The organism is Mycolicibacter kumamotonensis (genome assembly GCF_002086285.1).
Taxonomy (GTDB): domain Bacteria; phylum Actinomycetota; class Actinomycetes; order Mycobacteriales; family Mycobacteriaceae; genus Mycobacterium; species Mycobacterium kumamotonense.
The window spans coordinates 55,762-112,192 of the sequence record NZ_MVHU01000008.1; the positions used below are offsets into that span (position 1 = coordinate 55,762).

The window sequence follows — 56,431 nt, forward strand, 5'->3', positions numbered from 1 at the left end:
AGAACTCCGGCGGCTCGAGGGTGGTGTCGTCGCGCTCGCCGCGCAGCACGTCTTTGGTCAGGGGCGGCCGGTCATACGGCGGGCGGGTCTCGTCGGAGACGATGGTGATCGGCCCGGTGTACTCCTCGCGCCGCAGCTCCTCGGCGGTGCGCACGGCCGCGAGTCCGCCGCCGACGATCACGATCCCGTGTTCGGGCACGTCGATCTCCCCGTTGTGGTCCCAGCAGAAGCGCTCAGTATTTCAAAGCGCCCTTGTCGACCGGGATCTGCACACCCGTCAACACGCCAGAGCCCTCGCCGGCGAGCCAGACGACCACCTCGGCGACCTCGTCGGACGTGATGAAACCGTTGGGGCGCAACGGCATCGGGGGGAAGGCGTGCAGGTAGTCGGGGTGGTCACCGAAGATCTTGGCCATCACCTGCGGCTCGATCATCGGGGTGTCCACCGAGTAGGGGTGAATGGAGTTGACCCGGATCCCGTGCTCACCGACCTCCAGCGCCAGGGTGTTGGTCAAGGCCACCAGGCCGTACTTGGAGGCCGCGTAGTGGCCGTTGCCGGGGGTGGCCTTCACCCCGGCCGAGGAGCTGACGATCACGATCGAGCCACCGTTGCCCGCCTCGATCATCGCCGGCACCGACGCCCGGATGGTGCGCCAGGTGCCGGTCAGGTTGACGTCGATGACGGTGCTCCACTGCTCGTCGGTGAGCTCCCAGAGCCGGCCCCAGCCCAGCACCCCGGCGTTGGCCACCACGACGTCGAGCCGGCCGAACTGCTCGACGCCGTCGGAGACCAGGGCGCGCAGCGCGGCGTCGTCCCGGACATCGACAGCCCGGGCCAGCACCTTGCGGCCGTGGGCCTCGACCCCGGCGACCGTCTCGGCCAGATCGTCGGGCGTGGCCGCCGGATAGGTAATGCACTCCGATGCCGGTGCGCAGATGTCGCAGGCGATGATGTCGGCGCCCGCGGCCGCCAGCCGGATTGCGTGCGCCCGCCCCTGGCCGCGCGCCGCACCGGTGACCAATGCCACCTTGCCCTGCAGGCCGTGCTTCTCGTTCTCGCTCACGCGACGAGGCTAGCAGCTGAAAATGGAACGTGTTCTACCGCGGGGGAACCTTCAGAGATCGGCGATGATCTGCTGGCGTTTCTGCGCGTATTCCTCGTCGGTCACCACACCCTGTTTGCGCAACGCATCCAATTCCTGGAGGCGCTCCCCGGCCGACCGCGACTCGGGGACCTCGTGGGACGGCCCCCCGGCACCCGGCCCGGTAGCCCGCCTGATCACGGCGGCCACCTGTTGGCGCACCACCGGGTTGGACCGGATGTCGATCGTGCCCTGCACCGGTATGCCGTTGGCCCGCAGGATCTGGAAGATCTCCATCAGCGGCCCGGCCTGGCCGGACAGGTCATAGGTGCGGTTGTCCTCGGCGAGGGTGAACCGGGCGGGGGCCGTGCCGCTCAGCAGAGCACTGCGCTGCCAGTCGATCTGATAGCGGTTGGTGGCGGGGTCGACAAGCACGGCCAGCTTCCGCCCCGAGATCAGCGGCAACCGGGTCACCGAGGCGATCACCCGGTCCTGGGTGTCGAAGGGCGCCAGACCCGCGCCCTCGATATGCAGGTCGAGCTTGACCAGCGGTTGGTCGTTGATCCGGGTGCCGGTCTCGTGGATGCCGGTCACCTGCGCCAGGGCCAGCACACCGTTCTGTTCCAGGAATTGGTTCTTGGCCGCCGATTTTGCGCCGTAGTCGGTCAGCAACAAGGCGATCAGGACATCGCCGAACGTCACCAGCAGCCCGGTGTAGAACATCCATTTCAGGTCGGCCTGCTGGCTCGTCGCGAAATACACGATGAGGAAGATCGGCCCGACCAGACCACCGAATCCCAGCACCATGACCTGGGCTTTCACATAGCGCCACAGCATGTGCGAAACACTAGCGCGGGTCACTCCGCGAGCAGACGCAAAAACCCCCTTTCCACACCGTGGAAAGGGGGCCCTTGCTTGGGCGCCTCCCGCTCGCGCGGGCGGCTGGTGGTGCAGGTACTACTTGATGATCTTGGTGACCCGGCCGGCGCCGACAGTGCGGCCACCCTCACGGATGGCGAACCGCAGACCCTCGTCCATGGCGACGGGCTGGATCAGCTTCACGCTCATCTCGGTGTTGTCACCGGGCATCACCATCTCGGTGCCCTCCGGCAGCGTCACCACACCGGTCACGTCGGTGGTGCGGAAGTAGAACTGCGGACGGTAGTTGGTGAAGAACGGCGTGTGCCGGCCGCCCTCGTCCTTGCTCAGGATGTAGGCCTGACCCTCGAACTCGGTGTGCGGGGTGGTGGTGCCGGGCTTGACCACGACCTGGCCGCGCTCGACGTCCTCACGCTTGATACCGCGGATCAGCAGACCGACGTTGTCACCGGCCTGGCCCTGGTCCAGCAGCTTGCGGAACATCTCGACACCGGTGACGGTGGTCTTGGTGACCTCCGGGCGGATGCCGACGATCTCGACCTCTTCGTTGACGTTGATCACGCCACGCTCGACACGGCCGGTGACCACGGTGCCACGACCGGTGATGGTGAAGACGTCCTCGACCGGCATCAGGAACGGCTTGTCGGTGTCGCGGACCGGGTCCGGGATCGACTCGTCGACGGCCTCCATGAGCTCCTCGACCGACTTGACCCACTTCTCGTCACCCTCGAGAGCCTTCAGAGCCGACACCCGGACCACCGGGGCCTCCTCGTCGAACTCCTGGGCGCCCAGCAGCTCCCGGACCTCCATCTCGACGAGCTCGAGCAGCTCTTCGTCGTCGACCATGTCGGACTTGTTCAGCGCCACCAGGATGTAGGGCACACCGACCTGGCGGGCCAGCAGCACGTGCTCGCGGGTCTGCGGCATCGGGCCGTCGGTGGCCGCGACCACCAGGATCGCGCCGTCCATCTGGGCGGCACCGGTGATCATGTTCTTGATGTAGTCGGCGTGGCCCGGCGCGTCGACGTGGGCGTAGTGCCGCTTCTCGGTCTGGTACTCCACGTGGGAGATGTTGATCGTGATGCCGCGCTGACGCTCTTCGGGTGCGTTGTCGATCTGGTCGAACGCACGCGACTCGTTCAGGTCCGGGTACTTGTCGTGCAGAACCTTGGTGATAGCCGCGGTCAGCGTGGTCTTGCCGTGGTCAACGTGACCGATGGTCCCGATGTTGACGTGCGGCTTCGTCCGCTCGAACTTCGCCTTCGCCACTTCTTGTCCTCCTGGACTTGTTGGTGCTGAGTTACAGCAGGGGTTGATCTTTTTTGTTTGTGCCACCGTAGCGGCACGGGCGGGTGGTGCTTATTCGCCCGTCGCCTTGGCGATAATCTCCTTCGCCACCTGCGCCGGCACTTCGGCGTAGGAGTCGAACACCATGGAGTAGTTCGCCCGACCCTGGGTCTTCGACCGGAGGTCGCCGACGTAGCCGAACATCTCCGACAGCGGAACCTGCGCCTTGACGACACGCGCACCGCTGCGCTCCTCCATGGCCTGGATCTGGCCACGGCGGGAGTTCAGGTCGCCGATCACATCACCCATGTAGTCCTCGGGTGTGGTGACCTCGACGGCCATGATCGGTTCCAGGATCACCGGCTGCGCCGCTGCGGCAGCCTTCTTCAGCGCCTGCGAGCCGGCCACCTTGAAGGCCATTTCGGAGGAGTCGACGTCGTGGTACTGACCGTCGAGCAGGGTGACCTTGAGGTTGACCAGCGGGTAGCCAGCCAGCACGCCGTACTGCATGGCGTCCTGGGCACCGGCGTCCACCGCGGGGATGTACTCGCGGGGGATGCGGCCACCGGTGACCTTGTTCTCGAACTCGTAGGTCGCGCCGTCCTCGCCGGTGAACGGCTCGAGGTCGATGATGACCTTGGCGAACTGGCCCGAGCCACCCGTCTGCTTCTTGTGGGTGTACTCGACCTTCTCCACCTTGCGGCGGATGGTCTCCTTGTAGGCCACCTGCGGCTTGCCGACGTTGGCCTCGACCTTGAATTCGCGGCGCATCCGGTCCACCAGGATGTCCAGGTGCAGCTCGCCCATGCCGCCGATCACGGTCTGGCCGGTCTCGGAGTCGAGGTGGACCTTGAAGGTCGGGTCCTCTTCGGCCAGCTTCTGGATCGCCAGGCTCAGCTTCTCCTGGTCGCTCTTGGTCTTCGGCTCGATGGCGACCTCGATGACCGGCGCCGGGAAGGTCATCGACTCCAGCACGATCTGGTTGTTCGGGTCGCACAGCGTGTCGCCGGTGGTGGTGTCCTTGAGGCCGATCACCGCGTAGATGTGGCCGGCGGAGACCGAGTCGACCGGGTTCTCCTTGTTGGAGTGCATCTGGAACAGCTTGCCCAGCCGCTCCTTCTTGCCCTTGGTCGAGTTGACCACCTGGGCGCCGGACTCCACCTTGCCGGAGTACACCCGCACGTAGGTCAGCTTGCCGAAGAACGGGTGCACCGCGATCTTGAAGGCCAGCGCCGAGAACGGCTCGTCGATGCTGGGCTTGCGGCTGATGATCTCGTCTTCCTTGCCGGGCACGTGGCCCTGCACCGACTCGACGTCCAGCGGCGACGGCAGGTAGTCGACCACCGCGTCCAGCATCGGCTGGACGCCCTTGTTCTTGAACGCGCTGCCGCACAGCACCGGGTACAGCTCCGAGGAGACCGTCAGCTTGCGGATGCCGCTCTTGATCTCCTCGACCGTGAGCTCCTCGCCGCCGAGGTACTTCTCCAGCAGCGCCTCGTCGGTCTCGGCGACGGCCTCCAGCAGGGCGGTCCGGTACTCGTCGGCCTTGTCGGCCAGATCGGCCGGGATCTCGACGGTCTCGTAGGTCTCACCGAGCTTGGTCTCGCCCCGCCACACCTTGGCGTTCATCTCGACCAGGTCGACGATGCCCTCGAAGTCGTTCTCCGCGCCGATCGGCAGCTGGATGACGAGGGGAGTCGCACCCAGCCTTTCCCTGATGGTGCGCACGGTGAAGTAGAAGTCCGCGCCCAGCTTGTCCATCTTGTTGACGAAGCAGATCCGGGGCACGTCGTACTTGTCGGCCTGCCGCCACACCTGCTCGGACTGCGGCTCGACACCCTCTTTGCCGTCGAAGACCGCAACGGCGCCATCGAGGACCCGCAGGGAGCGCTCCACCTCGACGGTGAAGTCGACGTGACCCGGGGTGTCGATGATGTTGATCTGGTTCTTGTTCCAGAAGCAGGTCACCGCGGCCGACGTGATGGTGATGCCGCGCTCCTGCTCCTGTTCCATCCAGTCGGTGGTCGAGGCGCCATCGTGCGTCTCACCGATCTTGTAGTTGACGCCGGTGTAGTACAGGATCCGCTCGGTCGTCGTCGTCTTACCGGCATCGATGTGCGCCATGATGCCGATATTGCGGACCTTGTTCAGGTCGGTCAGCACATCCTGTGCCACAGCAGTCTTCCCACTCTTTCGGTTACTTCAATTGCTTGTTGTCGCAAGTGCTTCGGCGGTCAGGCCACCGACGTGGTCACCAGCGGTAGTGCGCGAAGGCCCGGTTCGCCTCGGCCATCTTGTGGGTGTCCTCCCGGCGCTTCACCGAGGCACCCAGTCCGTTGCTGGCATCGAGGATCTCGTTGGCCAGCCGCTCGATCATGGTCTTCTCCCGACGCTGCCGGGAGAAGCTCACCAGCCAGCGCAGCGCCAGCGTGGTGGAGCGCTCGGCCCGCACCTCGACCGGCACCTGGTAGGTGGCACCACCGACACGACGGCTGCGCACCTCGAGGGCCGGCTTGACGTTGTCCAGCGCGCGCTTGAGCGTCACGACCGGGTCGGTGCCGGTCTTGTCACGTGCCTGCTCCAGCGCCCCGTAGACGATGCGCTCGGCCAGCGACTTCTTACCGGCCAGCAGCACCTTGTTGACCAGCTGGGTGACCAGCTGCGACCCGTAGACCGGGTCGGAAACCAGCGGACGCTTGGGAGCGGGACCCTTGCGCGGCATCAGCTCTTCTCCTTCTTGGCGCCGTAGCGGCTGCGGGCCTGCTTGCGGTTCTTGACCCCCTGGGTGTCCAGCGAGCCGCGGATGATCTTGTAGCGCACACCCGGAAGGTCCTTCACCCGGCCGCCACGCACCAGCACCATCGAGTGCTCCTGCAGGTTGTGACCCTCGCCCGGGATGTAGGCGGTCACCTCGACCTGGCTGGTCAGCTTGACGCGGGCCACCTTGCGAAGCGCCGAGTTCGGCTTCTTCGGGGTGGTGGTGTACACGCGAGTGCACACGCCACGACGCTGCGGGCTGCCCTTGAGGGCCGCGGTCTTGACCTTGCCGATCTTGTCGCGGCGGCCCTTGCGGACCAGCTGCTGAATGGTTGGCATCTACCGGCTTCCTGTATCGCTGTTCGAACTCTGCAAAACTTGTCAGTCCTGTGCCCTACCGCTACCCGCGGTCGGGCGTGTCGCATGGGCCGGCTGCGGATTGCTCCGCTGCATAATGGACATGCGAATTGGGCCAGGCGCGCGCGTCATGTCACCAATACGCGCCTCGTGGCCAGGCACGAGCTACCACAATACCCGCCTGGACTCCGGCAGGTCAAAGCGCGTCGCCCGGGCCCCTTCGGCCCCCGCCGCGGCTACCCGGTACGGCTCTCCATCGCCGAAGCCAGCCGGCGCACCATATCCGAGAAGATCGCGTCGGTGTCGACGTCATCCATCACCCCGGTCATCTCCAGCAGCACGAAACCGTGCATCGCCGCCCAGAACTCCAGCGCCGCGTGAAACGCCCGCTCACCCTCGAGTCCGTAGGACGCCAGCACCTCGATCACCGGGGCCGCGGCGCGGGTGGCCGCGGCGGTGTACTCCGGGTCCTCACCACCCAGCGGCATCCGGGTGAACGCCGAATAGCGGCCCGGGTGATGGTGGGCGTAGCTGCGGTAGGCCCCGGCCATCACCAGCACCGCGTCGTCGCGGGCGCGGCCCTGACCGACCTGGGTCAGCATCTCGAGGATGTCGTCGATAACCCGCATCCGCATCGCCCGGCGCAGGTCACCCAGGCTGTGCACGTGGTTGTACAGCGACGGGCCCTTGGTGCCCAGCTGGGTTGCCAGCGCATTGATGGTCAGCGCGTCCCAGCCCTCGCGGTCCAGGAAGTTCAGTGCCGCGTTGACGATGACCTCCCGGCTCAGCTTGACCGGTCGCGCCCCCGACTTGCCGTTGGTTCGCGAGCGACCGCCCACCGACGGCGGGTCTGGTCGAGCTGGCATGGCGTTCGCCCTTCGTATTGTGCAGGCCGGAGTGGGGAGATCAGCTAAGAACTCTAATCCACCGATAAGTGGGGGAACCGGCGTACGGCCGAGCCGGCGCGACGTAAGCTTTGCCGAAATCGCGTCCGGCGAGAGGGGCACGACAGATGAAATGGACCGCGCTGGGTGCTGCGCTGCTGTGCTTCGGGGCCGGTCTGCTGGGCGGCACCCCGAGCGCGCGTGCGGTGCCCGGCGACATCCATATCTACGGCGTGCACGAGACCCGCACGCTGGACTGCAACGGCGGCACCTTGTTCATCAACGGGGTCAACATCACCGTGCATGCCTTCGGGGACTGCTGGGCGGTGACCATGCAGGGCTCGCAGAACACCGTCATCGCCGAGACCATCATCAACGACGTCACCGTCTACGGCTATGACCAGACCGTCTACTACAAGAATGGCGACCCTTTCCTGTTCGACCGCGGACGTGAGCTGGGCATGACCAACCGGCTCGCCCGCGTACCGGCGTGACCCGCGATCACCGCCGAAACCTCCGCCCGATTCTGGTGGCCGGTGCCGCGCTGCTGGCGGTCGGCGCCGGCGTGGCCGGCTGCGATTCGGAGCCGCCGCCCAAATCCGCGCGGATCGCCAAAGGTTATGCCGACGCGCAATTCTCCGACACGATCACCTACCGATCGTTCGGAACGACGTCGGCGGTGGACTGCGCCGACGGCAAGTCGCTCAACGTGGCCGGATCGAACAACAGCTTGACCGTCCGGGGCCGCTGCGAGGCGGTGAACGTCGCCGGCGCCGACAACCGGATCACCGTCGAGCGGGTCGAGAAGTCGCTGACGGTCACCGGGCTCAACAACTCCGTCACCTACCGCGGCGGCGAGCCGACGGTCGACGATCGCGGTTCGGGCAACGTCATCGCCGACAAGCGCTGATCCGCTCGGGCGGCCCGGGCGGCCGCCGCCTTCAGGCCTTGGCGCCGTGCCGGCCGGCGCCGCCGGCGAACCGGCCCGCTCCGTGCAGCGCCTCGTCGGCCACCCGCGACAGGCTGGCGAATTCCTGGTCCATCGCGTGGGGCTCGGTCATCCCCCACTGCCGCAGCGCCGAGAGCCGGTCCGAGCGCAGACAGCCCTGGGGCAGTTCGGCGAGTTCGCCGGCCAATTGCTCGGCTGCGCTGCGGGCCTGCCCTTTCGGCACCACCCGGTTGGCCAGGCCGATCGCGTGCGCCTCGTCGGCGTCGACCGCGCGGCCGGTGAGGATCATGTCCATGGCGCGGCTGTGGCCGATCAGCCGCGGCAAGCGCACCGTGCCGCCGTCGATGAGCGGCACCCCCCAGCGCCGGCAGAACACCCCGAACACGGCGTCGGCCTCGGCGACCCGCATGTCACACCAGAGCGCCAACTCCAGGCCGCCGGCCACCGCGTAGCCGCTCACCGCTGCGATCACCGGCTTGGACAGCATCATCCGGGTCGGACCCATCGGCCCCGGGCCGGTGCGGTGGGTCTGATTGGCCCTCTCGGTGCCGAACGCTTTGAGATCGGCGCCCGCACAAAAGGTTCCGTGATCCCCCCACAACACGGCGACCGACGCGGTGTCGTCGCGGTCGAATTCGGCGAAGGCCTCATACAGCGCGGCCGCGGTCGGGCCGTCGACGGCGTTGCGCGCCTGCGGCCGGTTCAGGACCACCGTCGTGACCGCGCCGCTGCGCTCCACCCGCACCGAGTCCGTCATCGTGGCACCTCCGCCGTCTGTTCCGCATCGCGCCGTGCCGCCACTTCCTCGACGAATTCCGCGTAGCGTCCGCGGATCCGCTCACCGGGCCAGCCGGGCGGCAGCAGTTCGGCCGGCAACACCGGGTCGCGGCGCAGGTGCCGGACCATGGCCGCGGCAATGGTGAAGCGGTCCGCCGCCTCGGTGGCGTGCGCCATCTCGGCGAGCAGCTCATCGCCGGTGACCGCCCAGCCGGTCAGGTCCCACAGCTTGCCGGCGAGCTCGACCGGGTGTTCGTCGCGGGCGGTGAGCATCCTGGTGTAGGGGACCAAGTCACCGAGGTCGATGTCGATGTTGTCCGGGCGCATCCAAATCCCTTCGCGCAGTTCGGCGAATCGCCGCTCGGTGAGCCCAGCGCGCAGGGTGGCCCGGGTTCGCGGCTCGCAGCCGATGCTGGTGATCACCACGGCGTACCAGTCGCCACCCCAGGGTCGGATGCGTGGATTCAGCGCCTCGTCCTGCCGGCGCTGACGTTCCAGCAGCCGTTCGGAGAGCCCGTAGCCCTCTGCGGAGCGGACCAGGTCCCCGGCGGCGACCAGCCGCGTCAGCGCCACCCGCATAGCGGTTTCTTTGATACCGAAATCTGCTGTGAGCCTGAGTAATTCAGCTGAGCTGGCGGAGGCGGGATGGGCGCCCAGCAGCACCGACAACACCACCGACCTGGCCGTCATGCGAACTGGTGGGTTGGGCATCTCGCACGCCTAGACCCCGGATGCCCGTCGGCCGTAGTCCCCGAACGGCTCATCGCGGTGCCGCACCGCGTCGCGGAAACCGTGTGCCACCGCATCGGCGACGAACGCATGCCCCTCCGGGGTGTGCCGTGCCACCCCGTCGAAGACGGTGCTGACCATGCGACTGGTGGCCACGCCCTGTTGCAGCAGCGCGGTGTTGAGCGCGAGCTTGGCCATGATCAACTGGTTGACCGGCATCGCGGCGATGCGGCCGACCAGGCGTTCGGTGCGCTCGTCGAGATCGGCCGGGTCGGGGGCCTCGATGGCCAGCCCCCATTCGGCGGCTTGGGCACCGGTGATGCAATCTCCGGTCAGCAGAAGGCGTTTCGCGCGCTGGTCACCGAGCCGGTGCGCCCACAACCCGGCCGCCGGCACACCCCACACCCGCATCGGCGGATAGCCGATCTTGGCGTCGGAGGCCGCGATCACCTGGTCGGCGTGCAATGCGATGTCGGTGCCACCGGCCACGCAGTAGCCGTGAATCTTGACCACGGTCGGCTTGTCCGCGTGCATCAGCGAGGCGAAACCCCGAACGAAGCGGCTCATCATCTGGTAGTCGATCATCGGATCCCAGGGCTGGTCCGCGCGATGGTTGACCGCCTGAACCTTGCCGTCGAGCACGCTGCCCCGATAGTTCTCGCCGCCGGCCGACGACGATCCTTCGGCGTAGGCGCCCAGGTCGAAGCCCGCGCAGAATCCCTCGCCGCGACCGGACACCAGGATCACATGCACGTTGGGGTCCAGGTCGGCCCGCTCCACCAGGGCCGACAGTTCCAGGGGGGTGTCGGCGGTGATCGCGTTGCCCTTCTCCGGGCGGTTGAAGGTGATCCGGGCGATGCGGTCGGTGACCTCGTAGGTCATCGTCCGCAGGTTGTCGAACTCGACCGGGGCAATGTGGTGCCGCATGTATCGCCTCTCTCGACCGTTGTCGACCCGGTCGATGCCGCCCTACGACCCTTTTACGATGGCACGCTCCAGGATCGGCGCGAGGTCCAGGCCCGCCGGAAGCGTACCGAACGCCCCGCCCCATTGGCCGCCGAATCGGGTCGCCAGGAACGCCTCGGCGACGGCCGGGTGACCGTGGCGCACCAGCAAACCGCCCTGCAGCGCCAGGCAGATGTCCTCGGCGATCTTGCGCGCCTGGTACTGGGCGGTGGCCACGTCGCTGCCCAGGCCCGTCAGTTGGGTCTTCAACGCCTCGACGTGGGCGTCGAGCCGGCGATCCTGCCCGGCGCTCTCGGCCAGTTCGTCAAAGAGCACGGCCACCGAGTCGGGTTGGGTGGCCAGCGCGCGCAGGGTGTCCAGGGCGCTGACGTTGCCCGAACCCTCCCAGATGCCCATCAACGGCGCCTCCCGGTACAGCCGCGGCATCAACGAGTCCTCGATGTAGCCGTTGCCGCCCAGGCATTCCATCGCCTCGGCGGCGTGCGGGGTGGCACGCTTGCAGACCCAGTACTTGGTGGCCGCCAGGCCGATCCGGCGCAGCAGCCCCTCCCGGTCGTCGCCCTGGACCGCCTTGTCGGTGGCGCCGGCCATCCGCATGGTCACCATGGTGGCCGCTTCGGCCTCCACCGCCAGGTCGGCCAGCACGTTACGCATCAGCGGCTGGTCGATCAGGTAGGCGCCGAATGCTTTTCGGTGCTGCGTGTGGTAGATGGCGCGAGCCAGTCCCATCCGCATGCTGGTGGCGCTGCCCAGCGCGCAGTCCAGCCGGGTCAGGTTGACCATCTCGATGATCACCGAGACACCGCGGCCCTCCTCGCCGACCAGCCACGCGGTGGCGCCGTCGTACTCGATCTCACTGGAGGCGTTGGCGTGGTTGCCGAGCTTGTCCTTGAGCCGCTGCAGCCGCATCCGGTTACGGGTGCCGTCGGGCAGCACCCGCGGCAGGAAGAAGCAACTCAGACCGCCGGGCGCCTGGGCCAGCACCAGGAACACGTCGCACATGGGCGCCGAGGTGAACCATTTGTGCCCGGTCAGGGTGTAGCTGCCGTCATCGTTGGGCACCGCCTGTGTCGTGCCCGCGCGCACATCCGAGCCGCCCTGTTTCTCGGTCATCGACATTCCCGCGGTGAGACCGGCTTTGGTGGCGGGCACCTTGAGCACCGGGTCATAGACCCGGCTGGTCAACAGCGGCTCGTAGGTCTTGGACAATTCCTGGTTGTAGCGCAGCGCCGGGATGATCGCGTAGGTCATCGAGATCGGACACATGTGGCCGGGCTCGGCGGTCCACACCCCGGTTAGGGCGGCACGCACCACGTGGGCGCCCGGCCGCGGGTCGGCCCACGGCGCGGCGTGCAGGCCGTGGGCGATCGCGGTGCGCATCAGCTCGTGGTAGGCGGGGTCGTATTCCACTTCGTCGATGCGGTTGCCGACGACGTCGTGGGTGTGCAGGATCGGCCGGTTGCGATCGGCGAGCTCGCCCCAGCGCTGAGTCTGCCTCGAGCCGGAGATCGCACCGAGCTCGGTGACGTCGTCGACGCCCCATTGACCGCCCTCGCGGATGAGCGCCTCGATGAGCACCGGTGACGACGCCGGGTTGTAGCCCTCGAGTGGCAGGACCTGATTGGTGACGATGTGCGTGTCGGCCATAACGCAGTATTACAGTTTTTTCACGCACGCACAACGGATGTAACCGTAGTTATGTCCGGCAAACAAAACGGCGGTCACGGCCCGAGGTCGGGAGGTTCCAGGCCGTGACCGCCGCGTCTAGGGGGCGCCGCGCTAGGGGCTGCTCATTAACGCCACACCGCAACGGTGGCACTCGGTCATCGGGGATCCTCCCGCCGCATTGAACGTGGATGCCGCCCCTACTGGCGAGGCCATAGCAAATTAATAGCACACTACCAACCAGTTGTCATTTGTTTCAAGGGAAAGCAAGTCATACGGATGATTTGGGCACTAATCCACAGTGTTCGGTCTTGGCTGGTGGCCTGCGGGCGGTGGTGACGAAAGGACCGGGCGACAGCGCAGAGCCGCTGAGATTTCCGAAAACACCAGCGCCGGCACGTCTTAACCGGGCCGCCGGAATCAGCTCAGGTTTTCCCGCAGGAAGGCGATATCGGCCTTGCGGCCCTCGTCGGCGGTCTCGCAGATGACCGGGGCGCCGGCGGCCTTGACCACGGCGACCAACAGCTCGGGATCGATCTGGCCGGTGCCGAAGTTGGCGTGGCGGTCCCGGCCGGAGCCCGCGGCATCCTTGGAATCATTGCAGTGCACCAGGTCGATGCGTCCGGTGATGGCCTTGATCCGCTCCACCGCGTCGGCCAGCTCCTCGCCGGCCGCCCAGGTGTGGCAGGTGTCCAGGCAGAACCCGACCCCGGTGTCACCGATGTGGTCCCACAGCCTCGCGATGGTGTCGAAGCGCCGGGCCATCGCGTGCTCACCGCCAGCGGTGTTCTCCAGATACACCGGGACGGTGGTCTCCAGCCGGTCCAGCGCCTTGCGCCAGCGCACGAACCCGGCCTGCTCATCGTCGTCGTCGGCGGTGACGTGTCCGCCGTGCACGATCACCGCGGCAGCGCCGATGTCGGCGGCGGCGTCGCAGGTCTGCTGCAGGACGTTGCGCGAGGGTATGCGCACCCGGTTGTTCGGCGAGGCCACGTTGATCAGATAGGGCGCGTGAACATAGATCGGCAGGTCCGCCTGGCGCAGCCGCTCGGCGTCCTCGCGCGGTTTGGGCGGCTTCCAGCTCTGCGGGTTGCCGAGGAAGATCTGCACCACATCGGCGCCGTCCGCCTCCGCGGCGGCCAACGGGTCAGCCGGGCGCACGTGGGAACCGATCAACACGGCGGTCAGCTTAGTTCGGTGACGATGCCGGCGAGGAACGAGGCGGCTGAGGAGGCGGACCGTTAGGCCAGTTCGGTGACGATGCCGGCGAGGAACGAGGCGGCTTGGGGGCACCCCCAGCCGCGCAGCGGCGAGGGGGCGAGGCGGACCGTTAGGCCAGTTCGATGACGATGCCGGCGAGGAACGAGGCGGCTTGGGGGCACCCCCAGCCGCGCAGCGGCGAGGGGGCGAGGCGGACCGTTAGGCCAGTTCGATGACGATGCCGGCGAGGAACGAGGCGGCTTGGGGGCACCCCCAGCCGCGCAGCGGCGAGGGGGCGAGGCGGACCGTTAGGCCAGTTCGATGACGATGCCGGCGAGGAACGAGGCGGCTTGGGGGCACCCCCAGCCGCGCAGCGGCGAGGGGGCGAGGCGGACCGTTAGGCCAGTTCGGCGAGTTCCCAGGTGTGCACCGGCTCATTGGTGTGCATGTGCGCGCAGTAGCGCCGCAGCATCTCCGCCAGGGCTTCCGGACGGCTCATCCCCTGCGCCTGCAACGCTCCGACCGTCGCCACCTGCCAGGAGGCCCCGTTGCGGCCCGAGGCGACCCGGCCCTCGATGATGCCGAGGTACCGGTCGGACACCTCGGGCGCCACACCCCAGTCGTCGAGACCCTGCCGGGACATCGGAAGCAGTTCGCGCCGGGTGAGCTCCGGCACGCTGACCTCGCCCAGCCCCGGCCAGTGCAGCCGGGCATCGATGCCGTGGCGCGCGGCCGCGCGAAAGTTGTCGTGGGCGGCGGCAAAACTCATCTGGGTCCACAACGGCCGTCGCTCACGGGCCATCCGGCGCAGCAGGCCGTAGTAGAAGACCGCGTTGGCCAGCATGTCGGCGACCGTCGGGCCCGACGGCAGCACCCGGTTCTCCACCCGCAGGTGGGGCCGTCCGTCGACGACGTCGTATACCGGCCGGTTCCACCGGTACACCGTCCCGTTGTGCAGGCGCAGTTCGGCCAGCTGCGGTGTGCGGCCCTGCGCCAGTACGGCGAGCGGATCCTCGTCGGAGATCTCCGGCAGCAGCGACGGGAAATAGCGCACGTTCTCCTCGAACAGGTCGAAGATCGAGGTGATCCACCGTTCGCCGAACCACACGCGCGGTCGTACGCCCTGGTTTTTCAGCTCGTCGGGGCGGGTGTCGGTGGATTGGGCGAACAGCTCGACCCGGGTCTCGGCCCACAGCCGGTGACCGAAGAGGTAGGGCGAATTGGCGCCCAGCGCCAGTTGCGGGCCGGCCAGCACCTGGGCCGCGTTCCAGTGGTCGGCGAACTGCACCGGCGACACCTGGAGGTGTAACTGCATGCTGGTGCACGCCGATTCCGGCGCGATCGTCGCCGCGTGCAGGGTCAGCGGCTCGGGGCCGTCGATGTCGATGGCGAGGTCTTCGCCGCGCGCCGCGAAGATGGAGTCGTTGAGCGCCGCGTACCGGGCCGAATCGCTCATCCAGTCACCGGTCAGGTGCTCGGGCATCAGCGTCGGCAGGATGCCGATCATCACGATGCGCGCTCCGTCGGCGTGGGCCTTGGCCTCGGCGGCATTGAGGCTGGCGCGCACCTCGGCTTCGAGCTCCAGGCCCAGCCGCCCCGGCAGCGGTCGCGGCGGGACGTTGAATTCGATGTTGTAGGCGCCCAGTTCGCGCTGGTAGGCCGGATCGTCGATCGCGGCGAGCACGTCGGCGTTGGCCATCACCGGCCGGTAGTCACCGCCGACCAGATTGGCCTCGATCTCCATACCGGTCAGCGGCTGGTCGCAGTCGAAGCTGGACTGCGCCAGCATCGTCTCGAAAACGTCCAGGCACTGCTGGATCTTGCGCCGGTAGAGCTGGCGCTGGGTGCGACTGTAATCGGTGCGATTGACCTCGTCCCCCATGTAGACGATGCAACCTGCTGGGTCCGGGCGCCGCAACCCGAGAGGCGACGCGACAGCGGTAGAAACGAGAAAAGCCCCGGGCGCACCCGGGGCTTTCCTCGTCGTCGAACTAGCGGTAGTCGCTGTAGCCGTAGTCGTCCAGCGGCACCGCGGCGCCGGTGGCGGCGCCGAAGTCCGGGCTGTAGTACTGATCCTCGTAGGACGGGATCGTGTACGCAGCGGCCCGGGCCTCCTCGGTCGGCTGCACCGCGATGTTGCGGTACCGGTTGATGCCGGTGCCGGCCGGGATCAGCTTGCCGATGATCACGTTCTCCTTCAGACCCTGCAGCTTGTCGCTGCGGCAGTTGATCGCTGCATCGGTCAGCACGCGGGTGGTCTCCTGGAACGACGCCGCCGACAGCCACGAGTCCGTGGCCAGCGACGCCTTGGTGATACCCATCAGCACCGGACGCCCGGCCGCGGGCTCGCCGCCCTCGGCCACCACCCGACGGTTCTCGGTCTCGAACTCGGCCCGCTCGGTCAGCGAACCGGGCAGGAACTCGGTGGCGCCCGAGTCGATGATGGTCACCCGGCGCAGCATCTGCCGGACGATCACCTCGATGTGCTTGTCGTGGATCGACACACCCTGGGCCCGGTAGACCTGCTGGACCTCCTTGACCAGGTGGATCTGCACCTCGCGGGGGCCCTGCACGCGCAGCACCTCGTGCGGGTCGGCCGAGCCCTCCATGAGCTGTTGGCCGACCTCGACGTGGTCGCCGTCGGCCAGCAACCGCTCGGAGCCGTCCTCGTGCTTGAACACCCGCAGCCGCTGGCGCTTGGGCAGCTTGTCGTAGACGACTTCCTCTCCACCGTCATCGGGCACGATGGTGATCTTGTAGAACTTCTCGCCCTCTTCGAGCTGCACCCGCCCGGCGACGTCGGCGATCGGCGCCTTGCCGCGCGGGATGCGGGCCTCGAACAGTTCCTGCACACGGGGCAGACCGCCGGTGATGTCCTCACCGACACCACCCTGGTGGAAGGTGCGCATAGTCAGCTGGGTGCCGGGCTCACCGATGGACTGGGCCGCGACGATGCCGACGGCCTCGCCGATGTCGACCAGCTTGCCGGTGGCCATCGACCGGCCGTAGCAGGTCGCGCAGACGCCGGTCCCGGTGGCACAGGTCAGCACGGAGCGGACCTTCACCTGCGAGATGCCGGCGCCCAGCAGGGCCTCGATCGACGGGTCGCCGAGGTCGTGGCCGCGCTCGATGATGACGTTGCCCTTCTCATCGACCGCGTCGACCGCCAACGTGCGGGCGTACGCCGAGGTCTCGATGAAGGGGTCACGGATCAGCGATCCGTCGGCGGCCACCTCGGCCAGCTCCACCATGATGCCGCGCTCGGTGCCGCAGTCGTGCTCGCGCACGATCACGTCCTGGGACACGTCCACCAGACGACGGGTCAGGTAACCCGAGTCGGCGGTACGCAACGCGGTGTCCGCCAAGCCCTTTCGGGCCCCGTGGGTGTTGATGAAGTACTCCAGCACCGTCAGGCCCTCACGGAAGGAGGACTTGATCGGCCGCGGGATGAACTCACCCTTGGGGTTGGTCACCAGACCCTTCATGCCGGCCAGCGTCCGGGTCTGGGTGAAGTTACCCGTGGCACCGGAGTCGACGATGGTGATGATCGGGTTGTCGGCCGGGTAGTGGTCACGCAGCGCCTGACCCACCTCCTCGGTGGCTTCCTTCCAGATCTCCACCAGCGCCTCGTTGCGCTCGTCGTGGTTGAGAGCGCCACGCTGGAACTGCTTTTCGACCTTGTCGGCGCGCTCTTCGTAGGAGTCGAGGATCTCCTTCTTGCGCGGCGGCACCAGCACGTCGGCCATCGAGACCGTGACCCCCGAACGGGTGGCCCAGTAGAAGCCGGCGTCCTTGAGCTTGTCCACGGTCTGGGCGACCACGATCATCGGGTAGCGCTCGGCCAGGTCGTTGATGATGACGGCCTGAACCTTCTTGTGCATCTGCTTGTTCACGAACGGATACCCGGTCGGCAGCAGCTCGTTGAACATCACCCGGCCCAGCGTGGTCTCGGCCATCCAGGCGTCGCCCGGACGCCAGCCGTTCTCGCCGAACAACTCGGTCTCCACCGCGGCCGGCGGACGCAGCTGGTCGAGGCGCACCTTGATCTTGGCCCGCACCGAGAGTGCACCGCGGTCGACGGCCATGATCGCCTCGGCGGGCGAGGAGTAGACGCCGCTCTCCGGACGGTCCTTGGCTGCCGGGGTGTATTCGCCTGTGTCACCTTCGATCTCGGTGGTCAGGAAGTACAGTCCGGTCACCATGTCCAGTCGCGGCATGGCCAGCGGACGACCCGAGGCCGGCGACAGGATGTTGTTGGACGACAGCATCAGGATGCGGGCTTCGGCCTGCGCCTCGGCGCTCAACGGCAGGTGCACCGCCATCTGGTCGCCGTCGAAGTCGGCGTTGAAGGCCTCACACACCAACGGGTGCAGCTGAATGGCCTTGCCCTCCACCAGCTGCGGCTCGAAGGCCTGGATACCCAGGCGGTGCAGCGTGGGGGCACGGTTGAGCAGCACCGGGTGCTCGGCGATGACCTCTTCGAGGACGTCCCACACCTGGGGGCGCTGCCGCTCCACCATCCGCTTGGCGCTCTTGATGTTCTGCGCGTGGTTGAGGTCGACCAGCCGCTTCATCACGAACGGCTTGAACAGCTCCAGCGCCATCAGCTTGGGCAGACCGCACTGGTGCAGCTTGAGCTGCGGGCCGACCACGATGACCGAACGGCCCGAGTAGTCGACACGCTTGCCGAGCAGGTTCTGCCGGAACCGGCCCTGCTTGCCCTTGAGCAGATCCGACAGCGACTTCAGCGGTCGGTTGCCCGGCCCGGTGACGGGCCGGCCACGACGGCCGTTGTCGAACAGCGCGTCGACGGACTCCTGCAACATCCGCTTCTCGTTGTTGACGATGATCTCGGGAGCGCCGAGGTCGATCAGCCGCTTCAACCGGTTGTTGCGGTTGATGACCCGGCGGTACAGGTCGTTGAGGTCCGACGTGGCGAACCGGCCACCGTCGAGCTGCACCATCGGGCGAAGCTCCGGCGGGATCACCGGCACCGCGTCGAGCACCATGCCCATCGGGGAGTTGCCCGACTGCTGGAACGCCGCGACCACCTTGAGCCGCTTGAGGGCGCGAAGCTTCTTCTGCCCCTTGCCGTTCTTGATGGTGTCGCGCAGCGACTCGGCCTCGGCGTCGATGTCGAAGTTCTCGATCAGCTTCTGGATCGACTCCGCGCCCATCGCACCGGTGAAGTACTCGCCGTAGCGGTCGACCAGCTCGCGGTAGACGGTCTCGTCGACGATCAGCTGCTTGGGAGCCAGCTTGACGAAGGTGTCCCAGATGTTGTCCAGCCGATCCAGCTCACGCTGGGCCCGGTCGCGCAGCTGACGCATCTCGCGCTCACCGCCGTCACGAACCTTGCGGCGCACATCGGCTTTCGCACCCTCGGCCTCCAGCTCGGCCAGGTCGGCCTCGAGCTTCTGGGCGCGGGCCTCCAGGTCGGCGTCGCGCTGGTCCTCGACGGCCTTCTTCTCGACGACCATCTCGGCTTCCAGGGTGGACAGCTCGTTGTGGCGCATCTCGGTGTCGACACTGGTGATCACGTAGGCCGCGAAGTAGATGATCTTCTCGAGGTCCTTGGGCGCCAGGTCCAGCAGGTAGCCCAACCGGGACGGCACGCCCTTGAAGTACCAGATGTGGGTGACCGGGGCGGCCAGTTCGATGTGGCCCATCCGCTCACGACGCACCTTGGCGCGAGTCACCTCGACGCCACAGCGCTCACAGATGATGCCCTTGAAGCGCACGCGCTTGTACTTGCCGCAGTAGCACTCCCAGTCGCGAGTCGGTCCGAAGATCTTCTCGCAGAACAGGCCGTCCTTCTCGGGCTTGAGCGTGCGGTAGTTGATCGTTTCCGGCTTCTTGACCTCACCGTAGGACCATTGCCGGATGTCCTCCGCGGTCGCCAGGCCGATGCGGAGCTCATCGAAGAAGTTGACGTCGAGCACGTAACTCCCTTTCCCCTTGCGGGTTTAGTAGCTGGTAATTAAGCGAGGTCTTCCACCGAGGCGGATTCGTTGCGGGACAAGTTGATTCCCAGATTGGCGGCTGCCCGCTCCAGGTCCTCGTCCTCGCCTTCGCGCAATTCGATCGCCGCACCGTCCTTCGCCAGCACCTCGACGTTGAGGCACAGCGACTGCAGCTCTTTGAGCAACACCTTGAACGACTCCGGAATACCGGGTTCGGGGATGTTCTCGCCCTTGACGATCGCCTCGTAGACCTTGACCCGGCCGACGGTGTCGTCGGACTTGATGGTCAACAGCTCCTGCAGCGTGTACGCCGCACCGTAGGCCTGCATGGCCCAGCACTCCATCTCACCGAACCGCTGGCCACCGAACTGCGCCTTACCGCCCAGCGGCTGCTGGGTGATCATCGAGTACGGACCGGTGGAGCGCGCGTGGATCTTGTCGTCCACCAGGTGGTGCAGCTTCATGATGTACATGTAGCCGACGGTCACCGGGTACGGGAACGGCTCACCGGAGCGGCCGTCGAACAGCATCGCCTTGCCGTCGCCGTTGACCATGACCTCGCCGTCGCGGTTGGGCAGCGTCGATGACAGCAGGCCCTGCAGCTCGGCCTCCTGAGCGCCGTCGAACACCGGGGTCGCGGTGCGCGTGTCGGGACCAGCGGAGTACAGCTTCTCGGGAAGCTGATCCGCCCAGTCCGGCACGCCGGCCGCCACATCGATGTTCCAACCGGTCTTGGCGATCCAGCCCAGGTGAGTCTCCAGGATCTGACCGATGTTCATCCGTCGCGGCACACCGTGGGTGTTCAAGATGATGTCGACCGGCGTGCCGTCCGGCAGGAACGGCATGTCCTCGACCGGCAGGATCTTGCCGATGACGCCCTTGTTGCCGTGGCGGCCGGCCAGCTTGTCACCGTCGGAGATCTTGCGCTTCTGCGCGACATAGACGCGCACCAGCTCGTTGACCCCGGCGGGCAGCTCGTCGTCGTCCTCGCGGGAGAACACCCGGATGCCGATGACCTTGCCCGACTCACCGTGCGGCACCTTCAGCGAGGTGTCGCGGACTTCGCGGGCCTTCTCACCGAAGATGGCACGCAGCAGCCGCTCCTCGGGGGTCAGCTCGGTCTCACCCTTGGGCGTGACCTTGCCGACCAGGATGTCGCCGTCGCGGACCTCGGCGCCGATGCGGACGATGCCGCGCTCGTCGAGGTCAGCCAGCACCTCATCGGAGACGTTCGGGATGTCCCTGGTGATCTCCTCGGCGCCCAGCTTGGTGTCGCGAGCGTCGATCTCGTGCTCCTCGATGTGGATCGAGGTCAGCACGTCCTCCTCCACGAGCCGCTGGCTCAGGATGATGGCGTCCTCGTAGTTGTGGCCTTCCCACGGCATGATCGCCACGAGCAGGTTCTTGCCCAGGGCCATCTCGCCGTTGTCGGTGCACGGGCCGTCCGCGATCACCTGGCCGGCCTCGACACGCTGGCCGGCGTCGACGATCGGACGCTGGTTGGCGCAGGTGCCGTGGTTGGATCGGTTGAACTTGCGCATCCGGTAGGTCTGCCGGGTGCCGTCGTCGGCCATCACCGTGATGTAGTCGGCGGAGACCTCCTCGATGACGCCGGTCTTGTCGGCGACGATCACGTCGCCGGCGTCGATCGCGGCCCGCAGCTCCATGCCGGTGCCCACCAGCGGCGCCTCGCTACGCACCAGCGGAACCGCCTGGCGCTGCATGTTGGCGCCCATCAGGGCCCGGTTGGCGTCGTCGTGCTCGAGGAACGGGATCATGGCCGTGGCCACCGACACCATCTGGCGCGGCGAGACGTCCATGTAGTCGACCTCGTCCGACGACACGTACTCGACCTCGCCGCCCTTGCGGCGCACCAGAACCCGCTCCTCGGCGAAGCGGCCGTCCCCCTCCAGCGGCGAGTTGGCCTGCGCCACGACGTGGCGGTCCTCCTCGTCGGCGGTCAGGTAGTGGATCTCATCGGTGACCACACCGCCGGCCACCTTGCGGTAGGGCGTCTCGATGAAGCCGAACGGGTTGACCCGCGCATAGGTCGCCAGCGACCCGATCAGACCGATGTTGGGGCCTTCCGGGGTCTCGATCGGACACATCCGGCCGTAGTGGGACGGGTGCACGTCACGAACTTCCAGCCCGGCCCGCTCACGCGACAGACCGCCCGGCCCCAGCGCCGACAGGCGGCGCTTGTGGGTCAGACCCGACAGCGGGTTGTTCTGGTCCATGAACTGGGAGAGCTGGCTGGTGCCGAAGAACTCCTTGATCGCGGCGACCACCGGGCGGATGTTGATCAGGGTCTGCGGCGTGATGGCCTCGACGTCCTGGGTGGTCATCCGCTCGCGGACCACGCGCTCCATCCGGGACAGCCCGACCCGGATCTGGTTCTGGATCAGCTCGCCCACGGTGCGCAGCCGCCGGTTGCCGAAGTGGTCGATGTCGTCGACCTCGACGGGCACCTCGACGCCGCCGGGCACCGTCATGGTGCCGGGCTGGCCGTCCTGAGCGGCCTGGTGCAGCCGCACCAGGTACTCGATGGTGGCCACGATGTCCTCTTCGGTCAGCGTGGTCGGCGACGACTCCACGTCGGCGGGCGCGGCCGGCAGGCCCAGCTTCTTGTTGATCTTGTAGCGACCCACCCGGGCCAGGTCGTAGCGCTTCTCCTTGAAGAACAAGTTCTCCAGCAGGGTCTGCGCGGACTCCTTGGTGGGGGGCTCGCCCGGACGCAGCTTGCGGTAGATGTCCAGCAGCGCCTCGTCGGAGTTGGCGGCGTTGTCCTTCTCCAGCGTCGACATCATGATCTCGGAGAAGCCGAAGCGCTCCCGGATGGCCTCGCTGGTCCAGCCCAGCGCCTTGAGCAGCACGGTGACCGGCTGGCGGCGCTTGCGGTCGATACGGACGCCGACCAGGTCGCGCTTGTCGACGTCGAACTCCAGCCAGGCGCCGCGGCCCGGGATCACCTTGACCGAGTGCAGCGTCTTCTCGGTGGACTTGTCGATGCTGGCGTCGAAGTACACGCCCGGCGAGCGCACCAGCTGGGAGACGACGACACGCTCGGTGCCGTTGATGATGAAGGTGCCCTTCTCGGTCATCATCGGGAAGTCACCCATGAACACCGTCTGGCTCTTGATCTCACCGGTGTTGTTGTTGATGAACTCCGCGGTGACGAACAGCGGCGCGGCGTAGGTCATGTCCTTGTCGCGGCACTCCTCTACCGGCGCCTTGACCTCGTCAAAGCGCGGGTCGGAGAACGACAGCGACATCGAGCCGGAGAAGTCCTCGATCGGCGACAGCTCCTCGAGCACGTCTTCGAGGCCGCCCTTGGGGGTCGCGCCGGTCAGCTTGGTGACCTTCTCACGCCACTCCGGCGCGCCGATCAGCCACTGGAACGAGTCGGTCTGAATATCGAGCAGACCCGGAACCTCAAGCGGCTCGCGCAGCTTGGCGAAGGAGATCCGGTTGGGAGCCCCGGGCACGGAACTGTTGGGGGAATTTTGGGTGGTAGTACCTGAAGCGTTCTTCTTGCTCTGGCGGGAGACTGCCAAGATGCATCCTTCCAGCACCTAATGCGGCCAGCGGGTCCCGGCTGACACCAGACCCCGTTCGCTGCGAATATCGACCGTTGGTTCGGCTGGCGGACGCTCTAGTCCGGTCTCACGCACAGCCGAACCACGACGTCACAAGCCTTGAACGAGCCGACGAACGCGACTCAGGCTGGTACTGCGGGGTCGGGTGCGGGTAAGGGTGGGCAGGAGGAAGCCAGCGCAACGTCCAACAATAGCGCAGGCTCACGCAATCCTCAACTGCAGCATCCCGGGGCCCTATCGGTGCTGGCTGGCCTCCGCCGAGCCCCCGCACAAATACTGGTGACCAGATTGGACCGTTTACGTCCGTCCGTCAAGAGCTGACACGGTGCGGGGCGGCAGTCAGGAGTCAGCCCGGCGGGGTCTGGAGCGACGCGGTGGGAGCTTCGTCGGCTTCGGGGAACTCGTGCACCGCGTACTTGTGGGTGCCTTCGAGTTCGTCGCGGATGGCGGCCTGGGCGTTGGGCGGCAGGGTGTGCAGGATCTCGCGCACCCGCGCCTTACGCCGCGCCACCGCCTTGCGCTCGGGCATACCGGGAGTCGCGCTGAGCTGCGGCGGAACCCCGAAGACCTCCTCGACACCGCCATCGCTTTGGCCGGCCGCCATCATGGCCTCCTCAGCCGCGGCGGTCGCCTGGTCCTTCTCCTCGGACATACCGATTGGGCCGATACGCCGGCCGTTGAGGAACTGCCGCACCACCGGCTCCTCGGACGTCAGCAGCACCTCACGCGGACCGAACATCACCAGCTGCTTACGGAACAACATGCCCATGTTGTCCGGCACGGTGCGGGCGATGTTGATGTTGTGCGTGACGATCAAGATGGTGGCGTCGATCTGGGCGTTGATGTCGATCAACAGCTGGCTCAGATACGCCGTACGAACCGGGTCCAGACCCGAGTCGGGCTCGTCGCACAAGATGATCTGCGGGTCGAGCACCAGCGCACGGGCCAGCCCGGCACGCTTGCGCATACCACCGGATATCTCACCCGGGAACTTATAGCCGTCGTTGGGCATACCCACCAGTTCGAGCTTCTCCATGACGATGTCACGGATCTCTTTCTCACTCTTCTTGGTGTGCTCACGCAGCGGGAAGGCGGTGTTGTCGTAGATGTTCATCGACCCGAACAGGGCACCGTCCTGAAACAGCACCCCGAACAGCGTGCGGATCTCGTAGAGCTCCTTGGCCGAACACTGCAGGATGTCGGTGCCGTCGATGACGATCGAGCCGCGCTCCGGACGCAACAGGCCGATCAGCGACTTCAAGAACACCGACTTGCCGGTACCCGACGGGCCCAGCAGGACGCTGACCTCCCCCTCGGGAATCGTCATCGTGACGTCTTCCCAAATCCGGGCAGAACCGAAGGACTTCGTCAGCCCCTGTACATCGATGGCGACACCCATTAGTGAGGTCCTTCCGCAACTCTTGGTCGTGCCACTCTCCCCTTTGTGGCTTGGGCCACTGTAGCGCACCGGTGCGACCCGTAACGCGTGTCCGCCTCACTCAGCCGGTGTCCAGTTTCCGTGGAAGCCCATCGGCACCCGTTGCGGCAGGTGGACGGTGGCCACGGTCTCACAGGTCGCGGCGTCGAGGATCAGCAGTTGGCCCTCGTCCGCGCCGCGATGGTGACCCATGCCGATCAGGATTCCGTCGTCTTCGTCGGTGCCGCCGGGACGCGGAACGAAGGACATCTCACCCAGCACCAGTTGCGGGTCGAGGCCGGCCGTCGTACTCGTCCCGGTGGCGTAGTCGTGCTTGTACAGCGCCGTCGACATCTCCGCCCGGGTGCCGCCGATGAAGCCACCGTTGATCCCGACGGTGTAGCCGAAGCGGTGTTTGCCGCCCAGCAGGGTCTCGTTGATCCGGGGGAACTCCTGCGGCCGGTCGTCGCGGGCCTCGGTGCTCACCGCGCCGGTGTCCAGGTTGATCGTCCAGCGGTCCAGCCTGGGCGGGGCGTCGCCCGGCCCGCGCCGGTCGGCGTCGAAGACCTTCGCGTAGCGCACCACGTCGAGTACCAGCATTTCCTGTCCGGCCGGCGTGACCTCGGAGTAGGCGTTGACCGGGTGGAAGACGTAGCACGGTTCGACGTCGAACCACCGCACCTGCGCTTCCCCCGCCCGGACCCATCCCTGGGCTTCGCCCTCGCGCGGCATCACTCCGATGCGCGCTGGATAGTCCGCATTCCACGAGTACGGCAGCCCGCCCGGCGGCCGGCTGTCGCGATTGACCATCGCGGTGATCGGGCTGGGCATCCGAACCCTGCCGACCAGGCTGCTCAACACCATCCGCGCGGGCGCCTTGAGCCAGCGGGGCATGCTCACCGGCAACACCTGCGCCGAGTCGAAGGTGACCGGTAGGTCATAGACCACGACGTACTTCTCGGTCAGGGAGAAGTCGTGCATCATCGGCGAGCCGGTGACTTCGATGTCGACGGTGCGGCGGGCTCGGCCGGCGTTGTCGATCACCGAGTACTGCACGGTGTTGCCCCTGGCGAAGGAGTACGACACGGCGTGCAGCTCGCCGGTGACCGGGTCGCGGTGCGGGTGTGCGGTGTAGCCGCCCGTCAGGGTGCCGTCGAAGTCGCAGGTTCCCACCGTGTCGAGGTCTTCGGTGAGTTCGTAGTTGGCCACGCCGCCTTCCACCAGCGCCAGCGTCTTGCCGGCGTGGCCGAGCACGTTGGTGTTGGGTCCGACGGACTGCATCCCGGCCCGGACGTCGATTCGGGCCGGTAGCGGTTCGCCCAGCGCGGCGCAGACCGCCGGGGTGCGCACCCAGCGGTTGCGGTACCAGCGGGCGCGGCCGTCGGACAGCGCGACGCCGTGCACCATCGGGTCGCCGGTGAACCAGTGGTAGGTGGCCGGGTCGACCTCGGCGACCGGATTGGGCCCGTTGCGCAGGTAGCGGCCGTCGAGGTAGTCCGGGATCTGCCCGGTCACCCGCAGGTCGGTGGCCGTCACCTCGGTGGGCACGGGCCCCATGACGTCTTCCAGGTATGGGTTCGCCGCCGGCGTGGTCCGGCTCGTGGTGATGGCCATCAGATCTCCTATAACAACGTTATTTCAATGTTATGGCTACCGTACGCCGGTTGTGAAACGATGGCAACCGTGACGTCGCAGCCGGAACGCACCGTCCGTGATGAGTTGCTGCACGCGGCCGTCGGGCTGCTCGACGCGCACGGACCCGACGCGCTGCAGGCCCGCAAGGTGGCCGCCGCGGCCGGAACCTCGACGATGGCGGTCTACACCCATTTCGGCGGCATGCCTCAGCTGATCGCGGCCGTCACCGAGGAGGGCCTGCGCCAGTTCGATGCGGCGCTGACGGTCCCGCTCACCGATGATCCGGTGGCCGACCTGCTGGCCACCGGGATGGCCTATCGCGACTTCGCCATCGCGCGGCCCCACCTGTACCGGCTGATGTTCGGCAGCACCAGTGCGGGCGGCATCAACGCGCCGGCCCTCAACATGCTCACGCTGAGCCTGGCGCAGATCGGCGACCACATCCCCAGCTTCGCCCACGTGGTCCGCGGCGTACACCGATCGATGCAGGCGGGCCGGATCAGGGCGGCACCGAACGGCTCGGCCGCGTCGGACGCCCAGGTAGTGGCGACCGCGGCGCAGTTCTGGACGGTGATGCACGGCTTCGTGATGTTGGAGCTGGCCGGTTTCTTCGGCGACTCCCACGACCCGGCGATGGCGGTGGGGCCGGTGCTGGGCCCGATGACGACCGGCCTGTTGGTGGCCCTCGGCGACAGCCCCGAGCGGGTGGCGCAGTCGCTGGCCGCGGTCAGCGACCGGACCTGAATAGCGCAAACCCCCGGGAGCCGGGCGGCTTCCGGGGGTTTGGGCGTAGGAACTACTTGACGGTGACGGTGGCGCCGGCAGCCTCGAGCTTGGCCTTGGCCTCCTCGGCGGCCTCCTTGGCGACCTTCTCCAGCAGCGGCTTGGGCGCGCTGTCGACCAGGTCCTTGGCCTCCTTGAGGCCCAGGCCGGACACGACCTCGCGGACCACCTTGATCACGCCGATCTTCTTGTCGCCGGCCGACTCCAGGATGACGTCGAACTCGGACTGCTCCTCGCCGGCCTCAGCGGCGGCCGGGGCACCGCCCGGGGCGGCGGCGGCAACGGCGACCGGAGCCGCAGCGGTGACGTCGAAGGTCTCCTCGAACTTCTTCACGAAGTCCGACAGCTCCAGCAGGGTCATCTCCTTGAAGACGTCCAGCAGCTCGTCGGTGGAAATTTTGGCCATGATTTCGGTCCTTTCTGATTCCGGTTAGGAAGTTGGGGTTTGGGGTTGACGGGTTATTCGGCAGCGTCGGCCGGGGCCTCGGCGGTCTCCGCCGGAGCCTCGGTCTCCGCCGGAGCCTCGGTCTCCGCCGGAGCCTCGGTCTCCGCCGGAGCCTCGGTCTCCGCGGGAGCCTCGGCAGCCGGGGCCTCGGCGGCCGGGGCGGCCTCGGCGGGCTTCTTCTCCTGCAGCGCCGCGGCCAGGCGGGCCATCTGCGACGCCGGGGCGGCGAACAGGCCGGCCGCCTTGGACAGGTTGGCCTTCATGGCACCGGCCATCTTGGCCAGCAGCACCTCGCGCGACTCCAGGTCGGCGATGCGCTCCACCTCTGCGACGGTCAGCGCGTGACCGTCCATGTAGCCGCCCTTGATGACCAGCGCCTTGTGGTCCTTGGCGAACTTCTTGATGGCCTTGGCGGCGTCGACCGGCTCACCCTGGACGAACGCGATCGCCGTCGGGCCGGTGAACAGGTCGTCGAGGCCCTCGAGCCCGGCCTCGGCCGCGGCCCGCTTGACCAGCGTGTTCTTCGCCACCGTGTAGGTGGCCGAGCCGGCCAGCGAACGCCGCAACTCCGCCAGGTTCGCCACCGTCAGACCGCGATACTCGGTGATCACGGTGGCGGTCGCGTCGTTGAACTGCTCGACGATGTCCGCGACGGCGGTGGCCTTGTCAGCCCGCGCCATGCATACCTCCTCGGTGTCGCTGTAGGTGTCTCGGTGACCCACCCGGGAAATGACGAACGCCCCGACGCAGGAAGCGGTCGGGGCGTCACACATGCGGTGCCGGCTGGGCCGGTGCCTCGTCCTCCTGCGTGGGCCGCCGGGATGTTCCCGGACCTTCAACCGATTGCTCGGTGACCGACGGTCTTCGGTGGATCGGGACACACCATAGCGTGACTGGTGGCGATCAGCCAAAACGACGGCCGCCGCTCAGGCGTTCAGTGCGCCGATCGCCAGCAAGACGAACATCGCGGCCAGCATGGCCACCCGCAACCCGTGCAGCCGGTCCCAGCGCACCACGAGCGGGCGGGAGACCTCACCGGCTCCGATGCGGTTGTTGATCGGCACCATCAGGGTCACCGTCATCAGCACGACGACGGCCATCAGGCCCAGGCCGGTACCGATCAGCCAGCGCTGCGAGCCGGCGACAACGACGACGGCCCCCAGCAGCGCAGCCGAGGCCAGGTACCAGAACGGCATCACCCGCCCGAGCAGCCGGGCGGCGTCACCGCGGGCGGCCCGGAACGCGTCGCCGTCTAGGCGCCCGAGAATCGGGTGCAGGAACGCCGCCACGGCGAACTCCGCGCCCACCAGGGTCCCGGCCATCGATATCGCAAGAATCCAGACAATCTCCGTCATGGCGTCGACCCTGACAGGTATGCTGACAAAAAACAAGGTACTGACAATTTTGGCAGTGGTAGAGGGTCTGGTGGCGGTATCGAAGAAGGAAGTCGGCGACTGCCCGATCGACGCCGCGCTGTCGGTGATCGACGGCCGCTGGAAGGGCACCATCCTGTGGCGGCTCACCGATGGTCCGATGCGCACCGCCGAGTTGCGGCGCAGCATCCCGGGGATCACCGAGCGGATGCTGATCCGCCATCTGCACGAGCTGGTCGCCGACGGCATCATCGACCGCCACGATGCGGGCACCGTGCCGCCGTGCGTGCACTATTCGATCTCCGACTACGGGAGGACGCTGGCGCCGGTGCTCGAGGCGCTGTGCGAGTGGGGCCGCGGGCACATGACCCGCGGGGCGGCCGGCTGAGACTAGGCCAGCCCCGCGAGCACGGCCGCCCCCACCAGCCCGGCGTCGCCGCCGAGTTCGGCGGGCACCACCTGCAGCCCGGTCAGGAAGTCCAGCCGCGCGTATTCGGATAACGCCGCCCGCAGCGGATCGAACAGCAGCGCACCGGATTTCGCGACTCCCCCACCGATCACCACCAGGTCCAAATCGCAGACGGCGGCCACCGAGGCGATCATCGCGGCCAGCGCGTCGGTGCCGCGCCGGAACGCAGCCAGCGCCACCGGGTCACCACTTTCGGCGGCCGCGGCCAGCGCCCTGGCGTCGACGACGCCCGCGCCGCGCTGCTCCGGCGTCCAGCCGTTGGTCAGCGCCCAGCGCACCATCGCCGGGCCGGCGGAGATGGTCTCCACACAGCCCCGGCCCCCACAGCGGCACGGTTCGCCCGCGGTGTCGACGACGACGTGCCCGACGTGCCCGGCGTTGCCGGTGCGGCCGTGGAAGGGTGCGCCGTCGAGTACCAGCCCACCACCCACCCCGGTCGAGACGACCATGCCGAGCATCGATCGCGTCAAGCGTCCGGCCCCGTGCCGGTGTTCGCCCAGGGCCATGCAGACGCCGTCGCCGCCCAAGGCGACCGGCACCCCGGGCACCGCGGCGGCCACCCGGTCACGCAGGCCGAAGCCGCGCCAGCCCGGGATGTTGATCGGGCTGACCGTGCCGGCGTTCACGTCGACCGGCCCGGCCGAGCCGATCCCGACCGCGCCGACCCGCCCACCGGCGCGGGCCAGCACGTCGTCGAGCAACTCGGTCACCACCGTCCACACCGTCTCGGCGCCCTGGTCGGCGCGGGTGGGCCGGGTGGCGGTGTAGATCAGTGCTCCGTCGGCGCCGACCAGCCCGGCGGCGATCTTGGTGCCGCCGATGTCGAGCGCGAGGGTCGCAGGGGTGTCGCTCATCAGTCGACCCCGGCCGTCTCGGCGGCCGGCACCGTGACCCGTACCGCCGGTGAGTACACCAGCGCGCCCGCGCCGCCGACCCGGACCAGCGCCCACCAGGTTCCGGCCTGCACCCACACCGGCGGGCTCAGCGTGAACGCGATCTCGACGCAGCCGCGCGCCGGGACCAGCGCGCCGACCGCGGCCGGCCCGGACCACTCCCAGGTGCCCCACGGGCTGATCAGGTGCGCCTCGACGGCCAGGTCGGCGTGGGCGTCGGTGCCGACGATCACGCTCAGGCGCGCCGTTCGCCCGGCGCTCACCTCGACGTCGGACGGGCCGTCGACGTAGAGCAGCCGGCCGGGTCCCGGGTCGCCGACGCGCACCACCGCCACATCTTCGACCGGCTGCCGCCAGGACCGCGGCACGTCCCCGGTGAGATCGAGCCGGGCGCGAATCGGATAGAGCCCCGGCGCTGCCTCGGGCGGGACACGCACCGCCACCGGGGTGATGGTGTGCTGCCCGGCCGCCAGCCGCACCGGGTGCTCCCCGGGCGTGGCCGTCCAGCCGGCCGGGCACGCCAGCGTCACCGCGCCGGCCAGGGCCGCATCGACGCTGTCACTGGCCACGCTCAGCTGAAGGCTCACCCGGCCGCCCGGATCCGCGTCCAGCCGATGCGGGTGCAGCGCCGGGGTCACCGGCAGCCCGCCCAGCGGCGCCGGCCCGCGGTTGTGCAGCCAGTAGCGGGCATACAGCGGCTGGGCGGCTTCGGCCTCGGGCGCCAGGCGGTGGCCGGCCCCCACGCGTTCGACATCCAGCCGGGCGGTGACCGTGGCGATCTCGAAGCCGTGCAACCGATTCGGGTCGGGGTGTTCGCGCGGCTGCTCGAGCAGGTCGGCGCGGCCCAGCACGCGCACCTCACCCAGGTCGCTGCCCAGCGCGACGGCGGCGTCCGCCCCGCGGGTCTCCACCAGCCGCAGGGTGACGGTGTTGGGGTCGACCGGTGCTGCGCTGCCGCGCGCCGTGGGGTTGCCGGCCGCCTTGAGCGCCCCCAGGCTCACCGCGTCGGCGGGCTCGACGCGCAACAGCGAGCCGCTGGCCGGCAGCGGGCCGTCACCGCCGGACACCGCGACGGCCCGCAGCGGGTCGGCGAACTCCGCAGCCCGCGCCGGGATGTTCGCCTGCCGCCAGTCACCGTCGCCGGCCACCAGCGCGTAGTCGAAGGTGTGTGTCCAATGCTGCAGCGCAAAGGCGCTGCCGTCGGGTGCGGTGCGGCGCGGGTCGTCGGTCCAGGCCGCCGACGGCCAGCCGGTGCAGGACCGCAGCAGTGCGGTGTGCAGCGTGCCGGCGGTGTCGACGGCGAAGCTGGGCACGCCGCGGTTGACCAGGGCGACGGTGCACGACTCGAACGGCCCCATCTCCGCCGGGACCCGCTGATCGACGGTAATCTGCGCGTCGGCCAATTCCTCGCTGACCCGGGCGATCTCGGCCGCCAGAGCCGCGTCGTCACGGGCGGCGATCACCAGCACCGGCAGGGCGCGCGGGCCGCTCAGGTCGGCACCGGGAACCCAGACCTCGGCGAGGGGTTTCTCCGCGGGCACCCACACCCGGGCCCGGCCGTGCGCGGCCAGCTGCCGCTGCAACTCGCCGGTGTAGGCGGGATCGGCAGCGGCCAGCACCACCTTGGTGAACGCGTTGCCGTCGGGTCCGCCCACCGCGATCCGCACGTCCGGCAGGTTGGAATCGACGGCGAGGTCGCCGTAGCGGGGCCCGTCGTCGCGCGAACAGGTGGCGGTGACACCGGCGCGCACCAGCGCGACCATCAGTTCCCGCGGCGCCGAGCCGATCACCTCGGCCACCGACACCGCCCGGCTGCCGTCGCCGACGCTGATCCGCGCGGTTGCCGACAGCCCGAACCAGCTGTTGGCGGGGGTGTCCAGGGTCCGTGGGTACTGCGCGGTGTCCACCGAGCGTCCACTGGGCTCGTGCAGCAGGCCGAAGCCGCGGCCGATGACGGCGTCGGCGACCTCGGCGACCGGCAGCGCGCCGGGCACCGGGCAGGGCCAGCGCAGCCGCAGCAGGTGGTCGGCGCCGGTGAACTCGTCGATGGTGGTGCGGCAGTCCACCCGGTTCACCCCGTGCCAGAGCGTCAGGGTCTGGGTGTACGCGAGTACGTTGCGGATCCGTCCCGAGACCACCAGCCGCTCCCCCAGCGGTCCGCGGTAGGCCTGCACCGTCACGTCGCGGGCGACCGCGGAGGTGAACAGGTTGCCGCTGGGCACCAGATGCCAAGGGCCCTCGCCGGATTGGGGATGCTTGGGGTACTCGTCGTAGACGGCGAGCTGGTTGCCCAGCCCGCCCTCGATGATCATCTCCCGGCCGGCGCACCGCCACGACGCGATGCCGCCGCCGCGGTCCGGGTCGGCGGTCAGCCGGTGGTGCTCGTTGCCGATGCGTGTGCCGGGGATGGGCTGCCAGCGCTGCGGGCTGTCGGCGCGGACCAGGCGGTAGGCCCGCCAGCCCAGCGACGGCAGGTCGCGGGCCAACCAGCTGACCGTGCTGCCGTCGTGTTCGACGTGGCCGGCGAGCTCGGTTCCGTCGGCGTCGATCACGCGCACCCCGGCCGACAGCGGGGTCGCCAGGTGCACGGTGACCACGTCGGTGCGGTCGTGCGCCGCCGGGTTCCACACCACGGCGCTGTGACCGTCGGCGGCGGTTCGCACCAACCCCGACAGCAGCGCCAGGGCGTTGTCGCGGACGTCGGTGCCCAGCTGCCAGGCGTCGCGCCAGCCGGTGAGCAGGTCCAGGTAGACCTGGTCGGCCTCCGAGCCGGTGATGGCGTCGTGGTGGGAGCCGTAGCACAGCTGCGCCCAGGCCTTGGCCAGCGCCGCCTCCGGGTAGGGCGCCCCGGTCAGCGCGGCGGCGAAGACCGCGAAACGCTCGGCGGACAGCAGCGCCCGTTCGGCGGCCCGGTTGGCCTGCTTGGTGTCGATGTAGGAGACGTGGCAGCCGGTGTAGATCGGGTTCATGTCGCGGGTCTGCGGGGACGGGTCCTCGCCGCGCCGCGCCAGTTCGGCGCGCACCGCGGCGAAGAACTCACGCGGCAGGGCGCAGATGAACTTCGGCCAGGTGTAGCGGGTGTTCCAGTCCCGGTGGATCTCGGTGATCCAGCGGTTCGGCGGGGTGAAGTCGGTGCCCACCGGCAGCAGCACATTGCGGGTGACGGCGACCTTCTTCATCTCGGTGAACAACCGGTAGACGTCGTCCTCGGCGCCGGCCAGCGACTCCTGCGCGTCCATCCACCAGCCCGCCGCGTAGTGCGCCGGCATGTAGTGGGTCAGCAGGCCGCGCCCGGACGGCGAGATCCATTCGAACTCGGAGGCGAACTGCATGCGGCGCGGATCGCCCCGGTCGGCCATCGGCCCCCACTGGTGAAACGGTCCGCGCGCCCAGGCGCTGGAGCTCAGCCCGGCGTCGGCCACCATCCCCGGGAACTGCGGGTCGTGCCCGAACACGTCGAGCTGCCAGGCCGTCGCCGGCGATGCGCCCAGGATGTCACGCTGAAAACCTATGCCCGCCACCAGATTCCGAATCGTCGTCTCGGCGTCGGTGAGGTTGGTCGACGGCTCGTTGTAGGTGCCTCCCATCACCTCGACCCGGCCTTGGGCGATCAGCCGGCGCAGTTCGGCGCGGTCTTGCGGGTGAGTGTCCCAGTACGGCTTGAGGTAGTCGACCTCGGCGACGACGAACTTGTAGTCGGGGTTGGCCCGCGCCCAGTCCAGGTGGGCGCGCACCAGGGCGATGCCGTTGGTCTGCCGGCATGCGCCGAGTGGGTGCTCGGTCCAGGCACTGGTGTAGTTGGCCTGGGTGTTCCACCACACCGGGTCGTAGTGGAAGTGCCCGACCATGAACATCGTCCAGCCGGGTTCGGCCACGGTGAAGGTGAATCCGAAAGGCTCGGCGCCGTCGACGCGGGCGGCGAGTCGCCGGCCCGGCACCGGGTCCTCGACGGTCACGGGCACCTCGACGACGCCGCTTCCGGGTTGCGCGACGGCGTCCCCGGCCAGGCCGTCACCCGCTATCCGCACCGGCGTCGGCGTGGCGGCGTCACGGTAGTCGACGCGGACCAGTTGCACGGGCGCATCGGCCGGCCCGACGAATTTCTCGGTCGATTCGGCGGAGATGACCTGCATGTCCCCAACCTACGGATGTGCGCGCGCCGCACGGCGCCTTTCGGCGACGGCGCGAACGTCGGATCTGCGTGCGAGGCTCAGGGCACCCTAGGCCCCTCCGATCGAAAGGTCTGACATGCCCGGACTCGCCCCACCGGTGACCGATGAACGCGACGCGCTGCGCCGATTTGTGGCCTACCACCAAAGCGCCTACTTCGCGGTGGCCTACGGCCTCACCGAGGAGCAGGCCCGCGCCACCCCGACGGCCAGCTCCCTGTCCATCGGCGGGCTGATCAAGCACGCGACCGGGATGCAGGAGATCTGGATGTCCCGCGTCGCCTCGGCCCCCGACGCGCCACCGCCCGACCCCCGGCCCCGCGAGGAGATCGCCCGCGAGTTCCAAGATCAGTACGTGGTGCTACCCGGCGAGACCCTGGCCGGCCTGCTGGAGGCGTTCGCGGCCCAGAACGCCGCGACGCTGCGGTTGTTGGAGTCCGCCGACCTCGACGCGGCGGTGCCGGTGCCACGCGAGGCGCCGTGGTTTCCCGCCGACATCGACGCCTGGACGGTGCGCTGGGTCTTCCACCACGTGATCAATGAGCTCGCCCGGCACGCCGGGCATGCCGACATCATCCGGGAGAGCATCGACGGGGCAACTATGTACGAGCTGATCGCCGGGTTGGAAGGCTGGGAGCCGACGGCCTGGCTGCGTCCCTGGCGACCTGGTAACAAGGCCTAGTGCGGACCCGGGCCGGGCGCGCCGATGCCGACGGCGTGCAGATCTTCTACGAGGACCTGGGAGACCCGCGCGACCCGGCCGTGCTGCTGATCGCGGGGCTGGCGGCGCAGCTGCCGACGTGGCCCGACGGGTTCTGCGCCCTGTTGGTCGAAGCCGGCTACCGCCTGACCCCCTACCGGCCCTTTTTCCCACGAGCGGGCGTGTTTGCACACCGACACGCCGCAGATGGTGTGCAACTGCGCACGCTCGCGACCAGCCCCGCGCCGAGATTTGGCAGACTGCAGCAATGAGTTCGACCCCGCCCCGCCAGGTGGTCCAGCTGGACCGGGTGCCGTTGCCGGTCGAGGCCGCCCGCATCGGTGTGACCGGCTGGCAGCTCACCCGCGCCGCCACCCGGGTCTTCACCCGGCTGCTCGGACCGGGACCGATCCAGCAGAAGGTGATCCGGGAGCTGCCGCAGACCTTCGCCGACCTGGGACCCACGTACGTCAAATTCGGCCAGATCATCGCCTCGAGCCCCGGCGCGTTCGGTGAGCCGCTCTCGCGCGAGTTCCGCGGATTGCTCGACGCCGTACCGCCGGCCGACCCGGCGGCGGTGCACACACTGTTCGTCGAGGAACTCGGCGCCGAACCGCAGCAGCTGTTCGCGGAGTTCGACGAGACCCCGATCGCCTCGGCGTCGATCGCCCAGGTCCACTTCGCCACCCTGCACAGCGGCGAGGACGTCGTCGTCAAGATCCAGCGCCCCGGCATCCGCCGCCGGGTCGCGGCCGACCTGCAGATCCTCAAACGGTTCGCGCAGCTCGTCGAGCTGGCCAAGCTGGGCCGGCGGCTGTCCGCCCAGGACGTCGTCGCCGACTTCTCCGACAACCTCGCCGAAGAGCTGGACTTCCGCATCGAGGCGCAGTCCATGCAGACCTGGGTGTCACACCTGCACGCCTCACCGCTGGGCAGGAACATCAAGGTGCCCGACGTGCACTGGGACTTCACCAGCGAACGGGTGCTGACCATGGAACGGGTGTCGGGGGTGCGCATCGACGACGCCCTCGCCATCCGCAAAGCCGGGTTCGACGGCGTGGAGCTGGTTAAGGCGCTGCTGTTCGCCACCTTCGAGGGCGGGCTGCGCCACGGCCTGTTCCACGGCGACCTGCACGCCGGCAACCTGCTGGTCGACGAGGCAGGCCGGGTGGTGTTCCTGGACTTCGGGATCATGGGCCGCATCGACCCGCGCACCCGCTGGCTGCTGCGCGAGCTGGTGTATGCGCTGCTGGTCAAAAAGGACCACGCCGCGGCCGGCAAGATCGTGGTGCTGATGGGCGCGGTGGGCACGGTCAAACCCGAGGGCCAGGCCGCCAGGGACCTGGAGGCGTTCGCCACCCCGTTGACGATGAAGTCGCTGGGTGACATGTCCTACGCCGAGATCGGCAAGCAGCTCGGTGCGCTTGCCGACGCCTACGACGTCAAGCTGCCCCGCGAGCTGGTGTTGATCGGCAAGCAGTTCCTGTACGTGGAGCGTTACATGAAGCTGTTGGCACCGCGCTGGCAGATGATGTCGGACCCGCAGCTGACCGGCTACTTCGCCAACTTCATGGTCGACGTCAGCCGGGAACACAAAGAAGAGCTACCGGAGGTATAGCCGTGGACGTTCGCAGCGGTACCGCCCGCTCCGGAGACCTGGACATCTATTACGAGGACATGGGAAACCCCAATGACCCGGCCGTTCTGCTGGTGATGGGTCTGGGCGCGCAGCTGCTGCTGTGGCGCACCGGGTTCTGCGAGAAGCTGGTGGCCCAGGGCCTGCGGGTGATCCGCTATGACAACCGCGATGTCGGCTTGTCCACCAAGCTGGGCCGCAAGCACGCCCGCGGCGCCCTGGTGCTGCGGATGGCACGGTTCTGGCTGGGCAAGCCCAGTGCGGCCGTCTACACCCTGGAGGACATGGCCGACGACGCCGCCGCTCTGCTCGACCACCTGGACATCGACAAGGCGCACGTGGTCGGCGCCTCGATGGGCGGGATGATCGCGCAGGTCTTCGCGGCCCGGTTCGCCCACCGGACCCGGTCGCTGGCGGTGATCTTCTCCAGCAACAACCGGCGGTTTCTGCCGCCGCCGGCACCGCGGGCGCTGCTGGCACTGCTGAGCGGGCCGCCGCCGGACTCCCCGCGTGAGGTGATCATCAACAACGCGATGCGGGCCAGCCGGATCATCGGCAGCCCCCGGTACCCGACTCCGGAAGAACAGCTGCGGGCCAACATCATCGAGGCCTACGACCGCAGCTACTACCCCTGGGGCATCGCACGGCAATTCGGTGCCATCCTGGCCAGCGGCAGCCTGGCCGCCTACGACCGGCTGATCACCGCGCCGACGGTGGTCATCCACGGACTGGCCGACAAGCTGATGCGCCCGTCGGGGGGACGGGCGATCGCCGACGCCATCGACCGCGCGCGGCTGGTGCTATTCGAAGGCATGGGCCACGATCTGCCCGAGGAACTCTGGGATCCGGTGATCAGCGAGCTGACCAGGACATTCTCCGCCGCCCGATAGCTCGATGTCTCCTCGTGCTGCGGTGGATTGTAGGATGTCGGAGCCTCTCCCTATTCCCTGAAGATCGCGAGTGAACCTAGCCATGCCGAAATTGGAACCGAAGTACGAGGAACTGCAGTCGATCTACGACATCTCGAACGAGTTCTTCGAACTGTTCCTGGGGCCCACGATGGGCTACACCTGCGGATACTACGAGCGGGACGACAGCACCTGCGACGAAGCGCAGAACGCCAAGTTCGACCTGGCGCTGGGCAAACTCGACCTGCGTCCGGGGATGACGTTGCTCGACATCGGTTGCGGCTGGGGGGGCGGCATGCAGCGCGCGATGGAGAAGTTCGACGTCAACGTCATCGGACTCACCCTGAGCGAGCGGCAGCGCGAATACGCGATCAACAAGCTGTCCAAGGCCGACAGCAACCGGAACTTCGAGGTCCGGCTGCAGGGCTGGGAGGAGTTCAACGACAAGGTCGACCGGATCGTGTCGATCGGCGCCTTCGAGCACTTCGGCCGCAAGCGCTACCCGGAGTTCTTCCGGATCACCTATGACGCGCTGCCCGAGGGCGGCCGGATGCTGCTGCACACCATCACCGCGATCACCGGTCAGGATGAGGCGCAGCGCAAGGGCATTCCGCTGACCATGGACCTGGCCAAGTTCACCCTGTTCATCATGAAGGAGATCTTCCCGGGCGGGCAGCTGCCGTCGGCGGAGATGCCGCGGGTGTTCGCCGCCGAGGCCGGGTTCCGGTGCACCCGTGACGACGAGATCGGCCCGAACTACGCCCCGACCCTGCGGGACTGGGCCGCGGCACTGGCCGCCCACAAGGAAGAGGCGCTTGCCCTGCAGGGCCAGGAGGTCTACGACCGCTACGACAAGTACCTCAACGGCTGCATCAAGCTGTTCCGCGAGGGGTACAACAGCGTCCACCAGTACACGCTGCAGAAGTAGCAGGACTCGGCTCTCCACGGGTTCCGGCTTGGCCGCAATTCACGTGCAACGAATCACCCTTTACCGGCTAAGCTGCAACAGTTGACCGGCACGGGCGACACTCCACACGACGCGTCCGGTCACGGCGGGTTACAGCAGGAAGGCAACCAGTCACAGATGGCGGACAAAACGGCACGCACCGCGGGAATGCGTCCAAAGTTCGAAAACATTCAGGCCCACTACGACCTGTCTGACGACTTCTTCGCGCTGTTCCAGGACCCGAGCCGCACCTACAGCTGCGCGTACTTCGAGCCGCCGGACCTGACGTTGGAGGAGGCGCAGGTCGCCAAGGTCGACCTGAACCTGGACAAGCTGGACCTGCGGCCCGGGATGACGCTGCTCGACGTCGGCTGCGGCTGGGGCGCCACCATGAAGCGCGCCGTCGAGAAGTACGACGTCAACGTGATCGGCCTGACCCTGTCGAAGAACCAGCACGCCTACTCCCAGAACCTCCTCGACAAGATCGACACCGAGCGGTCCCGTCGGGTCCTGCTGAAGGGCTGGGAAGAGTTCCACGAGCCGGTGGATCGGATCGTCTCGATCGAGGCGTTCGAGCACTTCGGCTTCGAGAACTACGACGACTTCTTCAAGAACTGTTTCGAGATCATGCCGGCCGACGGGCGGATGGCCATCCAGAGCAGTGTCAGCTTCCATCCCTACGACCTCAACGCGCGCGGCAAGAAGCTGACGTTCGAGACGGCGCGGTTCATCAAGTTCATCCTCACCGAGATCTTCCCGGGCGGGCGGCTGCCCACCACCGAGATGATGGTGGAGCACGGAGAGAAGGCCGGATTCACCGTGCCCGAAGCGATTTCGTTGCGCTCGCACTACATCAAGACGCTCAAGCTCTGGGGCGACGCCCTCGAGGCGCACCACGATGAGGCCGTCGCGATCCAGTCCGAAGAAGTCTACGAGCGCTACATGAAGTACCTGCGCGGCTGCGAGTACTACTTCACCGACGAAAGCCTCGACGTCAGCCTGGTCAGCTACGTCAAGCAAGCCGCCTGACCCACGGTCTTTTAGCGAAAAGCCCCCGTCACGCGCTTGGCGTGCGGGGGCTTTTCGCTGAGTGTTACTCGGCCGCGAAGTTGCGGGTGACGGTGGGGTCCACCGGAATGCCGGGGCCCGTCGTCGTGGAGATGGTGACCTTCTTCAGGTAGCGGCCCTTGGACGACGACGGCTTGAGCCGCAGCACCTCGTCGAGGGCGGCGCCGTAGTTCTCGGCCAGCTTGGTCTCCTCGAAGGAGGCCTTGCCGATCACGAAGTGCAGGTTGGCCTGCTTGTCGACCCGGAAGTTGATCTTGCCGCCCTTGATGTCCGAGACGGCCTTGGCGACATCGGGGGTCACGGTGCCGGTCTTGGGGTTAGGCATCAGGCCGCGCGGGCCCAGCACGCGGGCGATGCGGCCCACCTTCGCCATCTGGTCGGGGGTGGCAATCGCGGCGTCGAAGTCGAGGAACCCGCCCTGGATCTTCTCGATCAGGTCGTCGCTGCCGACCACGTCGGCGCCGGCGGCGGTGGCCTGCTCGGCCTTCTCGCCCACCGCGAACACCGCGACCCGGGCGGTCTTACCGGTGCCGTGCGGCAGGTTCACGGTGCCGCGGACCATCTGGTCGGCCTTGCGCGGGTCGACGCCGAGCCGGATGGCCACCTCGACGGTGGCGTCCTGCTTGGTCGAGGAGGTCTCCTTGGCCAGTTTGGCGGCCTGCAGCGGGGTGTAGAGGTTGTCGCGGTCCACCTTCTCGGCGGCGGCGCGGTAGGCCTTGCTGTTCTTGCTCATCGGTTATCCAATCTCGTGGTTGGTTGTGGTTTGCGGGCCGAAGCTGGCCCTCCCACGCTTTCCTTGCGTTGACTCTGCGTTCACGGTGGTGCTTAGTCGCACTTTTACACCGTCAGCGCAGGATCAACAGGTACTACTCGACGGTGATACCCATCGACCGGGCGGTGCCGGCGATGATCTTGGCTCCGGCCTCGACGTCGTTGGCGTTGAGGTCGGCCTTCTTGGTCTCGGCGATCTCGCGGACCTGGTCCCAGGTCACCTTGGCGACCTTGGTCTTGTGCGGCTCGGCCGAACCCTTGGCGATGCCGGCGGCCTTGAGCAGCAGCCGCGCCGCGGGCGGGGTCTTCAGCGCGAAGGTGAAGCTGCGGTCCTCGTAGACGGTGATCTCCACCGGGACGACGTTGCCGCGCTGGTTCTCCGTCGCGGCGTTGTACGCCTTGCAGAACTCCATGATGTTGACGCCGTGCTGACCGAGCGCGGGTCCGACCGGCGGCGCGGGGTTAGCTTGACCGGCTTCGATCTGAAGCTTGATCAGCCCGGCGACCTTCTTCTTCGGGGCCATGAGTGGGGTGTTCCTTTCCTACGTACTAGATCTTGGAGACCTGGTTAAAGGTCAGCTCCACAGGCGTCTCGCGACCGAAGATGGACACCAGCACCTTGAGCTTCTGTTGTTCGGCGTTGACCTCGCTGATCGAGGCGGGCAGCGTGGCGAACGGTCCGTCCATGACGGTGACCGACTCGCCGACCTCGTAGTCGACCTCGATGACCGGCCGCTCCAGCCCGCCTTCAACGGCGCCGCCGGCGGCCGCGCCGGCCGCCGCACCGCGCGCCTGCTTCTTGGCCGCGCCCTGCGGCAGCAGGAACTTGACCACGTCGTCCAGCGGCAGCGACGTCGGGCGCGAGGTGGCGCCGACGAATCCGGTGACGCCCGGGGTGTTGCGCACCGCGGACCAGGAGTCGTCGGTCAGGTCCATCCGCACCAGGATGTAGCCCGGCAGCACCTTGCGGTTGACCTGCTTACGCTGGCCGTTCTTGATCTCGGTGACCTCTTCGGTGGGCACCTCCACCTGGAAGATGTAGTCGCCGACGTCCAGGTTCTGCACGCGGGTCTCGAGGTTGGCCTTCACCTTGTTCTCGTAGCCGGCGTAGGAGTGGATGACATACCAATCACCCGGCTTGGTGCGCAGCTCGGCCTTCAGCGCCACCGCGGGGTCGAGCTCCTCGTCGGATTCGGCCGGCTCGGCCTCGGCCGCCTCGACAGCCTCCGGGCTCTCAGCTGCTGCAGCAGTCTCGTCAGACTCGTCAGCCGAGGCCTCGGCAGGCGCCTCGGTGGTCTCCGCCACGTCGACCGGCTCGCCCGCAGGCGTATCGCCGTCGAAGGTAGTCACGGTTGTCAGTCCTTCCTATAACTTCACTCGCCGAACACCAGCAGCACCAGCCGGGCGAACCCGAAGTCCGCACCGGCGACCAGTGCCACCATGAAGACCAGGAACGCCAGCACCACCGCGGTGTAGGTGACCATCTGATTGCGGTTCGGCCAGATCACCTTGCGAAGTTCGCCGACGACCTGCTTGAGGTAGTTCAAGACGAAGACGAACGGATTGCGCGACGGCCCGTCCGACTTCTTCTTGGCCTTCTTGGCCTTCTTGGCACCGGTGTCGTCCGCACCGAGCTCCGTCGCCGTGGATTCCAGCTCGTCGACGTCGGCGGCCGCCGAACGCCGACGGGAGCGCTTGCCGGTAGGCCGCAGCGGTTCGCCGACCTGCCTGCTCGCCACCGCCGTGCGACCGGGGCGAACCGTGGAGTCGGCCTCGCTGTCGCCGTCGGCTGCGGCGTCGGGACGGTCGAACTCGTCGGTCACCGCATGCTCCTTCGTTCTTCTCGCTTACCTCGTGCCGTAGCGCGCCTGGTGAGTTCCAGTGTCCACTGTCCACCATGGCACGTCAGCAGGGGCGACAGGACTTGAACCTGCAACCTGCGGTTTTGGAGACCGCTGCTCTGCCAGTTGAGCTACGCCCCTTCGCGGTTGGCAGACCAACCTGCGTTCGGAGCTTTCACCTGTGCACCGTCTCCGGCCCACACAATTCGCGCGCTCCCCGTTCGCCTCACGGAAAGCGCGCTAGTGCTGGGAAAACCCCGAGGTCCGAGTGTACCTCGCCGGTGCGGCCAGTTACTAATCAGGCTGTTCGGATGACCTGACCGGATTCGGCGTCCCATCGGAGGTTGACCGAATCATCGCCGTCGTGACCCATCATCGTGGTGAACGCCTCCAGCACCATGTCGCCGTCCTCGTTGGTCACGATGTTGCGGGTGGTGACGATGTCGGCGCCGAACCGCTCGTTGACCGACGCGATCTCCATGCGGGCATAGAGGGTGTCGCCGGCCTTGATCGGACGGTGGAAGGTGAACCCCTGATCGACCTGCACCATCTGCATGGTGGTGTAGCCGGTGTCGACGTTGCGGAAGAAGTCGGACTGCACCAGCTTGGCCAAGATCGCCACGAAGGTCAGCGGGGCCAACACCGAGTCGTAGCCCAGTTCGGCCGCCGCCGCCTCGTCATAGCAGGCGGGATCCTCGGCCTTGATGGCCTTGGCGAACTCGCGGATCTTCTCGCGGCCCACCACGAACGGCTCCGGGTAGCGCCAGATCAGGCCCCGGATGTCGGTTTTGATCGCCATCGTTTCCCCTAGGCGAGCTTCGCCGAGGCGACCGCCCGTCCGAAGATCTTCTTTCCGCCGGTCGTGGCGGTCAGCGCGATCGTCACCGATTTGGATTCGGGGTCCACGGACTTGACCCGGCCGCTGAAGGTGATCTCGGCGCCCTTGCCGTCGTTGGGCACCGGCACCACCGCGGTGAAACGGACGTTGTACTCGGTGACCGCGCCGGGGTCGCCCACCCAGGAGGTGATGTAGCCGCCGCCGAGCCCCATGGTCAGCATGCCGTGGGCGATCGCGGTGTCCAGGCCGACCTGCTGGGCGATCTCGTCGTCCCAGTGGATCGGGTTCAGGTCGCCGGAGACGCCGGCGTAATTGACCAGGTCCTGCCGCGTCAGGCCAATGACCCGCTCCGGCAGCTGATCGCCGACCTTGACCGAACTGAACTCACGCAACGCCATCGGTGAAACCCTTTTCTCCCTCGCCGGCACGTCCCGCCAGCGTCGTGTACGTCTCTTGCACGATCTCACCGGCATCGTTGGTGACCACCTGCCTGGTCATGATGATGTCGGTTCCGTGTGCGCGGCGAACTGATTCGACCGAGACGTCGCAGTACAACCGGTCGCCCTCCTTGATCGGCTGATGAAACTCCAGCTTCTGGTCGACCTGGACGATCTGAGCATCATCGACGGTGACACCGACGTGGTCGAAGAACGACGAAATCGCCTTGTGCCCGAACACCGAGATGTAGGTCAGCGGTGCCAGCAGGCCGTCATAGCCCAGGCGGGCGGCCGCCCGCAGGTCGAGACTGGCCGGGTCCACAGCCTTGACGGCGCGAGCGTATTCACGGATCTTCTCCCGCTCCACCTCGTAGTGGTCGGGATAGCGGTAGTGCGCCCCGGCGAGGCGCTCGGCCAACGACACGGTTCGCGCTACCTAGCGTGATTCGCGGTGAGACTGGTGCTTGCCGCAGTTCGGGCAGAACTTCTTCAGCTCCAGCCGGTCGGGGTTGTTGCGGCGGTTCTTCTTGGTGATGTAGTTGCGGTGCTTGCACACCTCACAGGCCAAGGTGATCTTCGGCCGCACATCGGTGCTGGAGGCCACGTCAGCTGCCCTCTTTCATCTGTTGTTGCGCTGGTTCTCGTAGTAGCGATGGCCGGACTTGAACCGGCGACCTAACGATTATGAGTCGTTCGCTCTAACCAACTGAGCTACATCGCCGCGGGTAATACACCTGCCAGCAGGCCCGGCGTCCACCGAGCCCCCTAACGGAATCGAACCGTTGACCTTTTCCTTACCATGGAAACGCTCTGCCGACTGAGCTAAGGGGGCCTCACCCACGGCGACCATGCGGCGCCGTAAGCCTGTAGAAGGTTACAACCTCGCCCGCGAGGTCACCAAACCGCGTGCCGACGGCGACGACCTGCCGCGCCCGGCTTCGCCGCGGATGCGGTCACCGCTGCTTTAGGGTGGAGGGCGTGCCCGAATCCGACCGGCTGTATTTCCGCCAGCTGCTCTCCGGACGCGATTTCGCGGTCGGGGACCCGATGGCTGCCCAGATGCGCAATTTCGCGTACCTGATCGGCGACCGGCAGACCGGCGACGCCGTGGTGGTCGACCCGGCCTACGCCGCCGGTGATCTGCTCGACACCATCGAAGCCGACGGCATGCGGCTGTCCGGTGTGCTGGTCACTCATCACCACCCCGATCACGTGGGCGGGTCGATGATGGGATTCGAGCTCAAAGGCCTCGCCGAGCTGCTGGAACGGGTAGCCGTTCCCGTTCACGTGAATACTCATGAGGCGCAGTGGGTTTCGCGGATCACCGGAATTCCGATGACGGATCTGACCTCGCATGAGCACGGCGACAAGGTCAGCATCGGTGATATCGAGATCGAGCTGCTGCACACCCCCGGGCACACCCCGGGCAGTCAATGCTTTCTGTTGGACGGCCGGCTCGTCGCCGGCGACACGCTGTTCCTGGAGGGCTGCGGGCGCACCGATTTCCCCGGTGGCGACTCCGACGAGATGTACCGCAGCCTGCAGCAGTTGGCCGCCCTACCGGGTGACCCGACGGTGTTCCCCGGCCACTGGTATTCGGCCGAGCCGAGCGCTGCGCTCTCCGAGGTCAAGCGATCCAACTACGTATTCAGCGCCGGAAGCCTGGACCGGTGGCGCATGCTGATGGGCGGATGAGGGGATAGCCGATGGGATCAGTCGAGGACCGCTGGTACGACATCACCCACGCGGGGCCGGAGACCTGGCTGGCGTTCGCCGCGTGGCTGGCGATCGGGATCACCGTGCTGGCGCTGTTCTATCTGAACCGGCAACTGCAGCGCAATCGCCGTGCGGCCGCCGAACAGACCCGCCCGCACGTGGCGATGTTCATGGAGCCGCACGCCGCGGACTGGCACGTCATCGAGCTGGTGGTCCGCAACTTCGGCAAGACCGCCGCCTATGACGTCCGGTTCTCGTTCGCCCAGCCGCCGACCGTGGCCCGCTATGAGACGGCGTCGGACGGCTACGCCGACGTGGTCGCCCTGCAGCTGCCCGAGGAGCTGACGGTGCTGGCCCCCAACCAGGAGTGGCGCACGGTGTGGGACTCGGCCATCGACCGGGCCGAACTCGGAGAGGGCATCGAGTCGCGGTTCACCGGGACGGTCAGCTACTACGACACCCCCGAGGAGCCCAAGGGCTGGTTCGGGCGGGGTAAGCGGACCCGCTACGAGAACAAGGTGACGCTGGACTGGGGCGATCTGCCGCCGGTGCGCCGCGTCGAGTTGATGACGACCCACGACCTGGCCAAGCGGGAGAAGCAGAAGCTGGAGCTGCTGCGCAGCCTGCTCAGCTACTTCCACTACGCCAGCAAGGAGACCCGGCCGGACGTGTTCCGCGCCGAGATCGAGCGCATCAACGGCGCGGCCCGCGAGATCCAGGACAGGCTGCGCGGCCGCGAGCAGCTCGAGAATGCCGGCAACACCGACATCACGGTGCGGCTCGGTGACGCCAGCGCCGAGCTGGGCAAGCACCGGCACTGAGCCGCTTCAGGCGCGTTCCGTCGGCGCGACCCCGCCGGGGTAGTGCGACACCCGGAACCGCTCCAGATAGGCCGGCCAGTCCCAGGTAGACAGGAACTGCTGCGTCGCGACGTAGCCGTTCTCGTAGAGGGCTTCGAGCCGGGCACGCGAGATGCCGAAGTCCAGCACGCCGACATCGGTCGGGTTGACCTTGATGGCGCGCACACTGACCCACGGCTGGTTCAGATATGTCTGGTCGTGGCCGATCAGCAGCGTGCTGATCAGGTTCTCCAGCAGCCTCGACTGCCCGAACACGCGTAGCGGGCGCAGGCTGGGGACCATATCGCCGATATCGCCGCCGGACAGTTCGGGTACCACCGTGACCCCGAAGGTGGGCCACAGCGGTGCGCGGCCGTCGAGCCGGTCGAACGTGTAGATCGGGAAGTTCGACAGCACCCCGCCGTCGACCAGGGTGGATCGTCGCCCGGCGGCACTGGTCAGCGTCACCGGCCGGTAGAAGAACGGCACCGACATCGAGGCGCGCACCGCGTCGGCGACGGACTGCTCGTCGGGGTCGAGCCCGTAGACCCGCCGGTAGTCCCACGGGAGCCGGACCAGCTGCCCGGTGGTGACGTCGGTGACGGTGACCACCGCCCGGTAGCGCCGCTCGGTCAGCAGGTTGTCTTCGTCGTAGCGCAGATCGCCCCAGGTGCTCACCCCCAGGTTCGCCAGCTCACTGCGGATCCAGTCGTGGGCGACGTCGCCGCGATACAGGCCGCTGTCGCGCAGAAACCCGTACGCCGCGCCCAGCAGCGGAACCGGTGCCGCGGCATCACGCCAGGTCTGCAGCGGCACCGACAGCGCCATCTCCTTGACCTGTGCCGCGCTGAGCTGATCGCCCTGGGCGGCGGCGGCCAGGATGGTGGCCACCACCGATCCGCCGGAGACCCCGGAGATGCGCTGCGTCGAGTACCCGGCGTCCATCAGCGCGACCACCGCCCCGACCAGCCCGATGAAGCGCACTCCCCCGCCGGACAGCACCAGGTCTGCGGTCAGCGGCTGGGTCTTCGGCGATCGGGCGGCCATCGGTCGGCGCTCAGCCCGCGGAGTTCCACTCATAGGGCAGGAATTTGCCGTCGAAGGTGATCACCACCCGATCACCGCCCGGGTGCGGCTTGCGCGCGATGTCCAGATGGAAGTTGATCGCGCTCATGATGCCGTCACCGAACTGTTCATGGATCAGTTCCTTAAGAGCGGGGCCGTAGACGCTGACCGCCTCATGGAGCCGGTAGATGGTCGGGTCGGTGGGCACCTGAGATCCGTGACCGGGCGACCCGCCGCGCATCGGCACCGCGGCCAGCACCGGCACCACCGCGCGGTCCAGCCCGAGCAGATCGACCAGGATCTCCCCCAGCTCGGCCGGAATGGGGTGCTGGCCCAGCAGTGCCGAGGTGGTCCACACGACCGGCCTCTTGATCGCGTCGGCCAACTCCTGCCAGGTCAGGCCCTTGGCCAGCCGGGCGGCGACGATCTGCTCGGTGATCTCGCTTCGGTTCATGGCTTCCAGCATGCCCGTGTCGCTCACCCTTCGAAATAGCGTCGCAGGTTCTCCCACATCGCGGCATGCGAACTGCCGCCGTCGCGCAGCACGGTGTTCATCAAAAGCCTGGGCGCGGTGATGTCGACCTGCTCGTGCAGCCGGCTGCCGTCGCCCTGGGGGCGCACCGTCACCGTCGACCACATTTCGATGCCCGGCCGCTGCAGCGTGTGGCTGCGGATCTCGCCTTGGCCGTCGGTGCGCAACTCCACCCGGCAGGTGAAGCGGACCGGTATGCCGTACAGGCGCATCCGGTGCGGGGCCAGGTAGCGGGTGGCGCCGTCGGTGCCGCCGGGGACGCGGCGCACGTCCACCAGCATCGGATGCAGCGCTTCGTAGTTGGCCAGGTCGGCCAGAAACGTCGCGACGGCATCCGGCGGCGCGGCGATGTCGGCGGTGTGTTCCAGGCGTCCGCGGGCCATGTCAGCGACCCTAGCCCGGCCGGAGCCGCTGGCATACTCGGCGGCGTGAGCCCCGCAAAAATCTCCCGCCTGCTGATCGCCATGCTCCTGGCCACGACGGCCCTGCTGGCCGCCGGCTGCGGTTCACGGACGGCATCGGAGGGCACCCAGCTGGACTTCACCGCCGAAACCCTCGACGGCCGGCCGTTCTCCGGTGCCAGCCTCAACGGCCGGCCGGCGGTGCTGTGGTTCTGGGCGCCGTGGTGTCCCACCTGCCAGCGGGACGCTCCGCTGGTCGCGCGGGTGGCCGCCGCCCACCCGGCGGTGACGTTCGTCGGCGTGGGCGCCCAGGATCGACTCGACGCGCTGCGCGAGTTCACCGTCAAGTACGGCGTGGACGGCTTCACCGAACTGGCCGACACCGACGCCGCGGTGTGGGCCCGCTTCGGGGTGACCCGTCAGCCGGCATACGCCTTCATCAGCCCGGACGGAAAGGTGGAGGTGGTCAAGGGTTCACTGTCCGAAGCCGATCTGAGCGCGCGGGTGCAGGCACTGACACCGTGATCGACACCGCCACACTGAGTTTCGCGCTCGGCGCCGGACTGGTCGCGGCGCTGAACCCGTGCGGGTTCGCCTTCCTGCCGGGCTATCTGGGTCTGGTGATCGCCGACAGCCGGGGCACCTCGCGCCCGGTGGCGCTGGCCCGGGCCGGGGCGGCGACGGTGACGATGTCGGCGGGCTTCCTGACCGTGTTCGGCGTTTTCGGGTTGGCCGTGTCGCCGTTGATCGCCTCGGCGCAGAAGTACCTGCCGTTCGCCACGGTGGTCATCGGCGTCCTGCTGCTGGCCATGGGCGCCTGGCTGCTGTCCGGCCGGGATATCTCGGTGCTGCTGCCCACAGTGAGCGCGACCCCGACCGCACGGCTGGGCTCGATGTACGGCTACGGCGTCGGCTACGCGGTCGCCTCGCTGTCGTGCACCATCGCCCCGTTCCTGGCGGTGATCAGCACCACCTTTCAGCAGGGCTCCCCGCTGGAAGGGGTGTTGGCGTTCATCGCCTATGCCGCCGGCATGAGCATCACCGTCGGGGTCGCGGCGCTGGCGGTGGCGCTGGCCGGCTCCTCGGCGACCTCGGCGCTGCGCCGGGTGCTGCCGTACGTGGGCCGCATCGCCGGGGTGATCGTGCTGTTGACCGGGTTGTACGTCAGCTACTACGGCTATTACGAGATCCGGGTGTACTTCTCCGGCGCCGACGCCGAGGATCCGGTGATCCACGCGGCCGCCGTGGTGCAGTCCTGGCTGGCCGATCGGGTCGACGCGCTGGGGGTCTGGCCGCTGCTGGGGGCGATCGTCGTCTTGGCGGCGGTGGCACTGGGCCGGCGGGCGTTGTCACGCAGGTGCGGGTCGATCCCCGACTGAATGTTTCAATTGTTTCAATTATGGGCATTTGCGGTTCCCGGCGGGTAGCCTGGACCCATGCCCACCGCCATCGCACCCATCGCTCGCCAGGTCGCCGAACGCGCCCGCGCCGATGCCGGGTTCGCCCAGGTGCTCGACGCGCTGTTGGAGGCGCCGACGGCGCCGCAGGGCACCTTGGAGCGCATCGCCGCCCACGCGCTGAACGACCAGCGCCGCGCCGCGGCGATCGACGACTTCGTCGCCGGGGCGCTGCCCACCCCGAAGGTCCAGGCGCTGCTGCGGCTCGGCACGCCGCAGGCCGTGCACAGGCTACGCAGCCGCGGCAAGCTCATCGGCGCTCCGGTGGGCAATCAGACTTGGTTCCCGGCTTGGCAATTCGATGACGCCAGGCTGCGCGCCGACCTGCCGGAGATTTTGGAGTTGCTGGGCCGGTTCACCACCGATCCGCTGGCCGCCGACCGCATCATGCGGCTTACCCATAACGAGTTGGGCGGCGTCTCGATCGCCGAGGCGCTGCGCCGCCCCGACACCGCGCAGGCCGCCCGGCGGTTGCTGACCGCGCTCGGTGCCTGAGCTTCCTGCCGGCTTCCGGGCCCCGCTGCCCGAGGCCCGGCCGACCGGGCTGCGACGCCGCCGGATCACCGCAGGGACGCAGCTGTGGCGCCTGGACGCCGAGCATCCCGACGCCTGGACGTGGGAGGGGTTCGCCGAACCGCGCTACCGCTTCGACCCGTCGTCGGGGACGTTCCGCACCCGCTACGGCGCCACCGATCTGCTCGGTGCGTTCCGGGAGCGCTACCGGCTGACCGGGCTGATGGTTCCCGCCGACCACGCCGGACACCACCTGGTGCGGCTGACCGCCGCCCGGCACCTGCGGGTGCTCGATTTGCGCACCGAACGCAACCTGGACGCGCTGGGGGTCGACGACCAGATCAGCACCGGCCAGCACGACGCGGTGTGGGCCACCTGCCAGCACCTGGCCGACGCTGTGCGGCGCTGGTGGCCCGAACCCGAGGAATGCCCGGACGCGATCGTCTACCGGTCGCGTACCACCCCGGAGACCTCGGTCAACTACGCGTTCTTCGCCGTCGAAGCGTTCGAGGTCGCGGCGTGGCCGCTGTCGCAGCGCCCCGATGTGACAGCGGATCTGGTGCTGCGACACGGGTTTACGATCGGATACTGAGCGTGTCGTTTCCCGCCCGCCCCATCCGTCACCGGTCCGGAGGATATGGGCGTGTGCCCGCCTTTGAGCGACAACGCCGATTATGTGGCGGCGCCGGCTCGGCGCCCGATTCTCACTGCCCGCCCTGGGCGGGCCGACATTTCGTCGCCTGTCGCTCAAAGGCGGGCACACGCCCACATCCAATACGACGCCGGAAGATCACCGCCGCAGGCCTCGGGCTCAGCCCGCAGCGACACTCTCATCCCCGAACCGGATCCCCATATCGCGGGCGGTCTGGATCGAATCACAGTCCGGCGGAACGGTTTTCTGCCGGCTGATGGCCTCGGCCAACGGCACATAGTCCACCGTCGGCGGGTTCAGCGCCACCATCACCCCGCTGTGCCCCTCATCGAGGGCGCGCACCGCGGCGGCCCCGAACCGCAGGCCCAGCAGCCGGTCCAGCGACGTCGGCGACCCGCCCCGCAGCAGGTGGCCCAGCACCACCGCACGCGATTCGCGCCCGGTCAGCGCCTCGAGTTCGGCTGCGACTTTCGAGCCGATGCCGCCCAGACGTTCCGCCTGGCCCACCGCCTTGGCCGCGACGGTGCGTCCGCCGCCCACCGGTACGGCGCCCTCGGCGACACACACGATCGAGTACGTCGAACCCCGTTGTGCGCGTTGGGTGATCAGCTCGGCGACCGGTTCGAGCCGGTAGGGGATCTCCGGGATGAGAATGGCGTGCACCCCGGAGGCCATGCCGGCGTGCAAGGCGATCCAACCGGCATAACGGCCCATCACCTCCACCACGATGATCCGGCTGTGCGAGGTGGCGGTGGAGAACAGCCGGTCGATGCACTCCGAGGCGAACCCGACGGCGCTGTCGAAACCGAACGTCGACGCGGTGCGATCCAGGTCGTTGTCGATGGTCTTGGGCACGCCGATCAGCCGCAGCCCGGCCCGGTGCAGGTGGTCGCCGATCGTCAGGGATCCGTCGCCGCCGACGGTGACCAGCGCATCGATACCGCGTTCGGCGAACCGCTCGAGCAGCTCCTCGGTGCGGTCGACCTCGGCCCAGCTGCCGTCGGCCTGCCGGACCGGATAGGCGATCGGATTGCCGCGGTTGGTGCTGCCCAAAATGGTGCCGCCCTGGTGGATGATGCCGCGCACCCGGTGGCGGGTCAGGTCGATCATCCCGCCGTCGGCGTAGTCGTCGCTCCGCAGTAGCCCGTTGAAACCGTCCCGGATGCCGACCACATCCCAGCCGCGGTTGCGGGCGGCCAGGGTGGTGGCGTAGATGACGGCGTTGAGGCCGGGGGCGTCGCCGCCGCCGGTGCTGATCGCGATGCGTTTGATGCCGGTCGTCACGACACCTCCTGCAGCGGGCTTTTCGGGTCGATCAGGATCTTGGCGTGTTTGGCCGGGTCACCCAGGGCGTCGAACGCATTGGCTACCCCGCCGAGGCCGACCGTGCCGGTGATCAGCGGCGACACGTCGACCTTGCCCTCGGCGATCATGTGCAGGGTGTCACGGAATTCCATTGGCGTGTAACCGAACACGAACCTCAGATCGGTTTCCTTGTTGATCGCCATGGCGGGCCGGATCGCGTCGGCGCCCATGCACACGCCGACCACCACGACCCGGGAGAACAGCGGAGCGCCGGCGATGATGCCGTCGATGACACCCGGTACCCCGACGCACTCGAAGATCACCGGGTGCTTGGGGGTGGCGGCGCCGACGGCTTCGGCGGCCCGCCAGACATGCCACCAGGGCAGCCTCGCCTTGTACAGCTTGTCCACGGTGCCGACCGCCAGCCCCAGCGCCTCCGGCGAGGTCTGCAGGTGACCGTGGCCCGCGGCGGCGGCGTACGGCGAGTCCTGCGCCGGGTCGACGACGATATCGGCGCCGCAGCGGGCCGCCAGGGCACGCCGGCCGGGTGAGAAGTCGCTGGCGATCACGGTGCGCACCCCGCGCGCCTTGAGCATGCACACCACCGCCAGGCCGATCGGCCCGCAGCCGATCACGATCGCCACGTCGCGCTTGCGTACCTCGCCGCGCCGCACCGCATGCCAGGCGACCGCCATCGGCTCGGTCAGCGCGGCCGCCTCCGGCGACAGCCCGTTGGGCACCGGCAGCGCCAGGGACTGCTCGACCAGCATCTGCTCGGCGTAGCCGCCCGGTGCCGCCACCGACAGCCCGACCGCGTGGACGTCCTTGCCGCGCCGGAGCAGCGGCACCGCCACCACCCGGGTGCCGGCGCGCGGCGCCTTGCGGGTCCGGGGCCCGTGGTCGAGCACCTCGCCGCAGAATTCGTGGCCGAACACCACCTGCTGATCCGAGCGCATGAACCCGTCGTAGCCGGTTTCGGCCATCACGTCGGCGACCTCGTCGCAGTGCTGCCGGGCGTGCAGGTCCGAGCCGCAGATGCCGCAGCGCAGCACCTCCAAAAGCAGCTGGCCCCGGGCGGGTGCCGGGGTGGGCAGGTCGACGAGTTCGAGTTGCGCATTGCTGCAGCTGACCGCTTTCACGCGAACCAGCCTACGAGCCACCGCCGTCGAGGTGGCCGTTAATCCGGGGGCGGCGGGCCCGCAGCAGCGCAGCCAGCCCGAGGAACACCAACAGCGCCAGCCACGGCCAGGCGCCCAGCTGGTGGACCCACCCGGCGAGCGTGCCCTGAAGCCGGCCGGCGGCGGCCAGCACCCGGTCCCCCGTTCCGCCGCCCATCTCGAGGAGCCGGACCTCGTAGTAGCCGTAGTAGCCGACGTAGAGCCCGACGACCACCAGCAGTGCACCGCTGATCCGGCTGGCGTAGCGGGTGATCCGGCGCAACCGGTCGATCAGCGCCGAGCGGGCCAGCGCCACCGCGATCGCCAGCACCCCGACCAGCAGCCCGAACCCGGCCGCATACGCCAGGTAGGCCGTCAGCCCGCCGAAGCCACCGCGCAAGGCCGCCCCGGTGACCGCCAGAAAGGGGCCGATGGTGCAGCCCAGTGACGCGCACGCGTAGCCCACCCCGTAGCCGAGCATCGACCCGATCCGGGCGGTCGGTGCCCACCGCCCGCCGAATGACGCGACCGCGAGCCGGCGCCCCGCCAGCAGCCAGGCACCCAGCGCCACCAGCACGATGCCGATCGCGACGGTGGCATAGGGCAGGTAGCGCTGCACCCTGGACGCCACCGTGACGGTGAGCAGCCCGAAAGTGCCGAACACCGCGAGAAAGCCGAGGGTCATCGCCGCGGTGGCCGCGACCGCCCGGGCCACCGCGGACCGGCCGCCGCCGTGCTCGCCGCGTACCACCAACGCCAGATAGGCGGGCAGCAGCGCGAACCCGCACGGATTGAGGGCGGCCACCAACCCCGCGGCGAAGGCCAGCCCCGGCAGGTTCTGGTTCACCCGGTCGCCTACGTCAGCGCCGCGACCCGGTCGGACAACTCCTGTTGCGACATCGCCGAGGTCGGGTTGTTCACGAACGTCGAGGTGCCATCGGAGCGCTCGAACACATACGCGGGCTGCCACGGCACCCCGAAACGCTCCCAGATGGAGCCGTCGGCGTCGTTGAGGTTGGTGAAGTTCAGGTGGTACTTGGTCACGAAGTCCCGCATCGACGCCACATCCGAGCGCCCCGCCACCCCGACGAAGGCCACCCGCGGGTTGGCGGCCGCGACCTGGCTCACCGACGGCGCCTCGGCGTTGCAGAACGGGCAGCTGGGCCTCCAGAACCACAGCACGGCGGGTTTGCCCTGCAGGCTGGCGCCGCTGAACGGCGTCCCGTCGACGGTGGTGGCGTCGAATTGCAACCGGTCATCGGCGGCGGTGGCCACCGGTGGGCCGGTCAGGCCGACGATCAGTGCGGCGACGGCGGCCAGTATCAGCGTGTAGATCCTCATGACAAGCACCACGACGGCGACGGGGCGATGGTTCAGCGCCGGGTGTCGGGGCCGCGGTTTAGGGTGGCCGCGATGGGACTGCACCTGCACCGCGCCGAACGCACCGACGCCCTCGCCGACGGTCTCGGTGCACTGTTGGCGACGCCGCCGGCCGACCCGTTCGCCCAGGAGCTGGTGCTGGTGCCGGCCCGCGGGGTCGAACGCTGGCTGTCCCAGCGGCTGTCGCACGTGCTCGGTGCCGGGTCCGGGGGCGACGGGGTGTGCGCCGGGGTGGAGTTTCGCAGTCCGGGATCGCTGATCGCCGAGATCACCGGACGCGCCGAGGACGACCCGTGGTCGCCGGACGCGATGAGCTGGCCGTTGCTGTCGGTGATCGACGCCAGCCTGGATGAGCCCTGGTGTGTCACGCTGGCAACGCATTTGGGTCATTTTCACACCGGTGATGACGCGCAGGTCCGGTGCGGTCGCCGCTATGCGGTCGCCCGGCGGCTGGCCGGTCTGTTCGCCTCCTACGCCCGCCAGCGGCCGCAACTGCTGGTCGACTGGCTCGACGGCGTCCCGGACGACCTGGACCCCGACCTGGCCTGGCAGCCGCCGCTGTGGCGCGCCTTGGTGGCCGCCATGGGCATCGACCCTCCGCACGTCCGCCACGAACAGACCCTGACCCGGCTGCGGCGGGCGCCCGCCGAGACGCTGCCGGCGCGCCTGTCGCTGTTCGGCCATACCCGCCTGGCGCACACCGACATCGAACTGCTCGACGCCCTGGCCACCCACCACGAGCTGCACTTGTGGCTGCCGCACCCGTCGGATCGACTGTGGCGGGCGCTGAGCGGTGTGCACGGCGTGGTTCCTCGCAGCGAGGACACCAGCCGCACCGCGGCCGAGCACCCGCTGCTGCGCACACTCGGGCGTGATCTACGCGAGCTGCAGCGCGGGCTTCCGGAGCCGGATACCGACGAATACCTGTGCAGTCCAACGCGTTCCGACACGCTGCTGAGTTGGCTGCAGTCGGATCTGGCCGCCAACGCGATCCGGCCCGAGGGCCGGGTACTCGCCGAGACCGACCGGTCGGTGCAGGTGCACTCCTGCCACGGCCCGGCCCGGCAGGTCGACGTGCTGCGCGAAGTGCTGCTGGGCCGGCTGGCCGACGACCCGAGCCTGCAGCCGCGCGACATCATCGTGATGTGCCCGGACATCGAGACCTACGCGCCGCTGATCGTCGCCGGTTTCGGGCTCGGTGAACTGGCCGGGGAGAACCACCCGGCGCATCTGCTGCGGGTGCAACTGGCCGACCGGGCGCCGGTGCAGACCAACCCGCTGCTGGGCGTGGCCGCCGCACTGCTGGACATCACCGACAGCCGGGTGACCGCCAGCGCGGTGCTCAACCTCGCCCAGGCGGCGCCGGTGCGGGCCCGGTTCGCGTTCACCGACGACGACCTGGAGGTCATCACCGGCTGGGTCCGCAGCGCCAACATCCGGTGGAGTTTCGACGCCGCGCACCGGGAACCGTACGGCCTGGCCAAAATTCAGCACAACACCTGGCGATTCGGGCTGGACCGGATCCTGACCGGTGTCGCCATGTCGGATGACTCCCGGGCCTGGCTGGACACCGCGCTGCCCCTCGATGACGTCGGCAGCAACCAGGTGGAGCTGGCCGGGCGGCTGGCCGAGTTCGTCGACCGGCTGCAGACCGCCGCCGACGCGCTCACCGGGGCGCGGCCGCTCACCGCGTGGATCACCACCCTGCTCGACGGCGTGGCCGCGCTGACCCGGGTCTCCACCGACGACGGCTGGCAGTCCGGCCAGTTGCACCGGGAACTCACCGAGGTGCTGCGGCAGGCCGACGCGCGCGCGAACACCGAGCTGCGGTTGCCCGATGTGCGCGCACTGCTCGCCGGGCGCCTGGCCGGGCGCCCCACCCGGGCCAACTTCCGCACCGGCGGGCTGACGGTGTGCACCCTGGTCCCGATGCGGTCGGTGCCGCACCGGGTGGTGTGCCTGGTCGGCCTGGACGACGGGGTGTTCCCCCGGGT

General features: G+C 68.3%; 54 protein-coding genes, 3 tRNA genes and 1 pseudogene (2 of these 58 running past the window's edge). 17 read left to right on the forward strand and 41 right to left on the reverse strand.

Features of this window, described 5'->3' with window-relative positions:
- The 8 genes from BST28_RS07720 to BST28_RS07755 all read right to left on the reverse strand — a co-directional run.
- Positions 1-199 carry the start of an NAD(P)/FAD-dependent oxidoreductase gene (locus BST28_RS07720; protein WP_420093430.1) on the reverse strand. 980 nt of this gene lie to the left of the window's left edge, so the window shows 199 of its 1,179 coding nt (coding positions 1-199); its start codon is at positions 197-199; its stop codon lies off the left edge, out of view.
- Positions 200-233: 34 nt separating this feature from the next.
- Positions 234-1,064, reverse strand: coding sequence for a mycofactocin-coupled SDR family oxidoreductase (locus BST28_RS07725; RefSeq protein WP_019738716.1), 831 nt, complete (start codon positions 1,062-1,064; stop codon positions 234-236).
- A 51-nt stretch (positions 1,065-1,115) separates the two neighbouring features.
- Entirely contained in the window at positions 1,116-1,919 is an 804-nt protein-coding gene (locus tag BST28_RS07730) for an SHOCT domain-containing protein (protein WP_083080583.1), read from the reverse strand.
- 120 nt (positions 1,920-2,039) lie between these two features.
- On the reverse strand, positions 2,040-3,230 hold the full coding sequence (gene tuf, locus BST28_RS07735) for an elongation factor Tu (RefSeq protein ID WP_019738718.1): 1,191 nt from the start codon (positions 3,228-3,230) through the stop codon (positions 2,040-2,042).
- Positions 3,231-3,320: 90 nt separating this feature from the next.
- A complete protein-coding gene (gene fusA, locus BST28_RS07740; RefSeq protein ID WP_083080584.1) occupies positions 3,321-5,423 on the reverse strand; it encodes an elongation factor G in 2,103 nt (700 codons plus the stop codon).
- A 76-nt stretch (positions 5,424-5,499) separates the two neighbouring features.
- Positions 5,500-5,970, reverse strand: coding sequence for a 30S ribosomal protein S7 (gene rpsG, locus BST28_RS07745; protein ID WP_019738494.1), 471 nt, complete (start codon positions 5,968-5,970; stop codon positions 5,500-5,502).
- Positions 5,970-6,344, reverse strand: coding sequence for a 30S ribosomal protein S12 (rpsL, locus tag BST28_RS07750; protein WP_003879423.1), 375 nt, complete (start codon positions 6,342-6,344; stop codon positions 5,970-5,972). Before rpsL ends, rpsG begins: the two co-directional genes overlap by 1 nt.
- Before the next feature lie 254 nt (positions 6,345-6,598).
- Positions 6,599-7,228: a TetR/AcrR family transcriptional regulator gene (locus BST28_RS07755; RefSeq protein ID WP_083080585.1), complete on the reverse strand. Its 630-nt coding sequence runs from the start codon at positions 7,226-7,228 to the stop codon at positions 6,599-6,601.
- Positions 7,229-7,374: 146 nt separating this feature from the next.
- Here BST28_RS07755 and BST28_RS07760 point away from each other — a divergent pair, with 146 nt between their 5' ends.
- Both BST28_RS07760 and BST28_RS07765 read left to right on the forward strand, forming a co-directional pair.
- On the forward strand, positions 7,375-7,740 hold the full coding sequence (locus tag BST28_RS07760; protein WP_065288148.1) for a DUF3060 domain-containing protein: 366 nt from the start codon (positions 7,375-7,377) through the stop codon (positions 7,738-7,740).
- Complete coding sequence (locus BST28_RS07765) at positions 7,737-8,156, forward strand: DUF3060 domain-containing protein (protein WP_083080586.1); 420 nt, start codon at positions 7,737-7,739, stop codon at positions 8,154-8,156. The genes BST28_RS07760 and BST28_RS07765 overlap by 4 nt, the downstream gene beginning before the upstream one ends.
- A 31-nt stretch (positions 8,157-8,187) precedes the next feature.
- Here BST28_RS07765 and BST28_RS07770 read toward each other — a convergent pair whose 3' ends face one another.
- The 10 genes from BST28_RS07770 to BST28_RS07815 form a co-directional block, all read right to left on the reverse strand.
- The gene (locus BST28_RS07770) at positions 8,188-8,952 is read right to left on the reverse strand and encodes a crotonase/enoyl-CoA hydratase family protein (protein WP_083080587.1); all 765 of its coding nucleotides are present in this window, start codon (positions 8,950-8,952) and stop codon (positions 8,188-8,190) included.
- On the reverse strand, positions 8,949-9,683 hold the full coding sequence (locus tag BST28_RS07775) for a PaaX family transcriptional regulator C-terminal domain-containing protein (RefSeq protein ID WP_065288150.1): 735 nt from the start codon (positions 9,681-9,683) through the stop codon (positions 8,949-8,951). Before BST28_RS07775 ends, BST28_RS07770 begins: the two co-directional genes overlap by 4 nt.
- Positions 9,684-9,692: 9 nt before the next feature.
- Positions 9,693-10,628 (reverse strand): crotonase/enoyl-CoA hydratase family protein, encoded by a 936-nt coding sequence (locus BST28_RS07780; protein ID WP_065288151.1) that lies wholly within the window; start codon positions 10,626-10,628, stop codon positions 9,693-9,695.
- A gap of 42 nt (positions 10,629-10,670) precedes the next feature.
- Positions 10,671-12,314 carry an acyl-CoA dehydrogenase family protein gene (locus tag BST28_RS07785; protein WP_019736865.1) on the reverse strand — a complete coding sequence of 548 codons (1,644 nt, stop codon included), beginning with the start codon at positions 12,312-12,314 and terminating at the stop codon, positions 10,671-10,673.
- Between the two features lie 438 nt (positions 12,315-12,752).
- Positions 12,753-13,511: a deoxyribonuclease IV gene (locus BST28_RS07790; protein WP_029249163.1), complete on the reverse strand. Its 759-nt coding sequence runs from the start codon at positions 13,509-13,511 to the stop codon at positions 12,753-12,755.
- 418 nt (positions 13,512-13,929) lie between these two features.
- A complete protein-coding gene (locus tag BST28_RS07795; protein WP_019736863.1) occupies positions 13,930-15,414 on the reverse strand; it encodes a glutamate-cysteine ligase family protein in 1,485 nt (494 codons plus the stop codon).
- Between the two features lie 109 nt (positions 15,415-15,523).
- Entirely contained in the window at positions 15,524-19,474 is a 3,951-nt protein-coding gene (locus BST28_RS07800; RefSeq protein WP_019736862.1) for a DNA-directed RNA polymerase subunit beta', read from the reverse strand.
- A gap of 38 nt (positions 19,475-19,512) precedes the next feature.
- Positions 19,513-23,067: a DNA-directed RNA polymerase subunit beta gene (gene rpoB, locus BST28_RS07805; RefSeq protein WP_029249161.1), complete on the reverse strand. Its 3,555-nt coding sequence runs from the start codon at positions 23,065-23,067 to the stop codon at positions 19,513-19,515.
- A 370-nt stretch (positions 23,068-23,437) separates the two neighbouring features.
- On the reverse strand, positions 23,438-24,490 hold the full coding sequence (locus BST28_RS07810) for an ABC transporter ATP-binding protein (RefSeq protein WP_065288153.1): 1,053 nt from the start codon (positions 24,488-24,490) through the stop codon (positions 23,438-23,440).
- Positions 24,491-24,586: 96 nt separating this feature from the next.
- The gene (locus BST28_RS07815) at positions 24,587-26,116 is read right to left on the reverse strand and encodes a carotenoid oxygenase family protein (protein WP_083080617.1); all 1,530 of its coding nucleotides are present in this window, start codon (positions 26,114-26,116) and stop codon (positions 24,587-24,589) included.
- A 75-nt stretch (positions 26,117-26,191) separates the two neighbouring features.
- On the opposite strand from BST28_RS07815, the gene BST28_RS07820 reads away from it, so the two are divergent.
- Positions 26,192-26,887 carry a TetR/AcrR family transcriptional regulator gene (locus BST28_RS07820; RefSeq protein WP_420093431.1) on the forward strand — a complete coding sequence of 232 codons (696 nt, stop codon included), beginning with the start codon at positions 26,192-26,194 and terminating at the stop codon, positions 26,885-26,887.
- Positions 26,888-26,939: 52 nt separating this feature from the next.
- Here BST28_RS07820 and rplL read toward each other — a convergent pair whose 3' ends face one another.
- The 3 genes and pseudogenes from rplL to BST28_RS07835 all read right to left on the reverse strand — a co-directional run bounded on the left by rplL (position 26,940) and on the right by BST28_RS07835 (position 28,726).
- A complete protein-coding gene (rplL, locus tag BST28_RS07825) occupies positions 26,940-27,332 on the reverse strand; it encodes a 50S ribosomal protein L7/L12 (protein WP_019738291.1) in 393 nt (130 codons plus the stop codon).
- 185 nt (positions 27,333-27,517) lie between these two features.
- Positions 27,518-28,051: pseudogene (gene rplJ, locus BST28_RS07830) on the reverse strand (50S ribosomal protein L10); the annotation flags it as partial.
- Between the two features lie 246 nt (positions 28,052-28,297).
- Positions 28,298-28,726 carry an anthrone oxygenase family protein gene (locus BST28_RS07835; protein WP_083080589.1) on the reverse strand — a complete coding sequence of 143 codons (429 nt, stop codon included), beginning with the start codon at positions 28,724-28,726 and terminating at the stop codon, positions 28,298-28,300.
- Positions 28,727-28,781: 55 nt separating this feature from the next.
- Between BST28_RS07835 and BST28_RS07840 the strand changes: the two genes are divergently transcribed.
- Positions 28,782-29,132: a winged helix-turn-helix transcriptional regulator gene (locus BST28_RS07840; RefSeq protein WP_234808225.1), complete on the forward strand. Its 351-nt coding sequence runs from the start codon at positions 28,782-28,784 to the stop codon at positions 29,130-29,132.
- 2 nt (positions 29,133-29,134) lie between these two features.
- On the opposite strand, the gene BST28_RS07845 is transcribed toward BST28_RS07840, so the two are convergent.
- Entirely contained in the window at positions 29,135-30,067 is a 933-nt protein-coding gene (locus BST28_RS07845) for an ROK family protein (RefSeq protein ID WP_083080590.1), read from the reverse strand.
- Positions 30,067-34,239 (reverse strand): glycoside hydrolase family 38 N-terminal domain-containing protein, encoded by a 4,173-nt coding sequence (locus BST28_RS07850; RefSeq protein ID WP_083080591.1) that lies wholly within the window; start codon positions 34,237-34,239, stop codon positions 30,067-30,069. Before BST28_RS07850 ends, BST28_RS07845 begins: the two co-directional genes overlap by 1 nt.
- A gap of 115 nt (positions 34,240-34,354) precedes the next feature.
- On the opposite strand from BST28_RS07850, the gene BST28_RS07855 reads away from it, so the two are divergent.
- The 6 genes from BST28_RS07855 (at position 34,355) to BST28_RS07880 (ending at position 39,494) form a co-directional block, all read left to right on the forward strand.
- Positions 34,355-34,957: a DinB family protein gene (locus BST28_RS07855; protein ID WP_083080592.1), complete on the forward strand. Its 603-nt coding sequence runs from the start codon at positions 34,355-34,357 to the stop codon at positions 34,955-34,957.
- The gene (locus BST28_RS25230; RefSeq protein ID WP_083080593.1) at positions 34,957-35,247 is read left to right on the forward strand and encodes a hypothetical protein; all 291 of its coding nucleotides are present in this window, start codon (positions 34,957-34,959) and stop codon (positions 35,245-35,247) included. Before BST28_RS07855 ends, BST28_RS25230 begins: the two co-directional genes overlap by 1 nt.
- The gene (locus BST28_RS07865; protein WP_109560666.1) at positions 35,244-36,593 is read left to right on the forward strand and encodes an ABC1 kinase family protein; all 1,350 of its coding nucleotides are present in this window, start codon (positions 35,244-35,246) and stop codon (positions 36,591-36,593) included. Before BST28_RS25230 ends, BST28_RS07865 begins: the two co-directional genes overlap by 4 nt.
- Before the next feature lie 2 nt (positions 36,594-36,595).
- Positions 36,596-37,501, forward strand: coding sequence for an alpha/beta fold hydrolase (locus BST28_RS07870; protein WP_083080595.1), 906 nt, complete (start codon positions 36,596-36,598; stop codon positions 37,499-37,501).
- A gap of 82 nt (positions 37,502-37,583) precedes the next feature.
- Positions 37,584-38,447: a cyclopropane mycolic acid synthase family methyltransferase gene (locus BST28_RS07875; RefSeq protein ID WP_083080596.1), complete on the forward strand. Its 864-nt coding sequence runs from the start codon at positions 37,584-37,586 to the stop codon at positions 38,445-38,447.
- A 156-nt stretch (positions 38,448-38,603) separates the two neighbouring features.
- Positions 38,604-39,494, forward strand: a complete 891-nt coding sequence (locus BST28_RS07880; RefSeq protein WP_065288181.1) for a cyclopropane mycolic acid synthase family methyltransferase — start codon at positions 38,604-38,606, stop codon at positions 39,492-39,494.
- Positions 39,495-39,558: 64 nt separating this feature from the next.
- Here the strand turns inward: BST28_RS07880 and rplA are convergent, their stop codons facing one another.
- The 11 genes from rplA to BST28_RS07935 all read right to left on the reverse strand — a co-directional run bounded on the left by rplA (position 39,559) and on the right by BST28_RS07935 (position 44,252).
- Positions 39,559-40,266, reverse strand: a complete 708-nt coding sequence (rplA, locus tag BST28_RS07885; protein ID WP_019735194.1) for a 50S ribosomal protein L1 — start codon at positions 40,264-40,266, stop codon at positions 39,559-39,561.
- Between the two features lie 133 nt (positions 40,267-40,399).
- Entirely contained in the window at positions 40,400-40,828 is a 429-nt protein-coding gene (rplK, locus tag BST28_RS07890) for a 50S ribosomal protein L11 (RefSeq protein WP_019735193.1), read from the reverse strand.
- 25 nt (positions 40,829-40,853) lie between these two features.
- Positions 40,854-41,654, reverse strand: coding sequence for a transcription termination/antitermination protein NusG (nusG, locus tag BST28_RS07895; RefSeq protein WP_065288157.1), 801 nt, complete (start codon positions 41,652-41,654; stop codon positions 40,854-40,856).
- 23 nt (positions 41,655-41,677) lie between these two features.
- Positions 41,678-42,127, reverse strand: coding sequence for a preprotein translocase subunit SecE (gene secE, locus BST28_RS07900; protein WP_065288158.1), 450 nt, complete (start codon positions 42,125-42,127; stop codon positions 41,678-41,680).
- An 86-nt stretch (positions 42,128-42,213) separates the two neighbouring features.
- Positions 42,214-42,286: transfer RNA gene (locus tag BST28_RS07905), tRNA-Trp, on the reverse strand.
- Between the two features lie 157 nt (positions 42,287-42,443).
- Entirely contained in the window at positions 42,444-42,944 is a 501-nt protein-coding gene (gene hadC, locus BST28_RS07910) for a (3R)-hydroxyacyl-ACP dehydratase subunit HadC (protein WP_083080597.1), read from the reverse strand.
- 8 nt (positions 42,945-42,952) lie between these two features.
- Positions 42,953-43,381 carry a (3R)-hydroxyacyl-ACP dehydratase subunit HadB gene (gene hadB, locus BST28_RS07915; RefSeq protein ID WP_019736002.1) on the reverse strand — a complete coding sequence of 143 codons (429 nt, stop codon included), beginning with the start codon at positions 43,379-43,381 and terminating at the stop codon, positions 42,953-42,955.
- Positions 43,368-43,844 carry a (3R)-hydroxyacyl-ACP dehydratase subunit HadA gene (hadA, locus tag BST28_RS07920; RefSeq protein ID WP_019736003.1) on the reverse strand — a complete coding sequence of 159 codons (477 nt, stop codon included), beginning with the start codon at positions 43,842-43,844 and terminating at the stop codon, positions 43,368-43,370. Before hadA ends, hadB begins: the two co-directional genes overlap by 14 nt.
- A 12-nt stretch (positions 43,845-43,856) precedes the next feature.
- Positions 43,857-44,024 (reverse strand): 50S ribosomal protein L33, encoded by a 168-nt coding sequence (gene rpmG, locus BST28_RS07925; protein ID WP_065288160.1) that lies wholly within the window; start codon positions 44,022-44,024, stop codon positions 43,857-43,859.
- A gap of 43 nt (positions 44,025-44,067) precedes the next feature.
- Positions 44,068-44,141, reverse strand: a tRNA-Met gene (locus BST28_RS07930).
- Positions 44,142-44,179: 38 nt separating this feature from the next.
- A tRNA-Thr gene (locus BST28_RS07935) sits at positions 44,180-44,252 on the reverse strand.
- Positions 44,253-44,398: 146 nt separating this feature from the next.
- On the opposite strand from BST28_RS07935, the gene BST28_RS07940 reads away from it, so the two are divergent.
- Positions 44,399-45,115, forward strand: coding sequence for an MBL fold metallo-hydrolase (locus BST28_RS07940; RefSeq protein WP_083080620.1), 717 nt, complete (start codon positions 44,399-44,401; stop codon positions 45,113-45,115).
- Between the two features lie 11 nt (positions 45,116-45,126).
- Complete coding sequence (locus tag BST28_RS07945) at positions 45,127-45,957, forward strand: DUF8453 domain-containing protein (RefSeq protein WP_019736005.1); 831 nt, start codon at positions 45,127-45,129, stop codon at positions 45,955-45,957.
- A gap of 6 nt (positions 45,958-45,963) precedes the next feature.
- Here BST28_RS07945 and BST28_RS07950 read toward each other — a convergent pair whose 3' ends face one another.
- Genes BST28_RS07950 through BST28_RS07960 form a run of 3 tightly spaced genes read right to left on the reverse strand, consistent with a single transcriptional unit; the run spans position 45,964 to position 47,955 of the window.
- Positions 45,964-47,022: a patatin-like phospholipase family protein gene (locus BST28_RS07950; protein WP_065288161.1), complete on the reverse strand. Its 1,059-nt coding sequence runs from the start codon at positions 47,020-47,022 to the stop codon at positions 45,964-45,966.
- A gap of 10 nt (positions 47,023-47,032) precedes the next feature.
- A complete protein-coding gene (cynS, locus tag BST28_RS07955) occupies positions 47,033-47,494 on the reverse strand; it encodes a cyanase (protein WP_461786779.1) in 462 nt (153 codons plus the stop codon).
- Positions 47,495-47,517: 23 nt separating this feature from the next.
- Positions 47,518-47,955, reverse strand: a complete 438-nt coding sequence (locus BST28_RS07960) for an SRPBCC family protein (RefSeq protein ID WP_019736008.1) — start codon at positions 47,953-47,955, stop codon at positions 47,518-47,520.
- A gap of 81 nt (positions 47,956-48,036) precedes the next feature.
- Here BST28_RS07960 and BST28_RS07965 point away from each other — a divergent pair, with 81 nt between their 5' ends.
- The 4 genes from BST28_RS07965 to BST28_RS07980 are packed head-to-tail and all read left to right on the forward strand — an operon-like array spanning position 48,037 to position 50,535.
- A complete protein-coding gene (locus BST28_RS07965) occupies positions 48,037-48,498 on the forward strand; it encodes a redoxin family protein (protein WP_083080621.1) in 462 nt (153 codons plus the stop codon).
- On the forward strand, positions 48,495-49,352 hold the full coding sequence (locus BST28_RS07970) for a cytochrome c biogenesis CcdA family protein (protein WP_083080598.1): 858 nt from the start codon (positions 48,495-48,497) through the stop codon (positions 49,350-49,352). Before BST28_RS07965 ends, BST28_RS07970 begins: the two co-directional genes overlap by 4 nt.
- A 57-nt stretch (positions 49,353-49,409) precedes the next feature.
- Complete coding sequence (locus BST28_RS07975; protein WP_019736011.1) at positions 49,410-49,925, forward strand: hypothetical protein; 516 nt, start codon at positions 49,410-49,412, stop codon at positions 49,923-49,925.
- Positions 49,918-50,535 carry an RES family NAD+ phosphorylase gene (locus tag BST28_RS07980; protein ID WP_019736012.1) on the forward strand — a complete coding sequence of 206 codons (618 nt, stop codon included), beginning with the start codon at positions 49,918-49,920 and terminating at the stop codon, positions 50,533-50,535. The genes BST28_RS07975 and BST28_RS07980 overlap by 8 nt, the downstream gene beginning before the upstream one ends.
- Positions 50,536-50,754: 219 nt before the next feature.
- Here BST28_RS07980 and BST28_RS07985 read toward each other — a convergent pair whose 3' ends face one another.
- Genes BST28_RS07985 through BST28_RS08000 form a run of 4 tightly spaced genes read right to left on the reverse strand, consistent with a single transcriptional unit; the run spans position 50,755 to position 54,398 of the window.
- Positions 50,755-51,879 carry a 6-phosphofructokinase gene (locus BST28_RS07985; RefSeq protein WP_065288163.1) on the reverse strand — a complete coding sequence of 375 codons (1,125 nt, stop codon included), beginning with the start codon at positions 51,877-51,879 and terminating at the stop codon, positions 50,755-50,757.
- On the reverse strand, positions 51,876-53,039 hold the full coding sequence (locus BST28_RS07990; protein ID WP_019736248.1) for a zinc-binding dehydrogenase: 1,164 nt from the start codon (positions 53,037-53,039) through the stop codon (positions 51,876-51,878). Before BST28_RS07990 ends, BST28_RS07985 begins: the two co-directional genes overlap by 4 nt.
- 10 nt (positions 53,040-53,049) lie before the next feature.
- Positions 53,050-53,904 carry a cytochrome c biogenesis CcdA family protein gene (locus BST28_RS07995; protein WP_019736249.1) on the reverse strand — a complete coding sequence of 285 codons (855 nt, stop codon included), beginning with the start codon at positions 53,902-53,904 and terminating at the stop codon, positions 53,050-53,052.
- An 8-nt stretch (positions 53,905-53,912) separates the two neighbouring features.
- Entirely contained in the window at positions 53,913-54,398 is a 486-nt protein-coding gene (locus tag BST28_RS08000; protein ID WP_065288165.1) for a protein disulfide oxidoreductase, read from the reverse strand.
- A 72-nt stretch (positions 54,399-54,470) separates the two neighbouring features.
- On the opposite strand from BST28_RS08000, the gene recC reads away from it, so the two are divergent.
- On the forward strand, positions 54,471-56,431 hold the 5' portion of the coding sequence (recC, locus tag BST28_RS08005) for an exodeoxyribonuclease V subunit gamma (protein ID WP_083080599.1). The gene runs 1,309 nt beyond the window's last position; only the first 1,961 of its 3,270 coding nucleotides appear in the window; the start codon lies at positions 54,471-54,473; its stop codon lies off the right edge, out of view.

What these genes read in the sequence shown, in the direction of transcription:
- BST28_RS07730 (WP_083080583.1), bottom strand. Translation starts at nt 1,919, where the DNA reads ATGCTGTGGCGCTATGTGAAAGCCCAGGTCATGGTGCTGGGATTCGGT.
- rpsG (WP_019738494.1), bottom strand. Translation starts at nt 5,970, where the DNA reads ATGCCGCGCAAGGGTCCCGCTCCCAAGCGTCCGCTGGTTTCCGACCCG.
- rpsL (WP_003879423.1), bottom strand. Translation starts at nt 6,344, where the DNA reads ATGCCAACCATTCAGCAGCTGGTCCGCAAGGGCCGCCGCGACAAGATC.
- BST28_RS07755 (WP_083080585.1), bottom strand. Translation starts at nt 7,228, where the DNA reads ATGCCAGCTCGACCAGACCCGCCGTCGGTGGGCGGTCGCTCGCGAACC.
- BST28_RS07760 (WP_065288148.1), top strand. Translation starts at nt 7,375, where the DNA reads ATGAAATGGACCGCGCTGGGTGCTGCGCTGCTGTGCTTCGGGGCCGGT.
- BST28_RS07770 (WP_083080587.1), bottom strand. Translation starts at nt 8,952, where the DNA reads ATGACGGACTCGGTGCGGGTGGAGCGCAGCGGCGCGGTCACGACGGTG.
- BST28_RS07775 (WP_065288150.1), bottom strand. Translation starts at nt 9,683, where the DNA reads ATGCCCAACCCACCAGTTCGCATGACGGCCAGGTCGGTGGTGTTGTCG.
- BST28_RS07780 (WP_065288151.1), bottom strand. Translation starts at nt 10,628, where the DNA reads ATGCGGCACCACATTGCCCCGGTCGAGTTCGACAACCTGCGGACGATG.
- BST28_RS07785 (WP_019736865.1), bottom strand. Translation starts at nt 12,314, where the DNA reads ATGGCCGACACGCACATCGTCACCAATCAGGTCCTGCCACTCGAGGGC.
- BST28_RS07795 (WP_019736863.1), bottom strand. Translation starts at nt 15,414, where the DNA reads ATGGGGGACGAGGTCAATCGCACCGATTACAGTCGCACCCAGCGCCAG.
- BST28_RS07810 (WP_065288153.1), bottom strand. Translation starts at nt 24,490, where the DNA reads ATGGGTGTCGCCATCGATGTACAGGGGCTGACGAAGTCCTTCGGTTCT.
- rplL (WP_019738291.1), bottom strand. Translation starts at nt 27,332, where the DNA reads ATGGCCAAAATTTCCACCGACGAGCTGCTGGACGTCTTCAAGGAGATG.
- BST28_RS07835 (WP_083080589.1), bottom strand. Translation starts at nt 28,726, where the DNA reads ATGACGGAGATTGTCTGGATTCTTGCGATATCGATGGCCGGGACCCTG.
- BST28_RS07845 (WP_083080590.1), bottom strand. Translation starts at nt 30,067, where the DNA reads ATGAGCGACACCCCTGCGACCCTCGCGCTCGACATCGGCGGCACCAAG.
- BST28_RS07850 (WP_083080591.1), bottom strand. Translation starts at nt 34,239, where the DNA reads ATGCAGGTCATCTCCGCCGAATCGACCGAGAAATTCGTCGGGCCGGCC.
- BST28_RS07855 (WP_083080592.1), top strand. Translation starts at nt 34,355, where the DNA reads ATGCCCGGACTCGCCCCACCGGTGACCGATGAACGCGACGCGCTGCGC.
- BST28_RS07865 (WP_109560666.1), top strand. Translation starts at nt 35,244, where the DNA reads ATGAGTTCGACCCCGCCCCGCCAGGTGGTCCAGCTGGACCGGGTGCCG.
- BST28_RS07875 (WP_083080596.1), top strand. Translation starts at nt 37,584, where the DNA reads ATGCCGAAATTGGAACCGAAGTACGAGGAACTGCAGTCGATCTACGAC.
- BST28_RS07880 (WP_065288181.1), top strand. Translation starts at nt 38,604, where the DNA reads ATGGCGGACAAAACGGCACGCACCGCGGGAATGCGTCCAAAGTTCGAA.
- rplA (WP_019735194.1), bottom strand. Translation starts at nt 40,266, where the DNA reads ATGAGCAAGAACAGCAAGGCCTACCGCGCCGCCGCCGAGAAGGTGGAC.
- rplK (WP_019735193.1), bottom strand. Translation starts at nt 40,828, where the DNA reads ATGGCCCCGAAGAAGAAGGTCGCCGGGCTGATCAAGCTTCAGATCGAA.
- hadC (WP_083080597.1), bottom strand. Translation starts at nt 42,944, where the DNA reads ATGGCGATCAAAACCGACATCCGGGGCCTGATCTGGCGCTACCCGGAG.
- hadB (WP_019736002.1), bottom strand. Translation starts at nt 43,381, where the DNA reads ATGGCGTTGCGTGAGTTCAGTTCGGTCAAGGTCGGCGATCAGCTGCCG.
- BST28_RS07945 (WP_019736005.1), top strand. Translation starts at nt 45,127, where the DNA reads ATGGGATCAGTCGAGGACCGCTGGTACGACATCACCCACGCGGGGCCG.
- BST28_RS07950 (WP_065288161.1), bottom strand. Translation starts at nt 47,022, where the DNA reads ATGGCCGCCCGATCGCCGAAGACCCAGCCGCTGACCGCAGACCTGGTG.
- cynS (WP_461786779.1), bottom strand. Translation starts at nt 47,494, where the DNA reads ATGAACCGAAGCGAGATCACCGAGCAGATCGTCGCCGCCCGGCTGGCC.
- BST28_RS07960 (WP_019736008.1), bottom strand. Translation starts at nt 47,955, where the DNA reads ATGGCCCGCGGACGCCTGGAACACACCGCCGACATCGCCGCGCCGCCG.
- BST28_RS07965 (WP_083080621.1), top strand. Translation starts at nt 48,037, where the DNA reads ATGCTCCTGGCCACGACGGCCCTGCTGGCCGCCGGCTGCGGTTCACGG.
- BST28_RS07975 (WP_019736011.1), top strand. Translation starts at nt 49,410, where the DNA reads ATGCCCACCGCCATCGCACCCATCGCTCGCCAGGTCGCCGAACGCGCC.
- BST28_RS08000 (WP_065288165.1), bottom strand. Translation starts at nt 54,398, where the DNA reads ATGAGGATCTACACGCTGATACTGGCCGCCGTCGCCGCACTGATCGTC.